At 72.2% G+C, this 43621-nt stretch carries 32 protein-coding genes and 1 rRNA gene; 18 read left to right on the top strand and 15 right to left on the bottom strand.

Annotation, left to right across the window (positions count from 1 at the left end):
- Positions 1–37 precede the first annotated feature (37 nt).
- From LE548_RS35890 to LE548_RS35875, 4 genes are all read right to left on the bottom strand, one after another.
- Positions 38–412 (bottom strand): RNA polymerase-binding protein RbpA, encoded by a 375-nt coding sequence (locus LE548_RS35890; protein WP_003977404.1) that lies wholly within the window; start codon positions 410–412, stop codon positions 38–40.
- Between the two features lie 280 nt (positions 413–692).
- On the bottom strand, positions 693–2039 hold the full coding sequence (locus LE548_RS35885; protein WP_225101214.1) for an MFS transporter: 1347 nt from the start codon (positions 2037–2039) through the stop codon (positions 693–695).
- Positions 2040–2093: 54 nt separating this feature from the next.
- Positions 2094–2870: a glycerophosphodiester phosphodiesterase gene (locus LE548_RS35880; protein WP_225101213.1), complete on the bottom strand. Its 777-nt coding sequence runs from the start codon at positions 2868–2870 to the stop codon at positions 2094–2096.
- Positions 2867–3535 carry a YitT family protein gene (locus LE548_RS35875; RefSeq protein WP_225101212.1) on the bottom strand — a complete coding sequence of 223 codons (669 nt, stop codon included), beginning with the start codon at positions 3533–3535 and terminating at the stop codon, positions 2867–2869. The genes LE548_RS35880 and LE548_RS35875 overlap by 4 nt, the downstream gene beginning before the upstream one ends.
- 102 nt (positions 3536–3637) lie before the next feature.
- Here LE548_RS35875 and LE548_RS35870 point away from each other — a divergent pair, with 102 nt between their 5' ends.
- A complete protein-coding gene (locus LE548_RS35870) occupies positions 3638–5146 on the top strand; it encodes a PLP-dependent aminotransferase family protein (protein WP_225101211.1) in 1509 nt (502 codons plus the stop codon).
- A 41-nt stretch (positions 5147–5187) separates the two neighbouring features.
- Here LE548_RS35870 and LE548_RS35865 read toward each other — a convergent pair whose 3' ends face one another.
- Together LE548_RS35865 and LE548_RS35860 are read right to left on the bottom strand one after the other, a co-directional pair.
- Positions 5188–6786 (bottom strand): hypothetical protein, encoded by a 1599-nt coding sequence (locus LE548_RS35865; protein ID WP_225101210.1) that lies wholly within the window; start codon positions 6784–6786, stop codon positions 5188–5190.
- A 40-nt stretch (positions 6787–6826) separates the two neighbouring features.
- Positions 6827–7021 carry a hypothetical protein gene (locus LE548_RS35860; protein WP_225101209.1) on the bottom strand — a complete coding sequence of 65 codons (195 nt, stop codon included), beginning with the start codon at positions 7019–7021 and terminating at the stop codon, positions 6827–6829.
- Positions 7022–7326: 305 nt separating this feature from the next.
- Here LE548_RS35860 and LE548_RS35855 point away from each other — a divergent pair, with 305 nt between their 5' ends.
- The 9 genes from LE548_RS35855 (at position 7327) to LE548_RS35815 (ending at position 21012) form a co-directional block, all read left to right on the top strand.
- Positions 7327–7719: an ankyrin repeat domain-containing protein gene (locus LE548_RS35855; RefSeq protein ID WP_225101208.1), complete on the top strand. Its 393-nt coding sequence runs from the start codon at positions 7327–7329 to the stop codon at positions 7717–7719.
- 300 nt (positions 7720–8019) lie between these two features.
- Complete coding sequence (locus LE548_RS35850) at positions 8020–9438, top strand: HEAT repeat domain-containing protein (RefSeq protein WP_225101207.1); 1419 nt, start codon at positions 8020–8022, stop codon at positions 9436–9438.
- 206 nt (positions 9439–9644) lie between these two features.
- A complete protein-coding gene (locus LE548_RS35845; RefSeq protein ID WP_225101206.1) occupies positions 9645–10772 on the top strand; it encodes a glycosyltransferase family 1 protein in 1128 nt (375 codons plus the stop codon).
- A complete protein-coding gene (locus tag LE548_RS35840) occupies positions 10769–11956 on the top strand; it encodes a glycosyltransferase (protein ID WP_225101205.1) in 1188 nt (395 codons plus the stop codon). The genes LE548_RS35845 and LE548_RS35840 overlap by 4 nt, the downstream gene beginning before the upstream one ends.
- On the top strand, positions 11953–12897 hold the full coding sequence (locus LE548_RS35835; protein WP_225101204.1) for an SGNH/GDSL hydrolase family protein: 945 nt from the start codon (positions 11953–11955) through the stop codon (positions 12895–12897). Before LE548_RS35840 ends, LE548_RS35835 begins: the two co-directional genes overlap by 4 nt.
- An 88-nt stretch (positions 12898–12985) precedes the next feature.
- Complete coding sequence (locus LE548_RS35830) at positions 12986–13693, top strand: GntR family transcriptional regulator (RefSeq protein WP_225101203.1); 708 nt, start codon at positions 12986–12988, stop codon at positions 13691–13693.
- Between the two features lie 69 nt (positions 13694–13762).
- A complete protein-coding gene (locus LE548_RS35825; protein WP_225101202.1) occupies positions 13763–15292 on the top strand; it encodes a hypothetical protein in 1530 nt (509 codons plus the stop codon).
- Positions 15293–15323: 31 nt separating this feature from the next.
- Positions 15324–16202 (top strand): hypothetical protein, encoded by an 879-nt coding sequence (locus LE548_RS35820; protein ID WP_225101201.1) that lies wholly within the window; start codon positions 15324–15326, stop codon positions 16200–16202.
- A gap of 58 nt (positions 16203–16260) precedes the next feature.
- The gene (locus LE548_RS35815; RefSeq protein ID WP_225101200.1) at positions 16261–21012 is read left to right on the top strand and encodes a hypothetical protein; all 4752 of its coding nucleotides are present in this window, start codon (positions 16261–16263) and stop codon (positions 21010–21012) included.
- Positions 21013–21047: 35 nt separating this feature from the next.
- On the opposite strand, the gene LE548_RS35810 is transcribed toward LE548_RS35815, so the two are convergent.
- Positions 21048–21605, bottom strand: coding sequence for a hypothetical protein (locus LE548_RS35810; protein WP_374116219.1), 558 nt, complete (start codon positions 21603–21605; stop codon positions 21048–21050).
- Between the two features lie 424 nt (positions 21606–22029).
- Here LE548_RS35810 and LE548_RS35805 point away from each other — a divergent pair, with 424 nt between their 5' ends.
- The 4 genes from LE548_RS35805 to LE548_RS35790 are packed head-to-tail and all read left to right on the top strand — an operon-like array spanning position 22030 to position 26601.
- Positions 22030–25122, top strand: a complete 3093-nt coding sequence (locus tag LE548_RS35805) for a nitrate- and nitrite sensing domain-containing protein (protein ID WP_225101199.1) — start codon at positions 22030–22032, stop codon at positions 25120–25122.
- Complete coding sequence (locus LE548_RS35800; RefSeq protein ID WP_225101198.1) at positions 25119–25553, top strand: roadblock/LC7 domain-containing protein; 435 nt, start codon at positions 25119–25121, stop codon at positions 25551–25553. Before LE548_RS35805 ends, LE548_RS35800 begins: the two co-directional genes overlap by 4 nt.
- A 9-nt stretch (positions 25554–25562) precedes the next feature.
- Complete coding sequence (locus LE548_RS35795) at positions 25563–25958, top strand: DUF742 domain-containing protein (RefSeq protein ID WP_225101197.1); 396 nt, start codon at positions 25563–25565, stop codon at positions 25956–25958.
- Between the two features lie 37 nt (positions 25959–25995).
- On the top strand, positions 25996–26601 hold the full coding sequence (locus LE548_RS35790) for an ATP/GTP-binding protein (RefSeq protein WP_225101196.1): 606 nt from the start codon (positions 25996–25998) through the stop codon (positions 26599–26601).
- 103 nt (positions 26602–26704) lie between these two features.
- Here LE548_RS35790 and glpK read toward each other — a convergent pair whose 3' ends face one another.
- The 5 genes from glpK to LE548_RS35765 all read right to left on the bottom strand — a co-directional run bounded on the left by glpK (position 26705) and on the right by LE548_RS35765 (position 32810).
- Positions 26705–28225, bottom strand: a complete 1521-nt coding sequence (gene glpK / locus LE548_RS35785; protein WP_225101195.1) for a glycerol kinase GlpK — start codon at positions 28223–28225, stop codon at positions 26705–26707.
- Positions 28226–28305: 80 nt separating this feature from the next.
- The gene (locus LE548_RS35780) at positions 28306–29043 is read right to left on the bottom strand and encodes an MIP/aquaporin family protein (protein WP_225101194.1); all 738 of its coding nucleotides are present in this window, start codon (positions 29041–29043) and stop codon (positions 28306–28308) included.
- 335 nt (positions 29044–29378) lie between these two features.
- Entirely contained in the window at positions 29379–31031 is a 1653-nt protein-coding gene (locus LE548_RS35775) for a GGDEF domain-containing protein (protein WP_225101193.1), read from the bottom strand.
- A gap of 145 nt (positions 31032–31176) precedes the next feature.
- Entirely contained in the window at positions 31177–32367 is a 1191-nt protein-coding gene (locus LE548_RS35770) for a lipid-transfer protein (protein ID WP_225101192.1), read from the bottom strand.
- Positions 32364–32810, bottom strand: coding sequence for a Zn-ribbon domain-containing OB-fold protein (locus LE548_RS35765; protein WP_225101191.1), 447 nt, complete (start codon positions 32808–32810; stop codon positions 32364–32366). The genes LE548_RS35770 and LE548_RS35765 overlap by 4 nt, the downstream gene beginning before the upstream one ends.
- A gap of 156 nt (positions 32811–32966) precedes the next feature.
- Between LE548_RS35765 and LE548_RS35760 the strand changes: the two genes are divergently transcribed.
- A complete protein-coding gene (locus LE548_RS35760; protein WP_225101190.1) occupies positions 32967–33503 on the top strand; it encodes an NUDIX domain-containing protein in 537 nt (178 codons plus the stop codon).
- A 10-nt stretch (positions 33504–33513) separates the two neighbouring features.
- On the opposite strand, the gene LE548_RS35755 is transcribed toward LE548_RS35760, so the two are convergent.
- On the bottom strand, positions 33514–35874 hold the full coding sequence (locus LE548_RS35755; RefSeq protein WP_225101189.1) for a TIM-barrel domain-containing protein: 2361 nt from the start codon (positions 35872–35874) through the stop codon (positions 33514–33516).
- Positions 35875–36088: 214 nt separating this feature from the next.
- Between LE548_RS35755 and LE548_RS35750 the strand changes: the two genes are divergently transcribed.
- Positions 36089–38056: an acetoacetate--CoA ligase gene (locus tag LE548_RS35750; protein WP_225101188.1), complete on the top strand. Its 1968-nt coding sequence runs from the start codon at positions 36089–36091 to the stop codon at positions 38054–38056.
- Positions 38057–38182: 126 nt separating this feature from the next.
- Positions 38183–39076, top strand: a complete 894-nt coding sequence (locus LE548_RS35745; RefSeq protein ID WP_225101187.1) for a hypothetical protein — start codon at positions 38183–38185, stop codon at positions 39074–39076.
- 95 nt (positions 39077–39171) lie between these two features.
- On the opposite strand, the gene ptsP is transcribed toward LE548_RS35745, so the two are convergent.
- A complete protein-coding gene (gene ptsP / locus LE548_RS35740; RefSeq protein ID WP_225101186.1) occupies positions 39172–40842 on the bottom strand; it encodes a phosphoenolpyruvate--protein phosphotransferase in 1671 nt (556 codons plus the stop codon).
- Positions 40843–40920: 78 nt separating this feature from the next.
- Complete coding sequence (locus tag LE548_RS35735) at positions 40921–41370, bottom strand: PTS glucose transporter subunit IIA (protein ID WP_225101185.1); 450 nt, start codon at positions 41368–41370, stop codon at positions 40921–40923.
- A 628-nt stretch (positions 41371–41998) separates the two neighbouring features.
- On the opposite strand from LE548_RS35735, the gene LE548_RS35730 reads away from it, so the two are divergent.
- Positions 41999–43524, top strand: a 16S ribosomal RNA gene (locus tag LE548_RS35730).
- The last annotated feature ends 97 nt before the right edge of the window (positions 43525–43621 follow it).

Genomic DNA, 43621 nt, shown 5'->3' with positions numbered 1-43621 from the left:
CTCACGTACGGCGCCCGCGGTGTGCTCGTCTGCAGCGCTATGCGGACTTACGGCTGTCCCGGGGGTGAACGGCGATGTTCATCGCCCCCGAACGCAGAACCGCCAGACGCTCCTCAAGGACCTCTTCGAGCTCCTCACGGGTGCGCCGCTCCATCAGCATGTCCCAGTGGGTACGCGCGGGCTTGGCCTTCTTCTCTTCAGGGCCGTCGCCATCGACGAGGAGTGCCTGGGCCCCGCAGACCTTGCACTCCCACTCCGGCGGGATCTCCGCCTCGACCGAGAAGGGCATCTCAAAACGGTGCCCCTTCTCGCATGCGTACTCCACGGCCTGGCGCGGGGCCAGGTCGATACCGCGGTCCGTCTCGTAGCTGGTCACCACGAGGCGCGTACCGCGAAGAGCTCGCTCACTCATGAATCGTGCCTCCCGGGCTTGTCGCCCACAGGACAGGTGTCGCTGTCGTCGTCATCCGGTCAACGTCCGGTCGGCGGTAAAGATTCCCGTTCCGGGTCATGCGTCGCCGTCGTAGCCGCCCCTTGTTGTACCCACCGGCGCCCGGTTTGTCACATCTGCTAGCAGATGTCACCCAGCGTTTCGGCTTCTTTGACGCGCAGTAACGGTACGCCTGGCAGGCCAAACGCGTACACTACCGCCCTTTCCCTTTGAACGCTAAATCGATACCGAATCTCCCGGACTAGATCTTCTCCGGGACGGGGTTGCCGGCCTCCGCGATCGCCCGCCGCACCGGAACCCGGGCGAGCAGGGCGAAACCGATCACGAAGAAGGCCACCAGCGAGATGATCGCCGAGCGGTAGCTTCCGGTCAGCTGATAGGTCACGCCGAACAGCAGCGGCCCGAGCCAGCTCATCCCGCGGTCGCTCAGCTCGTACGCCGAGAAGTACTCGGCCTCCTTGCCGGGCGGCACGAGATGGGAGAACAGCGACCGGGACAGTGCCTGGCTGCCGCCGAGGACCAGACCGATCCCGGAGGCCAGCACGAAGAACCACACCGGTGCCTTCGCGGGCAGGAAGTAGCCGGCGGCCAGCGTGAGCGTCCAGGCCACCAGCGAGCCCAGGATCGTGCGCTGCGCGCCGTACGTCCGCGCCAGCCAGCCCATCGCCAGCGCCCCGGCCACGGCCAGCACCTGCACCAGCAGCACCGCCGCGATCAGCGTCGACTGCCCGAGCCCCAGCTCCTGGGAGCCGTAGATCGACGCCTGGGAGATCACCGTCTGGATGCCGTCGTTGTAGATCAGGTACGCCAGCAGGAACGCCAGCGTCAGCGGATGCCGGCGCATGTCCCGGACCGTCGTCGCGAGCTGCCGCAGCCCGGGTGCCGTGGTGCGCTCCACGCGCGCGTGCCGGTCGCGCAGCCTGCGCAGCGGTACGAGCGTGAACGCGCCCCACCACAGGCCCGCCGCGGCCAGACAGATGCGCACGGCGGCCGTCTCGGTCAGGCCGAAGGAGTCGTGCGCCGAATACAGCACCAGATTGGCGACGAGGACCGAGGAGCCCGCCGCGTAGCCGAAGGCCCAGCCCCGCGAGGAGATCGCGTCACGCTCCTCGGGCGGGGCGATCTGCGGCAGGTAGGAGTTGTAGAGCATCATCCCGACGGACTGCGCCGCGTTGGCCACGACGAGGAGCACCCCGCCGAGCAGATACCGGTCGCCGTCGAGGAAGAACATGCCCGTGGTCGCGGCAGCCCCGGTGTACGCCGCGGCCGCGAGCAGGGGTTTCTTACGGCCCGTACGGTCGGCCGCGCTGCCCACGAGCGGCATCAGCACGACGGCGAGGATCACCGAGAGGGAGACCGAGTAGGCGAAGAAGGAGCCCGCCCGGACGGGGACGCCCAGCGGATGCACATAGCCGTCCGAGTCCGCGGACCGCTCGGCGACCGCCGTGAGGTAGGGCCCCAGAAAGACGGTGAGCACGCTGGTCGAATAGACCGAGCAGGCCCAGTCGTAGACGTACCAGCCGCGCTGCTCGCGCCTGAGGGCGGCGGTCTCGTCCGCCGTCCCCGTGCGCACGGTGTCGATTCCCACCCGTGCCCTCGCTTCCCCGTGCTCCTGCGAAGGCTCGGGCCGCCGCCGGGCCGGTCAGACCCAGACGCCGCGGTCCTCCATGACCTTGCGCAACGTGTCGATGTGATCGGTCATGATGCCATCGACACCCAGGTCCAGGAGCCGGTGCATGCGCGCCGGTTCGTTGATCGTCCACACATGCACGTGCAGCCCGCGCGCGTGGGCGGCGCGGACGAAGCGCTGGTCGACCACCGGCACGCCCGACTGGGCCTCGGGCACCTGCGCGGCGACGGCGGAGCGGCGCACGGCGGCCGGCAGGCCCCATGAGCGCAGCCGCAGGCTGAGCACTCCGCGGGTGCCGAACGAGGTGGCCAGGCGCGGTCCGGCCAGCCGCTGGGCGCGCAGCACGCGCGCCTCGGAGAAGGAGCCGACGCAGACCCGGTCATAGGCGTTCGTGCGCTCGATCAGGTCGAGCAGGGGCCGCAGGGCGGGCTCGGCCTTGACGTCGACGTTCCAGCGGACCTCGGGGAAGGTCTCCAGCAACTCCTCGAACAGCGGTACCGGTTCACGGCCGTCCACACGCGCGTGCCGCACGTCCTCCCACGGCAGCTCCGCGATCCGGCCCGCGCCGTCGGTGACCCGGTCCAGGGTCGAGTCGTGGAAGGCGACGAGCCGGCCGTCCGCCGTGGCGTGCACATCGGTTTCGATGTACCGGTAGCCCATCTCGACCGCGCGCCGGAACTGCGCCACGGTGTTCTCGATGCCGTCGGCGGCCCCGCCCCGGTGGGCGAAGGGTATGGGGCCCGGGTGGTCGAGGTACGGGTGGCGCCGCGAGGGTGTCGTGAGGGTCACGGTCGCAGTATCACCCCTTCCGGTGTCGCTTCGGCAACGACCGTGCTGCGGGTCGATGCCGCCGGGACGGCGAACACCCGCAGGAAGAGCTGGGCGAGGGGGCCGATGGACACGGCGTACAGCACGGTTCCGACACCGATGGTGCCGCCCAGGAGGAACCCGCCGGCCACCACCGCCACCTCGACGACGGTCCGCATCAGCCGGATCGAGCGGCCGGTGCGCCGGTGCAGCCCGGTCATCAGACCGTCGCGGGGGCCGGGGCCGAAGCGCGCGGAGATGTACAGGCCGGTCGCCGCGCCGTTCAGCAGGATGCCCGCGAGCAGCAGCGGGACGCCTACGGCGAGCGAGTGCGCGTCCGGGACCAGCGCGAGCGTGCCGTCCATGGCGAGGCCGACGGCGAACACGTTGGAGACCGTGCCGAGCCCCGGGCGCTGGCGCAGTGGGATCCACAGCAGCAGCACCACCGCGCCCACGACGATCGACACCACCCCGATGGTCAGCCCGGTCAGCTTGGCGAGCCCCTGGTGCAGCACGCCCCATGGCTCCAGACCGAGGCCTGCCCGCACGAGCAGCGCGGCGCTCGCGCCGTAGAGCGCGAGACCCACGTACAGCTGGAGCAGCCGTCGTCCGAGACGTTCCGGAGCGGAAAGGGCCGCAGTGGACATGAAATACCCCCCTGGGTGGTGGCGGTGGCCTGACGCATGTCACTCTGTGGCGTGGGATGAAGAGCCATCCATGGCCAATTCGGGGAAGGTGGACTGATCGTCATGGCGCAGTGGACCTCTGCGATGGGTGCCGCGCAACTCGCCCGGCTGCTGAACTCCCAGCAGGACCGCCCGGCCGGGCCCGGCACCCGCCGCCCGCCGGCCTATCGCGCCCTGGCCGACGGCATCCGGCTGCTGGTGCTCGAAGGCCGCGTGCCGGTGGCCGCACGTCTCCCCGCCGAACGCGAACTCGCCCTCGCCCTGTCCGTGAGCCGCACCACCGTCGCGGCAGCCTACGAGGCCCTGCGCGGCGAGGGCTTCCTGGAGTCCCGGCGCGGCGCCGGCAGCTGGACCGCCGTACCCGCCGGAAACCCGATTCCGGCCCGTGGCCTCGAACCCCTCCCCCCGGAGGCGCTCGGCTCGGTCATCGACCTCGGCTGCGCCTCGCTCCCGGCCCCCGAGCCCTGGCTGACCCGGGCCGTGCAGGGTGCCCTGGAGGAACTGCCGCCGTACGCCCACACGCATGGCGACTACCCGGCCGGACTGCCCGCCCTGCGTGCCATGATCGCCGAGCGCTACACCGCGCGCGGGATCCCCACCATGCCCGAACAGATCATGGTGACGACCGGCGCGATGGGTGCCATAGACGCCATCTGCCACCTCTTCGCCGGCCGCGGCGAGCGCATCGCGGTGGAATCCCCGTCCTACGCCAACATCCTCCAGTTGATGCGCGAGGCGGGCGCCCGGCTGGTCCCGGTCGCGATGGCCGAAGGCCTCACGGGCTGGGACCTGGACCGCTGGCGCCAGGTGCTGCGCGAGGCCGCGCCGCGCATGGCCTACGTCGTCGCCGACTTCCACAACCCCACCGGCGCGCTCGCCGACGAGGACCAGCGGCGCCGGCTGGTGGACGCGGCGCGCTCGGCCGGTACGGTGCTCGTCGCCGACGAGACGATGACGGAGCTGTGGCTGGACGACGAGATCGGCCGGCCGGGCATGCCGCGCCCGGTGTGCGGGTTCGACCCGGCCGGCTCCACGGTGATCACGGTGGGTTCGGCCAGCAAGGCGTTCTGGGCGGGCATGCGCATCGGGTGGGTGCGCGCGGCGCCGGACGTGATCCGCAGCCTGGTCGCCGCGCGGGCGTATGCCGACCTGGGGACGCCGGTGCTGGAGCAGCTCGCCGTCAACTGGCTGTTCAGCACGGGTGGTTGGGAGCAGGCGGTGGAACTGCGCCGCGCCCAGGCCCGGGAGAACCGGGACGCGCTGGTGGCCGCGCTCCGCCGCGAACTGCCCACCTGGGACTTCGAGGTGCCGCAGGGCGGTCTGACCCTGTGGGTCCGCGCGGGCGGCCTCTCCGGCTCCCGGCTCGCCGAGGCGGGCGAGCGGACCGGCGTCCGCGTCCCGTCCGGGCCCCGCTTCGGCGTGGACGGCGCGTTCGAGGGCTATGTGCGGCTGCCGTTCACCGTCGGGGGAGCGGTGGCGGAGGAGGCGGCGGTACGGCTCGCCGCGGCGGCTCGGCTGGTGGAGTCGGGGGCGACGGGGGGAGCGGAGGCGCCGCGCACGTTTGTGGCGTAGGGCGTGCGCCGCGCCCCCGGCCGGCCCTGGCGGACGGTGCCCTACGAGGTCTCCGCCCCCACAGCCTCCGCAGTCACCGTCGGCTTGGTCAGATCCGTCGGCTGCGCCTCCACCGCCGTGGACCTGGGCGGCAGCAGGTCCAGCACAGCGGCCCGGTCGGCGTCGCTCGTGGCGTCGTCGTACGGGTCCGGTGTGCGGGGCACCTGGAGCCGGTGCACGGGGCCGGAGCCCAGGCGGGCGTAGCCGCGCCCCGGTGGCACGTGGCTCAGCGGTGTCGTGTGCGGCGGGGCGCCCAGGACCGCTTCCACATGGCGGGGCGCGGCGGTGCCGAGGACGACACGCGCGCGTGTGTGCTGGCGTACCGCTTCGCACAGTGACTCCGCGCCGTCGAAGTGCTCGGCCACGACGACGGTCACGTTCGCCGCGCGGCCGTGCCGGAGCGGCACCTGGAGCAGGGTCTGCGGGTCCTGGCGGCCCTCCGAGGCCGCGAGGTGCGCGAAGACGGACGGGCGGTCGAGGAGGATCCAGAGCGGCCGTCTGGAGTCCGCCGGCGGCGGGTCTCCCGCCTGCCGGGAGACGTTGATCGCGATGAGCCGGCGCTCGGTCTCCTGGGTGGCCCACTCCAGGCTCGCCAGCGCGCCGGGGAGCGCGCACTCCACGGCCAGGACGCCGTCGCGGCCGGTCAGGCACGCGTACTCGCCGGTGCCGCCGCCGTCGACGATCAGGACGTCGCCGTACCGCAGGGCCTGCAGGGCGAGGGAGCGCAGCAGGGTCGACGTACCGCTGCCGGGCTGGCCCAGGGCCAGCAGATGCGGTTCGGTGGAGCGCATGCCGGTGCGCCAGACGACCGGCGGCACGTCGATCTGCTCCTCTCCGTAGGCGAGGGGCAGCGTCCGCTGGACCTCACTGGGATCGGTGAAACCGAGCACGGTCTCGCCCGGCGCGGTCACGAAGTGCTGGGCGGCGATGTCGGTGGGCAGCGGGGCGAGGACGGTGACGGTGAGCCGGTTGCCCTCCTCGTCCCACGCGAAGTGATACTCGCGGCCCCGCCCGGCCTTCGCGGTGAGCAGCTGCTCGATCCGAGCGCGGGCCTCGGGCTCGCCGTCCGGGAAGTAGGCGGGGTAGCGGATCGCGAGATGGGCGACGCGTCCGTCGTCGTCGAACTCGCTCGCCGTGAAGGCCTTCTCCCACTCCCCGCCGTGCGCGTACAGCGGCGCCGGGTCCTCGGGGCTGGAGAAGTACGGCACCAGCGCCTCGTAGAGGGACCGGAGCCGTTCGATCTGGGACTCGTCCGGCCCCTCGGGGACCGGCTCGGCGCGGTCGCGGCCGTGCCAGGCCGCCGTCGCCATCACGGTGATGACGGCGAGCAGCGGGCCGTACGGCATCAGCGCCACGACCAGGACCACGGAGGCCACCAGGAACAGCAGCGGCCCACGCTTGTCCTTGGGGGTGTCCGCCCACCTGCGCCGCCCGGCCGAGGCCAGCCGGCGCATGCCGCGCGTGACGGTGATCAGCGGGTGGAGGACATCGGTGGCACTGTCGGCCGCCGTCCGGGCCAGCTCCCGGCTCCGGGCGATCTGCGTCCGGGCGATCTGGGCGCTGTCTTTGCTCAGAATGCGGGGGAGAGGGCGCCGGGCCACTGCTGTCTCCTGACGGTGCGTGCGGGCGGGACGGGCTGGGTCAGAACTTGATGCCGCCGAGGAGGCTCGCCAGGCTCTCGCCGCCGGCCTTGATGCTCGGGGCGATGCCTGTGCTGGCGAGGTAGAAGCCGAACAGGGCTGTGACCGTGGCATGCGAGCCCTTGAGTCCGTCCTTGCGGAAGAACAGGAAGACGATGACGCCGAGAATCATGACGCCGGACATGGAGAGGATCATTTGAGACCTCCTGGTGTCGAGAGGGGACAGTCACCATGAGTTCTTCCAGGATCACAGGATGTATCCATACGATAAAAGGTGCAATTGGGTGAAATCTGGGTGATTTCCCCCGAACGGCGGCGGGTTCGGCCGGGTTGACCAGGGTCGATGTCCCGGGCGGGACTGCACGCGATCTTTACCTCGGGCACATCGGGTCATGTGCCGCGCGAGCCAGTACGCTGACGATTCACTCGTACGGCTGTGTTCCGCTTGCTGCCGTACGCTCCCTGCAGTCCCCGAAATTTCCAGGAGAGGCGGTCCGGCCGATGAGTGAAGCCCCCGACCCCGAGGTCGTGGAGCTGGCGACCAAGATCTTCGATCTGGCCCGGCAGGGGCAGACCGAGGCGCTCGTGGCGTACGTCGACGCGGGTGTTCCGGCCAATCTCACCAACGACCGCGGCGACTCCCTGGTGATGCTCGCCGCTTACCACGGCCACGCCGGCACGGTGCGCGCACTGCTCACCCGCGGCGCCGCCGCGGACCACGTCAACGACCGAGGCCAGACTCCGCTCGCGGGGGCGGTCTTCAAGGGCGAGACCGACGTCATCAAGGCGCTCCTGGAAGGCGGCGCCGACCCCGCCGCAGGCACGCCCTCGGCCGTCGACACCGCCCGGATGTTCGGCAAGAACGACCTCCTGGAACTGTTCGGCGCACACTGATGCACATGTCCTGACCAGGCACGACAAGGAAAACGGGGGAGGCGGTAAAGGGCCGCCGGAAATACGGTCGCGGCAGCTCACACCGCGGGTCATCATGACGACGTGATTCACGGACGCGATGGCTGGGCAGCTGTTGCCGCACCGCGCGGGCCGTGATGCGGTCCGCATGGGCCACCGACGAGAGGCAGAGAGAAATGGTCTACAACAAGCAAGAGACGGCGGGCGCTCCGACGTTGTGTCACGCGGCCAGGTAATGCGTGTTCCCCGGTTGCGTCGACGCTTGATGTGAGGCTGTTTCCCATGTTCGATCCGTTCATAGCGCCGAGCGGTACGCTGCTCGGCCTGCTGCAGCGGGGCCGCGGCGACGGCACGCTGCACGCGCTCACCGCGCCCCGCGCGGAAGCGCTCGCGGCACTGAACCAATGTGTGCTCCGTGACCCCCGCCAGGACTGGCAGGTGGAGAACCGCTCGCTCTACTACGCCCGCCTCTACCTCGACCTGAACGGCGAACTGGACGCCATCGAGGCCCACCTCTTCGGCCCCGAGGACGTTCTCGACGCCGACGAGTCCCGCACCGGCCTCACCCTCGCCGTGCTCGGGCACCTCGCCTCCTACGGCAGGCTGGACGCGCTCGCCCTGCTGCGCCGGTACGCCGCCCACGGCAGCAACTGGGCCTGGGCCCTGGACGAACTGGCCCTCAGGGACGACGACGCGGGCCTGCGCGCCCTCGCCGCGCCCGTGCTGGCCCGCTTCGGCACCGATGCCGAGGGCGAGGCCGAGCTGGCCGCCGCCGTCCGGGACGCCTTCGAGCCGCGCCCGTGGCGGCTGTGGGCGGAGGATCCGCGCGAATCGATCGCCACGCGTGTGCGTGCCGCGCAGGAGACCGGCTGCTTCGACCGCTGGCAGCGGCAGATGCGGCCCACCGGTCCCCGGCCCGGCTGGAGCGTGCGTGCCGTCTTCGAGTGGGCACAAGCGGGCATGGACCGCGGCGCCGCCCTCCATGTGCCGGCCGCCCGCTGTCTGGTCGCCGTGGCCGGCCCCGAGGACCGGCCGGAGATCGTCCAGGCCGCCCGCACCGGCACCGACGCGGCCCGCTGCACCGCACTGCGCTACCTCGCCGACAGCAACGACCCCGAGGCCCTCGGCCTGATCGAGGCCGCGGTCGCCGACGGCACGACGGTCGTCGTGGAGGCCGCCGTGGACGCCTTCGAACGGATGCGCAGCGTCGCCGCCGTCGACCGCGCCCGTCGCTGGGCCCAGCGCCCCGACCCCCTCGGCGCCGCCGCCGGGCGCATGCTCGCCTGCCGGGGCGGCGCGCGCGACAAGGATCTGGTCCTCGGCGCCCTGCGCGAGGTCGTACGCGGCGAAGGCCCCGACGCACCCACCCTGTGGACCCTCGTCGACGGCGCCGGCCGCCTCGGCATCGCCTGCGCGGCCCCCGTGCTGCGGCACATCTACCGCGAGACGGCCTCCTCCCACCTCCGGGGCCGCGCCGCCCACGCCCTGGCCGCCACCGACCCCTCCTTCGCCACCGGCTTCGCCGTCGAGTGCCTGTGGGACTGCGAGGAGACCACCCGCGAGATCGCCGCCCGGCACGCAGAGACCGGTGACGCCCGCGTCGTGGAGCGCCTGCGCCGCCTGGCCGCCGATCCGGCCGAGGAGGCGGAGGTGCAGACGGCGGTACGCAGCCGCTTCGGCCCCGACGCCGCCGGTGATTGATCCCCACGCGCGCGTAACCCACCCCACGCGCGCGTACGGAACGGGCGGACCACCGCCCGCCGGGTGAACAACGGATGACCAGCGGGTCAGGCGGCCATGACGGCCGTCTGACCCGCTCGGGTGTGCAGCCCAACGCTCATGGGACGTTCCCCGGGCGGAAAGATCGACGTTGACGCGGCCACGTCCAGCGCGGCGACAACACCCATATGCGTGTCGTCATCGTGACCGAATCCTTTCCCCCCGATGTGAACGGCGTGGCCCACTGCGCGCTCCAGACCGCCCGGCACCTCGTAGATCGCGGTCACTCCCCGCTCGTCGTCGCGCCGGCCCCAGCTCCCGGCAGCGCGCCGGACACGGACGCCCCGTGCCCGGTCGTCCGTGTCCCCTCCCTCCCCCTCCCCGGCTACCCCCAGGTCCGCGTCGCCCTCCCCAGCCGACGCCTCGCCGCGGCACTGCTCGACCACCGCGCTGACCTGGTCCATCTCGCCAGCCCCTTCATCCTCGGCGTCCGTGGCATGGCCGCCGCCGCCCGGCTCGGCATCCCCGCCCTGGCCGTCTACCAGACCGATCTCGCCGGGTACGCGCGTACGTACATGGGCGCCGGAGAGGCGGCCGCCTGGCGGCGGATCCGCTCCGTGCACGCCGCCGCCGACCGCACCCTGGCCCCCTCCAGCGCCGCCCTCACCGACCTGGAGGCACACGGCGTGCCCCGGGTCCGGCTCTGGCCACGCGGCGTGGACACCGTACGTTTCAAGCCAGAGCATCGCGACGAGGCACTGCGCCGCGAACTCGCCCCGAACGGCGAGCTGATCGTCGGCTACGTCGGCCGGCTCGCCCCCGAGAAGCACGTCGAACTGCTCGCCGGCGTCTGCGGACTTCAGGGCGTCAAGGTCGTGGTCGTCGGCGACGGGCCGAGCCACGCCCACCTCACCGAGGCCCTGCCCGGCGCCGTCTTCCTCGGCCGCCGCACCGGCCACGACCTCGCCCGGATCTTCGCCTCGCTGGACCTCTTCGCGCACACCGGCCCCTTCGAGACGTTCTGCCAGACCGTCCAGGAGGCCATGGCCAGCGGAGTCCCGGTCGTCGCGCCCGCCGCCGGCGGACCGCTCGACCTGGTCGCCCACGAGCGCACCGGACTGCTCGTCCCGCCGTGCGACGCCGCCGCCGTGACCGAGGCCGTGCGCACCCTGGCCGCCGACCCCGACCGGCGGGCCGCGTACGGCCTCGCCGCCCGCACGATGGTCGAGGGCCGCACCTGGGCCGCCGTCGGTGACCAGCTCATCGGTCACTACGACGACGTCCTCGCGGCCCGCAGGACGGTGGTGGCGGCATGACCGGCCCGTCCCTGCGCATCGTCCGCCTCGCCAACTTCGTCGCCCCCGCCTCCGGCGGCCTGCGCACCGCCCTGCGTGAACTGGGCAAGGGCTTCCAGGCGGCCGGGCACGACCCGGTGCTGATCGTGCCCGGCGAACGGCACACCGACGAGGACACCGAGCAGGGCCGGGTCATCACCCTGCCCGGCCCGCTGCTGCCCGGCACCGGCGGCTACCGCCTCCTCACCGACAAGCGGCGCGTGGCCGCCCTCCTGGAGGAGCTGGCCCCGGACCGGGTGGAGGTCTCCGACCGCACGACCCTGCGCTGGACCGGCCGCTGGGCCCGCCGCGCGCGCGTGCCCGCCGTGATGGTCTCCCACGAGACCGCCGACGGCGTGCTGCGCACCTGGGGCCTGTCCGAGAACCTCTCCCGCAAGGCCGCCGACGCCCTCAACACCCGTACCGCGCACGTCTACTCGCGGGTGGTGTGCACCACGGAGTTCGCTGAGCGCGAGTTCGTGCGCATCGGCGCGCGCAACGTCGTACGCGCCCCCCTGGGTGTTGACCTGATGGAACGCCACCCCGCACTGCGCGACCCGGGCCTGCGCACCCTGCACGCGCGCGGGGACGAGGCACTGCTCGTGATGTGTTCCCGGCTGTCCGTCGAGAAGCGCCCCGGCACCGCTCTGGACGCCCTCGACGCGCTGATACGACGCGGGCGGCGGGCGGTGCTCGTGGTCGCCGGGGACGGACCGCTCAGGGCCCGGCTGGAGCAGCGCGCGCGGGAGCGGGGGCTGCCGGTGACCTTCCTGGGGCATGTCTCCGACCGGGCCGTGCTCGGGGCGCTCCAGGCGTCCGCCGACGTCGCCCTCGCCCCCGGGCCCGCCGAGACCTTCGGGCTGGCCGCTCTGGAGGCCATGGCGTGCGGCACGCCCGTCGTGGCGAGCGCGTCCTCCGCGCTGCCCGAGGTGATCGGGTCCGCGGGCGCCACCGCCGCCGACCGGGGCGAGGCCTTCGCCGACGCCGTCGACATGCTCCTGGAGCGGGGCGAGTGCGAGCGCCGCGAGGCGGCACGCGCGCGTGCGGAGTGCTTCGGCTGGGGTACGGCGGTGGAGGCGTTCCTGGCGGCCCACGACGCCGAGGTGCTCAATCCCGTCAAGCCCCTGCGTGTCACCGGCCGCACCGTGCCGGAGGGCGTGGCATGAGACCCGTCCGTTTCGTCGCCCTCGGTGACTCGCTGACCGAGGGCGTGGGCGACCGCGTCGGCGACGGGTGGCGGGGCTGGGCCGCGCTGCTGGCGCCGTCGCTGGCCGGGGAGGTGGAGTTCACCAACCTCGCCGTCAGCGGGGCACAGACCCGGGACGTGCGGGAGCGGCAGACCCCGGCCGCCCTCGAACTCCGCCCGGACGTGGCCTCCGTGGTCATCGGCGTCAACGACACCCTGCGGCACACCTTCGACATCCGCGCGGTCGCTGCCCACCTCGACGAGGTCTACGCCGCCCTCACCCGGCAGGGCGCCACCCTGCTCACCGCCTGCCTGCCCGACCCCGGCGCGATGCTGGGTCTCCCGGGCGCCCTGGCCCGCCCGCTGGCCCGCCGGCAACAGGCGGTCAACACCGTCGTCCACGCGCTGTCCGAGCGGTACGGCGCCGTCCACCTGCACACGGCGGGCGGGACCTGGATCACCGACCGGGCCCTGTGGAGCGCGGACCGGCTGCATCCGGGCGAGCGCGGGCACCGGCAGCTCGCCGTCCGCTTCCACGCGCTGCTCGCCGAGGCGGGCCGGGCGACCGGCGAACCCCCCTCGCCCGAGCCGGAGTTCCCCGCCCCGACCCGCACGGCGAGCCTGCTGTGGCTCGCCACCGCGGGCACCGGCTGGGTGGTCCGGCGGTGCCAGGACCTGCTGCCCCAGCTGCTGCGTCTCGCCGCCGACGAGATGCGCCACCAGGCCCGCGGGACCAGCGCCCGGCTGGACCTCAGCGCGTCGGCGGCGGTGTCCGCGGCCCTCTCCGCGCTGCCGGAGAGCCACGGCACGGCCGACGGGGCACAGCGGCGCCGTATCGTCACCGGCGCGCACCGCACCACGGTGCCCGGCAGCGCGCCCCACCGTGAGGACGCGGGGGTGATGGCGAACGGCGTCGGGTGACGGGTGAGAGGCTCGGACAGTGGATCGTTCCACGATCCGACGATACTCATGTTGTCTCGTTCAGGCTGTCTGCGATTGAATTCCCGGTATGGCAGAGCAGCTGACGGGACTGGCCGGCGACCGGGCGCTCCTCGGGCGTACGAGCACGGCGGAGCGGGTGTCGGACATCCTCCGCAGCCGTATCGCCGACGGATACTTCCCGCCCGGCACCCGGCTGTCGGAGGACGGCATCGGCGGGGCGCTCGGGGTCTCCCGCAACACCCTGCGCGAGGCCTTCCGGCTGCTCACGCACGAACGCCTGCTGGTCCACGAGCTCAACCGGGGCGTGTTCGTCCGGGTCCTGACCGTCGAGGACGTCGAGGACATCTACCGCGCGCGCACGCTGGTCGAGTGCGCCGTCGTCCGCGGGCTCGGCGACCCGCCGTACCCGCTGGACGCGCTCGCCGCGGCGGTCGCCGAGGGCGAGACGGCGGCGGCCGCGAGCGACTGGAAGGCGCTGGGCACCGCCAACATCCACTTCCACCGCGAGCTCGTCGCCCTCGCCGGCAGCGAACGCACCGACGAGCTGATGCGCAGCGTCTTCGCCGAACTCCGGCTCGCCTTCCACGTCGTGGACGACCCGCGCCGGCTGCACGAGCCGTACCTCACCCGCAATCGCCAGATCCTCGACGTGCTCCGGGCCGGGGACCGGCACGCGGCGGAAGAGCTGCTGGCGACCTACCTCGCCGACTCGCTGGAGCGGGTGGTGGAGGTCTACCGGCGACGGGTCGGCGAGGAGAGCCCCGGGCTCTCTTGAGCGTCTGTGACGCCCGTCGCTTCTGTGGCGTTTGGGTCGATGTCAGACCGAGGACCTAGTCTGTGCACCGTGACTTCGCCTGCATCGACGGACAGCGTTCCGCCCCAGCTCAGCGCGGGGCCGCGCCCGGCTCCGGGCCCGGCCGCCGACGAGGGGCTGGCGCGTCGGCTGCGCGCGCTCGCCTGCACCGCGCCGTTGCACGACCTCGACGCGCGCAAGGCCAACCTGGCCGGTGAGTACTCGGTGTACGGGATGGCCGAGGTGGCCCTGGCCGCCATCGACCTCGTCACGCTCAACATGGACTTCGACACCGGCGCCGACCACGAGCAGATCGTGGCCCGGTTGATCCCGCGCATCGCCGCCCAGGCCCCGCACCGCCCGGCCGGCGAGCACGAGCGCGTGGCCCGCTGGGTCCTGGAGAACCTGATCAACGTCGGCAGCGTCGACCGCGGCTTCCGCGCGGTGTACGGCACCTTCGGGCCCGACGGCACGTATGTCCGCCGAGACTACGACTTCAAGCTGATCGAAGAGGTCCCCGGCCCCGGCGGCACGGTCTACCTGCGCACCACGGACGAGGCGGTCAACGTCCTGGTCGGCGCCCTCGACACCGACGTCACCAGCGCCCAGATCGCCGCCGAGGTCAAGCTGGAGGTGCTGATCAGCCGCGGCCGCCTCGCCGACGCCCAGCTCGCCGCCGAACAGGCCCGCTATCGCACGGTGCAGTACTCCGAGACGCTGCGCCGCGCCCTGGAGGCCACCCGGCGCAACGTCCGCGCGGTCGACTGGCTGAACACCGTGCCCGACATGATCGCCGAGGCCCTCGACCACGTCGCCGACCGCTACCGCCACGAGAACGCGATCCTCACCAACATCCGCAAGGCCCGCGACGAGACGGAGGAGCCCGAGCACAAGCGCCGGGCCGCCGAACTCGTCGACATCGTCAAGGACTGCATCCGCCGGCACACCCAGCTGCAGTCGCGCCTGCTGGAGGCGGGCCCGCTGTTCCGCGCCGAGCAGGACCGGCAGGCCTTCGCGACGTCGGCGGCGACGTCCGGAATGGACCTGTACGGCCATCTCGTCGCCCCCGTCCTGCCCCTGCCCCTGGAGCAGGCGATCCGGGTCACGGACGCGTTCTTCGCCCAGGGCACGGGGCTGCGTGCGCTGGCCTCCGTGCGCGTGGCGGACCTCGTCGACATACTGCTGACGCCGCCCGTCGAGCGGGAGCACCTCGGCGCGGAGATGCCCGAGCCCGACCTGATCGCCACGCCGGACGACAGCCGGTTCAGCGAGGAGCAACTGGCCGTCGCCATGGAGCTGCTGGACCTGCCGGCCGACGCGCCGCGCAGACTGTCCGGACTGCTGGCCGAGGCCCGGCGGACCGGGGACCCCGATCTGGCCTACCTGGTGGCCCTGCTGGCGGTCCACGCGGCCAGCCCGGCCGTCGGCACCGCCTACCGGCAGGGCGAGGAGAAGCTGCTGTTCGCCGTGGACGACGGCACCGAGCTGGACGATCCCGAGTTCGGCGGGGCCGACCTGATCGTGGGGACCGCGCTGCTGGACGCGGCGGGGATGGCCGCGGACCGGACGGAAGCAGCGTGAGCAAGCGAGAACGCGACAAGGAGCCGAAGCCGTGACCGAGCACGTCGACTGGAGTGAGCCCGAGCCCGCCGCCGCGCCGGCCGGCTCCGCCGTCACCCCCGCCGACGCCGCCGACGCGGCGCGGCTCGTCGCCTTCGGGCTGCAGCCCAGGCTGCAGCCCGCACGCGACCAGGAGTACACCGAGCTGCTGCGCCGGTACCGCGACGACCCGGCGTTCGCGCGGCTCGCCGACGCCGTCGCCGCCGGGCTCGGCCTCGTCGTGCTGGAGGTCTCCCCGCGCGCGGGGATGGCCGTGACCGCCGCCGAGGGCTCGGTGTTCGCCGTCCGCATGGGCGACTACGCGCGTCGCACCGCCGCCGACTCCGGCGACCGCTTCCTGCACGGGCTCGCCCATCTCGCCGCCGCCGCGCTGGCGTTCCCGCGCCCGGAGGACCTGGCCGACGACTCCTACATCGGCCGCGTCACGGTCAACGGCGTCGACGCCTTCGTACGGCAGGCCTGCCGGCGCCTGGAGGAGCGGGCCGAGGAGCAGGGCGAGAACACCGACCCGGCGACCGACGCGCCCGGCCTGGAGGCCGCCTGGCGGATCTGGGCCAGACGCAGCGCCACCGGCGCCACCAAGGACGCCCGCCGCCCGGCCGCCTCCACGACCGGCATCGTCGCGAAGGCCCTGGCCTTCCTCACCGACTCCGGCTTCCTGCAGCGCACCGGAGACGACAGCGGCGGCACCTACCGCACCACGGCCCGCTACCAGCTCCAGGTCCGCGACATGGCCGGCGCCGCCGCCATGGCCGAACTGCTCGAACTGGGCGTCGTCCCGGTGACCGACGGCACCCCCAGCCTGCTGCCCGCCGAGAACACCGAGGACCTGGAACTGGTGGCCGACGCCGGGCTGCCGTTCCACTCCTGAAGCCCCCGACGACCTTATTTTTCCGAAGACTTACAAAGACTTACGACGAGAGTCCGCCATGTACGAGCTGTCCCGGGTCCGCCTCTACTCCATCGGGCCCGCCGGTGCGCGCTACGCCGACACCGTGCTTGACCTGCGGGGTGTGGGCGAGCCCGTGCCCGACCCGGCGCCCACGCAGGCGGAGTTCTTCGAGGAGGAGCCGGCCGGCCCGCCGCGCCGGCCCGCACCCGCGGGCGTGCTGTTCCTGGAGAACGGCGGCGGCAAGTCCGTGCTGCTCAAGCTCATTTTCTCGGTGATGCTGCCCGGCCACCGCAACACGCTCGGCGGCGCCAGCTCCGGCGTGCTGCGCAAGTTCCTGCTCGCCGACGACTGCGGGCACGTCGCGCTGGAGTGGCAGCACGTGCTGACCGGCGAGTGCGTCGTCGTCGGCAAGGTCAGCGAGTGGCGCGGACGCCAGGTCTCCAACGATCCGCGCAAGTTCGCCGAGGCCTGGTATTCGTTCCGGCCCGGCCCCGGACTCAGCCTGGACAACCTTCCGGTCGCCGAGTCCACTGCCGTACGGCCGCCCGTGGAGGGCGCCTCGGGCGCCCAGGGCCGGCGTCGCACCATGAAGGGCTTCCGCGACGCCCTCACGGAGGCCGGCAAGGCCTACCCGCACCTGGAGGTGCACTGGGAGGAGATCCACGACCGCTGGATCGAGCACCTCGGCGACCTCGGCCTCGACCCCGAACTCTTCCGCTACCAGCGCGAGATGAACGCCGACGAGGGCGAGGCGGCCGGCCTCTTCGCCGTCAAGAAGGACTCCGACTTCACCGACCTGCTGCTGCGCGCGGTCACCGACACCCGCGACACCGACGGACTCGCCGACCTCGTCAGCGGCTTCGGCAACAAGCTCGGCCGGCGCGCCGAGCTGATCGCCGAACGCGAGTTCACCGCCGGGTCGGTGGATCTGCTCGGGCGGATCGTCGAGGCCGCCGACGCCCGCTCACGCGCGCGTGACGTCCACGCCGGCGCCGAGCGCCGTACCCGCACCCTCGCCCGGCGGCTGTCCGCGCGGGCCGTGCAGGAGCGGGTGCGCGCCGCCGACCTCGCCCAGCGGGTCACGGCCGCCGCGTACGCCGTCACGCACTCCGAGGGCGCCCGCGAGCGCAGCGCCCTGATCGCCGCAGAACTCGCCTACCGGCACGCCTCGTTGGCGCTCGCCGCCGCCGAGAAGTCCGCCGCCGCGCAGAAGCGCGAGCTGGCCGACGCCCGCACCCTGCACTCTGCCTGGCAGGCTGCCGAGGCCGTGCTGCGCCACCGCGCCGCCGCCGACCGCGTCGCGCGCGTGTCCGCCGCCATCCAGGAGGCCGAGCGGGACGCCGCCCCGGCGCTCGCCGCCCGCGCCAAGGCCGCCGTGGACCTCGTACGGGCCCTGCACGCGGCCGCCGAGAGCGCCGAGACCCTCGCCAACGAGGAGGAGGAGCGTTCCGCCGCCCTCCAGGAGGCCGGCGACAGCGCCTACCGCGACTCCACCGCCGCCGCCACCGAGGCCCAGCGCGCCCGCAGCGAGGCCGGGCATCTGCGCCAGCGGCTCGCCGAGGTCGAGCAGGAGACCGCCGAGGCGGTCCGCGCGGGCTGGCTCGACGACAGCGCCCCGGACGCCGACCCGGCCCGCGCCGCGCTCGCCGCCAGCGACGCTGAGAAGACCGCGGTGACCGCCTGGGACGCGGCCCGCGAAGCCGCCCGCAAGGTCACCGAGCACGCGCGCGAGGCGGCCTCCGCCGAGTCCCGCGCGGAACTGACCGCGGCCCGCGCGGCGGACGCGGCGACCGCGGCCGAGCGGGCCCACGAGGCCGAACAGCGCCTCGCCGAGTCCCTCGCCGCCGAGGAGCGGCTCGCGGAACTACTGAGCCTGCCGGGCGCCCCCGCCGGGCGGCCCGGCGTGCCGGGCCCCCGTACCGGAGCCGACGGCACGGCCGGCATCCGGGCCGGCGCGGGCCATGGCACGGCGGCCGACACCGGCGCCGACACAGGGCCGTACGGCCCCCCGAGCGGCGGCGACGGCGGCCCACGCGACCGAGCGGCCGGCACCGGCTCCGACGGCACCCCGCGCACCGTCGACGGCCCGCTGGCCCCGGAAGAGCTGGACCGCTTCGCCGACGAACTGCGCGGACTCCTCGACGACGCCGTCACCTCCGCCGAACGGCACCTCTTCGAGCTGCGCACCGCGGCCGCCGACGACGCCCGGATCCTCGGCGCGCTCGGCGACGGCGGACTGCTGCCGCCCGGCCCGGACGTGCTGGCCACCGTGGAGTTCCTCGGCGAGCACGGCATCCCCGCGCTGCCCGGCTGGCGCTATCTCGCGCAGTCCGTCGACCCCGCCGACCACGCACGCGTGCTCGCCGCCCGGCCGGAACTGGTCGACGGCGTGATCATCACCGACCCGGACACGCACGCACGTGCCCGCGAGGCCCTCTGCGACGCCGCCCTGCTGCCCCGCTCCACCGTCGCCGTCGGCACGGCCGCCGCCCTGCTCGCCCCGCCCCCCGCCGACTCCGCCTCCGCCGGCGACGTCTTCCTCGTGCCGCCGAACCCGGCCATGCACGACGAGCATGCCGCCGACGAGGAGCGGCAGGCGCTGCGCGCGCGGGCCACCGAACGCGACGAGGAGATCCGCACCCTGGCCGCCCGGCTCGGCAAGGACCGCGAGCTGGCCGCACGGCTCGCCTCCTGGCGCACGGGCTGCCCCGCCGGACGCCTCACCGAACTCGCCCGGGCCGCCCAGGAGGCCCGCGCGTTCGCCGAGGAGGCCGAGGCGGAACTGGCCGAGGCGCGCACCGCGCGCGCGGAGGCCGAGGAAGCCGCCGCCGAGGCCGTACACGTGCGCGACGAGCGGCAGGAGGCCGCGCAGAAGGCCCGCCGCGCCGCCGACGCCCTCGCCGGCCTCGCCTTCCGGCTCCGTGAGCGCGCCGGCTGGCAGGTGAAACTGCGTGAACTGGCCGACGAGGCCGCCGAGTCCGAGGCCCGCGCCCAGACCTGCCTGGACCGCGCCCGCGCCGCCGACGAGGACCGGCGCGCCGCCCAGCGCGCCGCCGACGACGCCCGCCGCACCGCGCGTGCCCTGCGCGCCGAGCGCTCCGAGATCGCGGGCGCCCCCGACGACGTACCGGTCGAGGACGCGGACGCCCCCAAGGCGTCCCTGCCCGCCCTGCGTGAGGCCTACCGGGCCGCCTCTCAGGTGTACGAGAAGGTCGGCGTCGGCGCCGACCTGCGCGCCGAGCAGGCCCGCGCGGAGAGCGACGAGAGCGCCGCCCGCGCCGAACTGGACCGGCTCAGCAACAAGGTCCGCACCCGCGCGGAGCAGCTGCTCCAGTCGCCCGACGGCTCCGACGGGCCCTCCCGGCAGGCGGCCGCCGCGCGCGCGGAAGAGCTGGTGCAGCTCCTGGAGACCCGGATGTCCACCGCGAGCGAGCAGCTCGGCCGGCTGCGCGGCGAGGCCGAGCGGCACGCCCCCGAGGACGGCGAGGCGCACACCGAGCTGCCCGAGGAACTCGCCCCGAGCGACGCCGAGCACGCCCAGGTGCTGCTGCGCACCGCCACGGCCGAACTCGCGGCCCGCACCGAGGCACTGGCCGAGGCCCGCGAGGCCCACGCCGAACTGCTGGACACGCACCGGGCCGCCGAGGACGCGGCCGGCGGCTTCGACGAGATCGCCGCCATGCTCCGCGACCTGCTGCGCGAACACGCCCCGGAGGAGACGCAGGAGGAGCCCGAGCCGTACCCCGGCAGTCTGGAGGAGGCCCGGCACTCCGCGGCCGAGGCCCGCCGCTCGCTGCGCGGCTGCGCCGCCGACCTGTCCGCCGCCGAGACCGCGGTGCGCGAGGCCGGCGACGTCCTCGTCCGGCACGCCAACTCCACGCGCTACGAGCAGGTCCGCACCCCGGCCCGGCAGCAGATCCGCGAGCTGCCCGCCTCCGCCCTGCCCGAGCACGCCCAGAAGTGGGCCGACGCCTTCGCGCCCCGACTGCGGGTCCTGACCGACGAGTTGGCGCAGCTGGAGCGCAACCGGGACTCGATCGTGGACCGGCTGCGCGGCCTCGTCGAGTCGTCCCTCGCCACGCTGCGCTCCGCCCAGCGGCTCTCCCGCCTGCCCGAGGGGCTCGGCGAGTGGTCCGGACAGGAGTTCCTGCGCATCCGCTTCGAAGAGCCCGACCAGGCCACGCTCACCGAACGCCTCGGCGAGGTCATCGACGAGGCCACGCGCGCCGCCGTGAAGAAGAACTCCGACCTGCGCCGCGACGGCATGTCCCTGCTGCTGCGCGGAGTCGCGGCGGCGCTCCAGCCGAAGGGCGTGGCCGTCGAGATCCTCAAGCCCGATGCCGTGCTGCGCGCCGAGCGCGTCCCCGTCGGCCAGATGGGCGACGTGTTCTCGGGCGGTCAGCTGCTCACCGCCGCCATCGCCCTGTACTGCACGATGGCCGCCCTGCGCTCCAACGACCGAGGCCGCGACAAGCACCGGCACGCCGGCACGCTGTTCCTGGACAACCCCATCGGCCGCGCCAACGCGACGTATCTGCTGGAGCTGCAGCGGGCCGTGTCCAACGCCCTCGGCGTCCAGCTGCTCTACACCACCGGCCTGTTCGACACGACCGCCCTCGCCGAGTTCCCGCTGGTCATCCGGCTGCGGAACGACGCCGACCTCAGGGCGGGCCTGAAGTACATCAGCGTGGAGGAACACCTCCGGCCCGGACTGCCCCAGCAGCCCCAGGCCGGAGAGGCGGTGCACAGCGAGATCACGGCGACCCGGATGTTCAAGAAGCCGGCGTGACCGTCAGGCGGCGAGCGGGGCTGTGCCGACCGGGGTCACGGGTGGGACAGCTGACCGGCGCCGCCGGGTATCCGCTCCTGCTCCCGCAGCCCGGCCCGCTCCCGGCGCCGGCGGGCCCGGCGCTCGCGGCGCAGCGCGCGGGCCGTGCTGCTGGGCTCGGAGACCACACCGTACCGCTGGTGCCACACCTGGCGGGTGACCCACACGTCGACCACCGCCCAGGTGGCCACCACCGTGCTCACCACGCTGCTGATCACCATGGGGAAGGCCAGCCAGGACCCGGCCATCGTGCACAGGAAGGCCACCATCGCCTGGATCAGCGTCACCGCGATGATCAGGACCGCCCGCACCGCCGCCGTACGCACCGGATCGGGCATCGGGTGCCGGCGGGCGGGCTCCTCGATCCACAACGGCCGGTGGTCCGCACGTCGTTCACCACCGGCGGACTCCCTGCCACGCCCGCGCACCGGAATGTCGCGATCCGGCTGCCCGTACCCCCCGCGCCCCGGCTCTCCGTGCCTTTGCCGTCCCGTCGAGCGCGCTGCCACGCGCTCCTCGGGCGCTTCGCGCCGCTCCGCCGTCCCCATCACCATGTCACTCCCCACCGCCGGCCGACCGCTCGCCCCGGAGTCCCATGACTCCGACTCCCCAGTGGCTGCCCGGCTTGCGCAGATTTACGCCGCCGGAATGCGGGATGCGGCACCTGTGGCCCATTCCGCACCCATTTCCCGAAGGCTTCCCATAGGAGAGGACGAACGGGATCGCCCGAAGATTCCCCACCGGCGAAAAAATCCAGCCAACCGCCTGGCCGTGTCCCCGCGGTCGGGCAGGACGCGGCCATCTGATTGCGGTGGCAATCTCCCGCAATGCCCGGACAACTCGCCATCTCTCGCCGCCGGAGCGGAAGTTCGCCCTCCGGACGTGTCTTCGAGTTAACTGTGAGGCGGTAGTAGGCTCGCGCCGTTTGTTGACGCACATGTGCACCCCCGGCCGGCGGGGGTCGAGCTGGGGGAGGCCATGCGCTTTCGCGGGAAGTCGATCCGCCGGAAGATCGTGGCGCTGCTTCTCGTGCCGCTGGTGTCCCTGGCCGCCATCTGGGGCTTCGCCACGGTGCTCACCGGACGCGAGGTCGCCCGGCTGTTCCACGCCACCGACGTCGTGAAGGAGATCGGCTACCCCACCGAGGACACGGTCCGCGCACTGCAGCAGGAACGCCGCCAGGCCCTCGTCTACCTCGCCGACCCGCGCGCCGCCGACGCGCTCTCCGCCCTGCAGCGCACCCGCGCCGTCACCGACCGGGCGATCGTGAAGATCCGCAAGAACGCCGGGAACCACGACGTCGTGAACGGCATGGACGCATCCGACGACGATCGCCTGACCACGGTCCTGGACGCCTTCGCGGGCCTCGACTCCCTGCGCCGCAGCGTCGAACAGCGAACGGTCGACCGCGCCCAGGCCCTCGACCTCTACAACCGGCTCGTCGACCCCTGCTACACCCTGCTCGACGCCCTCGACGGCGTGGACGACGTCGAACTGGACAAGCAGGCCCGCGCGATGGTCAACGTCACGCGCGCGCGTGAGCTTCTCTCCCGTGAGGACGCGCTGCTCGGCTCCTCCCTCGTCGTCGGCCGGCTCACCCGTGACGAGACCCGGGACATCTCCGGCCTCGTCGCCCAGCGCACCCTCCTGTACGACATCAGCCTGCCGCTGCTGCCCGCCGCCGAACGTGAACGGTACGAACGCTTCTGGAAGAACCCCACCAGCGCGCAGCTGCGCACGGCCGAACAGTCCGTCATCGGCGCGGACTCCGGCACGCCCCGCGAAGTCACCGCACAGAGCTGGGACTCCACCGCGGCGAGCGTCCTGGACGACCTCGGCACCATGGACGACCAGGCCGGCGACCGCTTCCAGAACCGCACCCGCCCCGTGGCCATGACCGTCATCCTGCAGGCGGCCGTCGCGGGCCTGCTCGGTCTGATCGCCCTCCTGGTCTCCCTCGTCCTGTCCGTCCGGGTCGGCCGCAGCCTCATCCGCGACCTGCGCCAGCTGCGTCTGGAGGCGCACGAGGCCTCCGGCGTCCGACTGCCCAGCGTGATGCGCCGGCTGTCCGCCGGTGAACAGGTCGACGTCGAGACCGAGGTGCCGCGCCTGGAGTACGACAAGAACGAGGTCGGCGAGGTCGGCCAGGCCCTCAACACCCTCCAGCGCGCCGCCGTCGAGGCCGCAGTCAAGCAGGCCGAACTGCGCGCCGGTGTCTCCGAGGTGTTCGTCAACCTCGCCCGCCGCAGCCAGGTGCTGCTGCACAAACAGCTCACCCTGCTCGACACGATGGAACGCCGGACCGAGGACACCGACGAACTCGCCGACCTCTTCCGCCTGGACCACCTCACCACCCGTATGCGCCGGCACGCCGAGGGCCTGGTGATTCTCTCCGGCGCCGCACCGTCCCGGCAGTGGCGCCGGCCGGTCCAGCTGATGGACGTCGTCCGGGCCGCCGTCGCCGAGGTCGAGGACTACGAGCGCATCGAGGTACGGCGGCTGCCGCGGGTCGCCGTCACCGGCCCGGCCGTCGCCGACCTCACGCACCTCGTGGCCGAACTCCTGGAGAACGCCACGGTGTTCTCACCCCCGCACACCGCCGTCCAGGTCCTCGGCGAGCGCGTCGCCAACGGCTTCACCCTGGAGATCCACGACCGGGGCCTCGGCATGACGGCCGAGGCACTCCTGGACGCCAATCTGCGGCTCGCCGAGACCCCTGAGTTCGAACTGTCCGACACCGACCGGCTGGGCCTCTTCGTGGTCAGCCGCCTCGCTCAGCGCCAGAACGCCCGCGTCTCCCTCCAGCCGTCGCCCTACGGCGGCACCACCGCCGTCGTGTTCATCCCCGATGCGCTGCTGAGTGACGACGTGCCGGACACCAACGGCCTCGGCTTCCGCCTGGACCGGGACCGCCCGGCGAAGGAGACGGGGCAGGTCGCGGGCCACTCCGCGGGGCCTGTGCAGCTGCCTGGCCTGCAGACCTCCCTGCTGGACGGCCCCGTCGAGCTGGAGGCGCCCGTCGACCTCGATGCCCTCGACGACTTCCCCGGCGCCCTGGGGGACGAGGACAGCGAGCGTGGCGAACTGTTCCGGCCCCGCCGCTCCCGCTCCCGCGACGATGCCGGTCCGGTCTCCGCGTCCGCCGCCGACCGTGGCCCCATACCGTTGCCGCGCCGCCAGACGCCCAAACTCGTCAGCTCGCACGGCAAGCCCGTCACCGATCAGCGCTCCCGCCGTGACGAACCCGACCAGCGGCCCACCGCAGGTCCTCGCCGCCCCGACCCGGGCGGCCTCGCCCCCCTGCCCGCCCGCCGCCGCGGCACGTCCGCCCGGCGTCCCGGGGAACTCACCGACCACGTCGCGGGCGGCGTCCCGCCCCGCGCCGACGGTACCGCCGAGCCCCCCGAGATCCCGGCACTGCCTCGCCGTACCCGGACAAAGGGGGCCATCACGGCCACCCCGGGCGCCACGACCCGGACACCCGAAGCGCCCCGGCCCGACAGCGGCGAGGCACTGCCCACGGACGACGGGGGCCGGTCCGGCGACGCGTTCCCGCCCGCCGCCGACACGTCCCGGCCCGCCGACGCGCCCGGGTCCGGCGACGCGCGGCCCCCCACAGCCGGCACAGCCGCGCGTAGCGGCACCGGCGGCGACGCCCCGAGCGGCACTCGCGGCGAGACACCCCCGCCTGGCGGCACCAGAGCCATGACCGGCGGCGACGTACCCCCGCCCAGCGGCTCACCGGACCTCACTCGCGCCGACGCCTCCCCGCCGCCCGGCACCCCGGACCTCACCACCGGCGACGCGGCCGCCCGGTCGGCCGTGGTGCCGGGCGGGACCGGGCCGTTGCCCCGGCGGGTGCGCCAGGCCAGCCTGGCTCCCCAGCTCAAGCAGGACACCGTACGACGCGCCCGACGGACGGGGCAGCCCGCAGACCGTGACGCCGATGAGGTCCGCAGCCGGATGGCCTCGTTGCAGCGCGGCTGGCAGCGCGGCCGGGAGGAGAACGCCGCCGGCGACGGGACCCGGAACGGCACAGCACCAGGAACGACAAAGGGGGACGGTCGATGACCGCACCGAAGGCGACCGGCCAGACGGCAACGAACAAGGGGGAGCTGAACTGGCTCTTGGACGACCTGGTCGACCGGGTCGCCAGCATCCGCAAGGCCGTCATCCTGTCCGGCGACGGCCTGCCCATGGGCGTGTCGCAGGACCTGACCAGGGAGGACGGCGAGCACCTGGCCGCCGTGGCGTCCGGCTTCCACAGCCTCGCCAAGGGTGTCGGCCGCCACTTCGACGCGGGCGCCGTCCGGCAGACCGTGGTCGAACTGGACGACGCCTTCCTGTTCGTCACCGCCGCCGGCGACGGCAGCTGCCTCGCCGTCCTCTCCGAAGCCGACTCCGACGTCGGGCAGGTCGCCTACGAGATGACGCTTCTGGTCAAGCGGGTCGGCGTGCATCTGGGTACCTCCCCGCGCTCCGACCTGCCCGCGGGCGGGTAGTGGGATGACATGAGCGGAGACGGTCAGGGAAGAAGCCACTGGTTCGACGACGAGGCCGGACCGGTCGTCCGTCCGTACGCCATGACGCGCGGCCGTACCACCAGTCCGGCCCAGCACCGCCTCGACCTGATCGCGGTGGTCGTCGCGGAGCCGGACGCGGGCGACCCGGAAGCGGATCCGACGCTGTCGCCCGAACACGTGGAGATCGTCGGACTGTGCCGGGACGAGCCGCAGTCGGTCGCCGAACTCGCCGCGGAGGTCGATCTTCCGATCGGCGTGGTCCGGGTCCTCATCGGCGATCTTGTACACGCCGAACTCGTCCACGTCACCCGCCCGGTTCCCCCGGCCGAGCTGCCGGACGAGAGCATTCTGCGGGATGTGATCAACGGCCTCCGGGCGCTGTGACCCTCCCCCGACCCATCGAGCAGGAGACTTAGGACCGATGATCATCGGGCGTTCTGAGCACGGAAAGCCCCCGATCGAGCCCGTCACGCTGAAGATCCTGGTGGCCGGCGGCTTCGGCGTGGGCAAGACGACCCTCGTCGGCGCCGTCAGCGAGATCAGGCCGCTGCGCACCGAGGAACTGCTCACGGAGGCTGGGCGCCCGGTCGACGACATCAGCGGGGTGGAGGGCAAGCACACCACCACCGTGGCCATGGACTTCGGCCGCATCACGCTGCGCGAGGACCTGGTGCTGTACCTGTTCGGCACGCCAGGGCAGGAGCGGTTCTGGTTCATGTGGGACGAGCTGTCCGAGGGCGCGCTCGGTGCCGTCGTGCTCGCCGACACCCGCCGTCTGGAGGACTGCTTCGCCGCCGTCGACTACTTCGAGCGGCGCTCCATCCCGTTCCTCGTCGGGGTCAACTGCTTCGAAGGGGCGGCCCGTTACCCGGCCGAGGCGGTCCGGCAGGCCCTCGACCTGGACGACGACGTTCCCCTCGTCGTGTGCGACGCGCGCGACCGGGAGTCGGTCAAGGAGGTGCTTGTCGGGCTCGTCCAGCACGCGCTGCACCAGGCGGCCGACCGCCGTGCGGCCGCCATCGGCTGACCACGGCCGCAGGACACGGCCCGTACCCCCGCCGACTGGGGTACGGGCCGTGGTCCGATGAGAAGCACGCGCGCGTGCGGAGTTTTCCGCGCCCTGTCGTTCTCTACGCCCCGTCCTCCTCCAGCCAGTCGAAGCTCTTCTCCACCGCCCTGCGCCAGTTGCGGTACTCGCGGTCGCGTACCGCAGCCTCCATCGCGGGTGTCCACTCGGCGTCCTTCTGCCAGTGCGACTTCAACTCGTCCAGGCCGTTCCAGACGCCCGTGGCGAGGCCGGCGGCGTATGCGGCGCCCAGACAGGTCGTCTCCGACACCCGCGGACGGATCACCGGCACATCGAGGACGTCCGCCTGGTGCTGCATCAGCAGACGGTTCTTCGTCATGCCGCCGTCGACCTTCAATGTGGTGATCCGCACCCCGGAGTCCTGATACATGGCGTCCACGACCTCCCGCGTCTGCCAGCTCGTCGCCTCCAGCACCGCGCGCGCGAGATGTGCCTTCGTGACGTACCGGGTGAGGCCGGTGACGACCCCGCGCGCGTCGGAGCGCCAGTAGGGCGCGAACAGACCGGAGAACGCGGGCACGATGTACGCGCCGCCGTTGTCCTCGACGCTCGCCGCCAGGGTCTCGATCTCGTCGGCGGTGCGGATGATTCCGAGCTGGTCGCGGAACCACTGCACGAGCGCGCCCGTTATCGCTATGGACCCCTCCAGGCAGTACACGGGCGCTTCCTCGCCGATCTTGTAGCCCATCGTCGTCAGCAGTCCGCTCTTGGACGGCACCGGCCGGTTGCCGGTGTTCAGCAGCAGGAAACTGCCGGTGCCGTAGGTATTCTTCGCGGTGCCCACGTCGTAGCAGGCCTGCCCGAACACGGCGGCCTGTTGGTCACCCAGCGCGGAGGCCACGGGCACTCCGGCGAGCTGCCCGACCGCCGTGCCGTACACCTCGGCGGAGGACCGGATCTCGGGCAGCATCGCCTCGGGGATGTTCATGGCGGCGAGGATGCCGGGATCCCATTGGAGGGTGTCGAGGTTCATCAGCATGGTCCGGCCGGCGTTCGTGACGTCGGTGACGTGCCGGCCGCCGTCGGTGCCGCCGGTGAGGTTCCAGATCAGCCAGGAGTCGATGGTCCCGAAGGCGATCTCGCCGCGTTCGGCCCGTGCCCTGAGGCCGGGCACGTGGTCCAGCAGCCAGGCCGCCTTGGGCCCGGAGAAGTAGCTGGCCAGCGGCAGCCCGGTCTGCTCGCGGAAGCGGTCCTGGCCGTCCGCGCCGCCCAGTTCGGCGCACAGGGCCGCGGTGCGGGTGTCCTGCCAGACGATCGCATTGTGCACGGGCTTGCCCGTGGCGCGGTCCCACAGGACCGTCGTCTCGCGCTGGTTGGTGATGCCCAGCGCGCTCAGCCCGTCGGCGCGCAGCCCGGCCTTGGCCAGCGCCCCGGCCACCACGGCCTGCACCTTGGCCCAGATCTCGGTCGCGTCGTGCTCCACCCAGCCCGGCTTGGGGAAGATCTGGCGGTGCTCGCGCTGGTCGACCGCGACGATCGCGCCGCCGTGGTCGAAGACGATGCAGCGGCTGGACGTGGTGCCCTGGTCGATGGCGGCGACGTAAGTGCCGGCGGTGTCCGTCATGGCTGTCCCTGGGTCGCTGGGTCGGGAGGACGCGCACGGGGCGCGGAGCTGGGTACGGGAAGGCGTACGGGAAACGGGGGTCAGAAGGCCGCGCGGTAGAGGAGCCCGGCGAGCGTGCCGCCGATCAGCGGGCCGACGACCGGGATCCAGGCGTAACCCCAGTCGGACGTGCCCTTGTTGGGGATCGGCAGGAAGGTGTGCACGATGCGTGGGCCGAGGTCGCGGGCGGGGTTGATGGCATAGCCGGTGGGGCCGCCGAGGGAGAGCCCGATGCCGACGACGAGCAGGGAGACGATCAGCACGGTGGTGCCGGACTCGCCGAGCCCCTTCGTCAGCCCGAAGGCGAGGACGGGCAGGACGAGTGCCATGGTCGCGATGATCTCGGTGATCAGGTTGGCGACCGGGTGCCGGATCTCCGGGACGGTCGAGAAGATGCCGAGGGTGGGCACCGGCTCGTCGGCGGTGCTTTCCTCGCGGACGTTGGCCTGGAACTGGGCGAGGTACACCAGATAGGCGAGTACGGCGCCGATCATCGCGCCCACGATCTGGCCCAGCAGATACACCCAGACCTTGCCCCACTTGCCGGTGTCGACGGCGATGCCGAGGGTCACCGCGGGATTGAGCTGGCCGCCGGAGAGCGGAGCCGCGGTGTAGGCGCCGGCGAGGACCCCGAAGCCCCAGCCGAAGGCGATGACGACCCAGCCCGCGGACCGCGCCTTGGAGTGCCGGAGGGTGACGGCGGCGCAGACACCGGCGCCGAACAGGATCAGTATCGCGGTGCCGATGACCTCGCCGACGAAAATGTGCCCGTTGCTCATGGCGGCTCCCTTGGCGCAGGGGGGCGAGTAGCCCCGGCCCTGTCGTGCAGGAACGGTTCCCTTGGCGACTACGGCCGAAGGCAGGGAAGGCCCCGCGCCCCGCCCGGCGTCCGTGACGAGCGTGCCGTCGCAGCCGCGATCGCCGGGAGGGACCGGCCGTGGAGCAGGACAGACCCCTGGCACAGTGCCTGATAACGCCGAGAATGTACGGCGATGTCGGCCGACACCGGGAAGTGTTCTCCGGTGCTCCGGGGGCGTCAAGGCTGCCGACGGCGTCGGTGACACCGGCGCACCACCCGGGCGGACGTCTCAACGGCCGTATACCGAGGTGTCGTTCACCACCCCGGCTCGCCGGCCGCACACCCGGCCTGCGCCGCAGCCGCCCCCGTGCCGCCGCGCCGGACCTCGTGACCGGCGGCCCCGGCGCGCCCGAGCACCCAGCTCGCGCCGCGCAGTGCCTTGGCCGCCTTCTTCAGCGGGGCGAGGTGGGCGGCGGCCTGGCGATGGTCGCCCACGCTGCCCGGCGTGCACACGACGGTCGCGAGGGAGAGCGTGACCTGCCGGTCGGCCGCCGACCAGGGTGCGTCGAGCACGGTGGCCACCAGCGGATCGAGCGCCTCCTCGTCGGCCAATACCAGAAAGTCGTCCCCGCCGATGTGCCCCACGCGCGCGTGCCCCACGACCGCCTGCTGCAGCGCGCGGCCCACCGACCGGATCAGCTCGTCGCCCGCGGCGAACCCGGCACCGTCGTTGACCTGTTTGAAGTGATCGATGTCCAGCCAGCTGAGCGCGAACGTCCGGCCGTCGGCGATCCACCGGTCGACCTCGGTCGTGATCGTGTCCGAACCGGGCAGCCGGGTCAGCGGATTGAGCCCGGCCGCCTCCTCGACCCGGCTCTCGGCCAGCGCCCGCACCAGGTCCGCGAGCCGTACGACGCCCACGCACCGGTCGTGCGCGTCGACCACCGCCACATCGTCGGAGGTCCGGTCCGGGCCGCCGATCGCGACCACGTCCAGCACCTCCCAGGCGGTGGCGTCGACACCGACGGTGCGGGGCGCGTCGCCCAGCTTGAAGGCGGGCCGGTCGGCGTACAGGGCGTGCCCGTACCGAGCGGACATCGACAGCAGGAAGCGCGAGCGGTGCACCGACCGCACAGGACGGCCGGCCTGGTCCACCAGCAGCACACCGGAGACGTCCGGCGACCCGGTCAGCAGCCCCCGCACCTGCCCCGCCGAGGCGGTCACCGGCAGTACGGCGGCCGGGCGCACGAACTCCCGCACCGACAGCCCGGAGCGGGGCACACCCACGGCACCGGGGGAGCGGGGCGGAACGTATACGTCCGCCGCGGGGATCCGGGCCGGCGGCGCGAACAGCTCGCCCTGGGCCAGCTGTGCACCGGCCGACAGCGCCGCCGCACACTGCAGTTCGGTCTCGACCCCCTCCACCGCGACCAGGGCGCCCAGCTCCTCGCACAGCGTCCGCATGGCTCGCACCGCGGCCGGCCGGGTCAGTAGCGAGGCGTCGAGCTTGACCAGGTCGGGGGAGAGGTCGGTGAGCAGCCGAAGCGGTACGTCACCGTCCCCGATGCCGTCCGCGCTGATCCGGAAGCCCTGTTCGCGCAAGGAGGCCACCGCCTCCAGCAGCGCACGCTGCGGCACGTGCGTGTAGGGCGGGACCACGTCGAGCGTCACCTCCCAGGGCAGCCGTCCTGCCGCGCGTACGGCGTCGTACAGCGGGGTGAGGCCGCCGAGGTCGGCGAGCGTGGCCGCGAACACGTTCAGGTGCAGCGGCAGCAGCGTCTCCTTGTGCGTCGCCGCGCGCAGTGCCAACACCGTGAGCCTGCCGTCGAGTTCGGGATCGCGACGGGCCTCGGCGAGGATGTCCCCGGTCTCCGGGCGGGCGAGTGTCTCCAGTGCGGTGACCGCGCCCGTCATCAGATTGACCACCGGCTGGAAGGCGAAGCGGAGAGTGTCCGTCCAGGAGTGCACGGGAGCATGATGGCGCTGCCCGCGTACGCCCAGGCGCAGTTCATGAGAGATTCACGCAGCATTCCGGGACGATCACCCAGCGTGGACAACCTCATTGATCACTTGCGCACCACCAGCCCCGTATACATTCCCTCCGGCAGACCGGTCATCTCACGGCGACCACCGCCGATCCGTGCCCGAACAGCCCCTGGTTGGCGGTGATCCCCACCCGCGCCCCGGCGATCTGACGGTCGCCCGCGGTGCCCCGCAACTGCCAGGTCAGCTCGCAGACCTGGGCGATGGCCTGGGCCGGCACAGCCTCCCCGAAGGAGGCGAGTCCGCCGCTGGCGTTGACGGGTATACGCCCGCCCGGGGCCGTCACACCCTCCCGCAGCAGCTTCGCGCCCTCGCCCTCGCCGCACAGCCCCAGATCCTCGTACCACTGCAACTCCAGCGCGGTGGACAGGTCGTAGACCTCGGCAAGAGAAAGATCCTCGGGACCGATGCCCGCCTCCTCGTAGGCGGCGCGCGCGATGGACGCGCGGAACGTCTCACCGGGGGGCTCCACCGTGACCGCGGAGTCCGTCGCGATGTCCGGCAGGTCCAGCACCGTGTTCGGGAAGCGCGGGGTCACCGTCGACACCGCGCGGATCCGCACCGGCCGCTCCAACCCGTGCCGGTGCGCGAACCCGACGCTGGAGAGCACCAGGGCCGCGGCGCCGTCGGAGGTGGCGCAGATGTCGAGCAGCCGCAGCGGATCGGCGACCACCGCGGATGCGGCGACCTCCTCGGCGGTGACCCGCTTGCGGTAGCGGGCGTACGGATTGAGCGCTCCCATGGCGGCGTTCTTCACCTTGACCTGCGCGAAGTCCTCCGCCGTATCCCCGTGCACCGCCATCCGCCGGCGCGCGTACAAGCCGAAGTACGCCGGGTTCGTCGCGCCCAGCAGCCGGAACCGGAGCCAGTCCGGTTCGTCGGGCCGGTCCCCGCCCGCGGGCCGGAAGAACCCCTTGGGCGCGGCGTCGGCCCCCACCACGAGCACGACCTCCGCGAGCCCCGCGAGGATCTGCGCCCGCGCGGCGGCGATCGCCTGCGCCCCGGACGCGCACGCCGCGTACACGCTCGCGACCCGCGCCCCCTGCCAGCCCAGGGCCTTGGCGAAGGTCGCTCCCGCCACATACCCGGGATATCCGCCACGCACCGTGTCCGCGCCCACGATCGAGCCGATGTCCCGCCAGTCGACACCGGCGTCCACCAGCGCCGCGCGGGCCGCCGCCGTCCCGTACTCCACGAAGGAGCGCCCCCACTTGCCCCACGGGTGCATGCCCGCGCCGAGCACCGCCACGTCCACCGTCACACCCTCACCCCCGTCGGCCGCCAGTGCCAGATCGTCCAGGTCGTCTCCGCGTCCTCGTGCAGCACGCCGGGGACGACCTCCACCTCCATGCCCACCGCCAGATCGGCGACGGTGATCCCGGCAGCCGCCTGCCCGAGCACCACGATCCGCTCGGCCGCCAGCTCCACCGCGATCAACGCGCGAGGCTCCCACGGAAGTTCCGGATTGCTCACATAGGGTGACGGTGGCCGATATCGGCTGTCCGTGTACGACCAGATGCGCCCCTTTCGAGACAGGGGTACCTCCTCCAGCGGGCCGCCCGCGCAGTGCGGGTTGCGGCAGTGGGCGTCCTCGCGCGGGAAGAACACCGACGCGCACGACGAGCACCGCGTGCCCAGCAGCCGGAAAGCCTCCCCCTCTCCGCCGAACCACCCGTCGACCGCGGGTGTGCGTGTGCGCGGCAAGGCCCCTCCCCGGCTGTAGATCTGACAGAGCGTCAGAAGTGTGCCACGGGCAACGGGAAATGGGCAGGGCGGCGCATGACACGGTGAAGTCGCTCATCGGCGGCGACTGAGCAACCTTTGGAAGATGTCCCTCCGCTGATCGGATACAGTCCGCGCGTGTCCGAAACTCAGCACTCAACTTCCAACTCTGCACCGGGCTCGCACTGTTCGAGCTGCGGAGCGCCCTATGGAGAGGGCGTGACCGGCTGGCCGCGCACCTGCCCGACCTGCGGGACCGTCGCCTACCGCAACCCGCTGCCGGTCGCGATCGCACTCCAGCCCGTGTACGACACCCAAGGCACGGCCCTGGTCGTCATCACCCGTACCGTCGCCCCCGCACGCGGGGGCACGGCCCTGCCCGGCGGCTACGTCGACGACCGCGAGGACTGGAAGCAGGCCGTCGTCCGCGAGCTCAAGGAGGAGACCGGCATCGACGCGGCCGCTCGCGACGTGCGGCTCGTGGACGCCATGAGCTCGCCCGACGGTCACCTGCTGCTGTTCGGACTCCTCCCCGAACGGCCGGCCGACGGGCTGCCGCCCTCCGGCCCCACGGACGAGACCGAGGGCTGGCAGATGCTGCGCCGGCCCGAAGAACTCGCCTTCCCGCTGCACACCGTGGCCGTGCGGGCCTGGTTCGAGGGCCGGTACGGCTGAATCGTCCCGCTCAGCCGAGCCCCCGTACCCGCACCGGGTAGGGCGGCTCACCGGAACCGTCCTCCCGCTCCCGGGTGACCACCACCTCCCGGCCTTGCCGGCGGGCGACATAGCGTTCCGTCTCCGGTTCGTCCCACCCGTCGCCCGCGTCCGGTACGACCAGACCGCCCCCGGTCCGGCCCCGCGCGGGCGCCCACACCTCCAGCTCCGGACTGCCGTCGGCGCCCCGCACCGGAAGGACCGCACCCGCGCGCGCGAACACCGGTATCCGCGACAGCGGTGCGTCCACGAGCACCTGCGCCGGCCCCTCGAACGCCTCCTCCGTCACCGTGTCGTACCAGCGGCCCCGCGGCAGCTGCACCGCACGCCGGTCCGCACCCGGGTCCAGCACCGGGGCGACCAGCAGACCGTCCCCGAGCAGAAACGCGTCCTCGCAGTCGCGCAGCGCCCGGTCCTCCGGAGCCCCCCACCACAGCGGCCGCACATAGGGAGCGCCGGTCCGCCGGGCCAGATGCGCCAGCGTCATCCAGTACGGCCGAAGCCGCTGCCGCTCACGCAACGCCACGCGCGCGTGCTCCAGCACCTCGGCACCGAACTCCCAGGGCTCCCTGCGCCCCGCCCGCAGACTCGCGTGCGTGCGGAACAGCGGCAGATACGCGCCGAGCTGGAACCACCGCAGATACAGCTCCGGCGACGGACTGCCGTCGAACCCCCCCACGTCCGGACCCGAGTACGGCACCCCGCACAGCCCGAGCCCCAGCACCAGCGACAACGACGCCCGAAGCCCCGGCCAGCCCGTCGCCACGTCCCCCGACCAGGTCCCCCCGTAGCGCTGCATCCCCGCCCAGCCCGAGCGCGAGAACAAGAACGGCCGCTCCTCGGGCGACAGCTCACGCAGGCCCTCGTAGCCCGCCCGGGCCATGCACAAGGCGTACACGTTGTGCGCCTCCCGATGGTCACCGCCGCGCCCCTCCAGGTCGTGCCGGGCCGACCGGGGCAGGGTCGGCTCGCCGAAGGCGTTGAACGATGTCGGCTCGTTCATGTCGTGCCAGAACCCCGCGAAACCCTGATCCAGCCGCTCCGCATAGAGCCCACCCCACCACTCACGCACGCGCGCGTGCGTGAAGTCCGGGAACACCGACTCACCGGCCCACACCACACCCCGCACCTCACGCCCGGACGCGTCCCGCACGAACGCGTCCCGCGCCGAACCGCTGCCGTACACCGCGTTGCCCGGCGCCGCCTTCACCGCCGGATCGACGATCGACACCAGCCGGACGCCGTCCCGGCGCAGCTCCTCCGCCAGCACCGGCAGCTTGGGGAACCGCTCCTGGTCGACGGTGAACACCTGGTGCTCGTCGTAGTGGTCGATGTCCAGGTGCACCGCGTCCAACGGAAGATCGCGCTCCTGGTAACCCGCCACGATCCGGCGCACCTCCTGCTCGCTGCCGAAACCCCAGCGCGCGTGATGGTGCCCGAGCGCCCACGCCGGTGGCAGCGCGGGCGCCCCGGTCAGCGAGGCCCACGTGTGCAGCACGCGCGCGGGAGTGCCCACCATCACCCAGCAGCGCAGCGGACCGCCGTCCATCCGCACCTCGCAACGCCCCGCCCGGTCATGCCCGGACCCGGCACCCTCCTCGCCCTCCCGCAGCACCACCGTGCCGTCCCACGTGGTGTCGTGGAACACCAGATGCGTGCCGGCGTCCGCCACCACGAGCTGCACCGGCATGGTCAGATACAGCGGATCGGTGCCGGGCCCGAACGCCCGGCCCGGATCTGTGTTCCACAGCCGGTACGCGCCCTCCCGCAGCCGCGGCCCCGACGCCCGCCCGCCCAGACCGAAGAACCGGGCGTCCGCCGCCACCTCCGACCGCTGCATCCACCGCGCCGTACCCCCGCCGACCGGCTCCCACCAGCGCGGCGGCAGATCCCGCCGCAGCATCACCCCGCCCGGCGTGCACACCTCGACCGCACCGTGCCGCGAGACGACGACCGTCACACGCTCGGCGACCACCCGCCAGCCACCGTCCTTGTCCGGCTCCAGCACCGCCCGCGGATCCGGCTCCGGACAGCGCCCCGCCAGCGCGTACGACGGCTCCGGGCCCGCCCCGTCCCAGCCCCAGAACACCGCCCCGTTCACCGCGACCGTGATCCGCAGCTCCGACCGGCCGAACCGGATGACACCACCCCCGGGCCCCGGCTCCACGCCCTCCACCTGTCCCGGGACCCGCGCCCGCTCGGTCCCCCGCCGCGGCAGCCCGGCGGCGTCGATCCGCCTCCTGCGCCACGCGGCCCGTACGGTACGCAACCCCCGAACCGCTCTCCCCGCACCGACCACACTCACCGAACGCACCAGGTCACGACCGTCCATGCTGCTCACCCTGCCACTGAGCGCCCCACGCGCGCGTGTCGTTCAACTGCCGTTCACCCGTGCCGGGACCACATCTTCACGAGCGGGACTATGTGGGGCGCGCCCTGGTGCTGAAGTCGATCACATGGCATCGTCCCTGTCAGCCGCGTCACGCGCACACCCCAGCACGTGCGCGGACCGACGCCCACGACGCGCACAGCCCGGGAGCCGCCCCATGTCGACCGCGAACCCCCAGCCACTCTGGCAGCCCGATCCCGACCGGATCGCCCAGGCCCGCATCACCCAGTTCCAGGCATGGGCCGCCGCACACCACGGCGCCCCCGCCGACGGCGGCTACCCCGCCCTCCACCAGTGGTCCGTCGACCAGCTCGACACCTTCTGGAAAGCCGTCACCGAGTGGTTCGACGTACGCTTCTCGACCCCCTACGCGCGCGTGCTCGGCGACCGCGCGATGCCCGGCGCCCAGTGGTTCCCCGGAGCCACCCTCAACTACGCCGAGCACGCCCTGCGCGCCGCCACCGACCGCGGCGACGAACCCGCCCTGCTGCACGTGGACGAGACCCACGAACCGCGCCCCGTGACCTGGACCGAACTGCGCCGCCAGGTCGGCTCCCTCGCCGCCGGACTCCGCGCCCTCGGCGTCCGCCCCGGCGACCGCGTCAGCGGCTACCTGCCCAACATCCCCGAGGCCGTCGTCGCCCTGCTCGCCACAGCCGCCGTCGGCGCCGTCTGGACCTCCTGCGCCCCCGACTTCGGCGCCCGCAGCGTCCTGGACCGCTTCCAGCAGGTCGAACCCGTCGTCCTGTTCACCGTCGACGGCTACCGCTACGGCGGCAAGGATCACGACCGCCGCGAGACCGTCGCCGAACTGCGCCGCGAACTGCCCACCCTGCGCGCCGTCGTCCACATCCCGCTCCTCGGCACCGAGGCACCCGAAGGCGCCATGGACTGGGCGGCCCTGACCTCGGCCGACACCGAGCCCGTCTTCGAACAGGTCCCGTTCGACCACCCCCTGTGGGTGCTCTACTCCTCCGGCACGACCGGCCTGCCCAAGGCCATCGTCCAGTCCCAGGGCGGCATCCTCGTCGAACACCTCAAACAGCTCGGCCTGCACTGCGACCTCGGCCCCGAGGACCGTTTCTTCTGGTACACCTCGACCGGCTGGATGATGTGGAACTTCCTCGTCTCCGGCCTCCTCACGGGCACCACGATCGTCCTGTACGACGGCAGCCCCGGCCACCCCGACACCGGCGCCCAGTGGCGCATCGCCGAACGCACCCGCACCACCCTCTTCGGCACCTCGGCCGCCTACGTCATGGCCTGCCGCAAGGCCGGCGTCCACCCCGCACGCGACTACGACCTGGCCACCGTGAAGTGCGTCGCCACCACCGGCTCGCCCCTGCCGCCCGACGGTTTCCGCTGGCTGCACGACGAGGTCCGCGACGACCTCTGGATCGCCTCCGTCAGCGGCGGCACGGACGTCTGCTCCTGCTTCGCCGGAGCCGTACCGACCCTGCCCGTGTACACCGGCGAACTCCAGGCCCCCGGCCTCGGCACCGACCTGCAGGCCTGGGACCCGAGCGGCAAGCCCGTCATCGACGAGGTCGGCGAGCTGGTCGTCACCAACCCCATGCCCTCCATGCCGATCCGCTTCTGGAACGACCCCGACGGCAGCCGCTACCACGACAGCTACTTCGACACCTACCCCGGCGTCTGGCGGCACGGCGACTGGATCACCGTCACCGCACGAGGCACCGTGATCATCCACGGCCGCTCCGACTCGACCCTCAACCGGCAGGGCGTCCGCATGGGCTCGGCCGACATCTACGAGGTCGTCGAGCGCCTGCCCGAGATCAAGGAATCCCTCGTCATCGGCGTCGAGCAGCCCGACGGCGGCTACTGGATGCCGCTGTTCGTGCAGCTCGCACCCGGCGCAGCCCTCGACGAGGCGCTCCTGAACCGGATCAAACAAGCCATCCGTGAACAGCTCTCCCCGCGCCACGTGCCCGACGAGGTCATCGAGGTGCCCGGCATCCCGCACACCCTCACCGGCAAGCGCATCGAAGTCCCCGTCAAGCGCCTCCTGCAGGGCACCCCCCTGGACAAGGCGGTCAACCCCGGATCCGTCGACAACCTCTCCCTGCTCGGCTTCTACGAGGACCTCGCCCGCAAACGCGCCTGACCGGACCCCTCCCCACCTGCGCGAAACGACCGCACCACGCGCCCTCCGTCCACCGGCGGCACCCCGTTGTCAGTGCCGCCGGTTACGGTGAGTGAGCATTGATCGACCGCGCACTTTGGGGGAAACATGGCGCACACCGACCACCAGACCATGCGACGCGTCCTGCGCCGCGAGATCGCCGGCACCATCGGCCTGCTCACCGACGAACACGACTTCCGCGCCATGCGGCGCTACCGCAGCTTCACCTTCGACGACCACACCGCCTACCTCCAGCAGGTCGAAGCCGTCCTCAAGGCGCGCGCCGCCCAGGGCAGCCACACCACCCTCGCCCTGTTCGACCCCGAGGACTATGCCGCCTACTGCGCGGACACCGGCCTCGACCCGGAAGCCGCGACCAGCCGCACCAGGTTCACGGCCGAACTCGCGGCCACCGGCCCCACCATCGCCTACGACGGCCGCCCCCTCGCCACGCTCGTACCGGCCCTCGTGGACGAGGCCGTACGCCAGGCCACCTGGGAGTACGCCACCACCCTCCTGTCCCGCCTCGGCCCCTGCCCCACCTGCGGCGAGGACATCGGCAGGGCCGCCTTCACCCGCGCCTCCGACCTCCTGGTCCGCATCCTCGACACCGCACGGCCCGGCGACCGGCACCTCGTGATCAGCGTCTCCGGCCCACCGGACACCCTCGTATCCGTCCTGCACGCCGACCAGGACGGCCCTGGCGCCACCCGCCTCGACGAGGCCGAAGCCCTGGAATTCACCAGCGTCCTCGCGCTCGGCCTCGCCACCCGCAGCCCCGGCGGACTCGTCATCCGCACCAGCCACCCCGGGACACCCGACCGCGTCCACGGCTGGCGACTGCGCACCGGCAACCTCGAACCCCTCACCGCCGCCGAGGTGTTCGACGCCTACTGCACCGACGCCGAATCCGGCGACCTCATCTCCCCGGAGTCCGGCGTCGACTACTGCGAACCCCCCGACCTCGGAGAGGCGACCACCACCCCGGGCCACCGGCACTGACCGCACCCGCATCGCACCGCGAACGCGTCAAGGGCGCCCCACCCAAGGCGGGACGCCCCTGAAACCCGGCACACCGGACCCGGCTGCCGCTACGGCTACTCGCCGGACAGCACCGCCTGAGCAGCGCTGCGCGCCTCCTCGGCGCTGTCCGCCGCCCGCGCGGCCGCCGCGGCCCGCTCGCACTGCGCCAGCGTGTACTTCGCCAGCGTCGCCCGGACATACGGAATCGACGCCGACCCCATGGACAGAGAGGTGACACCCAGACCGGTCAGCACACAGGCCAGCAGCGGATCCGACGCGGCCTCACCGCACACACCACAGCTCTTGCCCTCGGCCTTCGCCGCCTCGGCGGACAGCGCCACCAGATCGAGCAGCGCCGGCTGCCACGGGTCCTGCAGCCGCGACACCGCGCCCACCTGACGGTCGGCCGCGAACGTGTACTGCGCGAGGTCATTGGTCCCCAGCGACAGGAACTCGACCTCCTGCAGGATCGAACGCGCCCGCAGCGCCGCCGACGGGATCTCCACCATCGCGCCGAACTTGGCCCGCAGCCCCGCCTCACGGCAGGCGTCCGCGAACGCCTTCGCGTCCGCGCGGTCCGCCACCATCGGCGCCATGACCTCAAGGTAGACGGGCAGTCCCTCGGCGGCCTTGGCCAGCGCCCGCAGCTGCGTACGCAGGATCTCCGGGTGGTCCAGCAGCGTCCGCAGACCCCGCACACCCAGCGCGGGGTTCGGCTCGTCGGAGGGAGTCAGGAAGTCCAGTGGCTTGTCCGCACCCGCGTCCAGCACCCGCACGACCACACGGCCCTCGGGGAACGCCTCCAGCACCTGCCGGTAGGCCTCCACCTGCTTCTCCTCGGAAGGAGCGTTCTTGCTGTCGTCCAGGAACAGGAACTCGGTACGGAACAGACCGACACCTTCGGCCCCGGCTTCCACCGCGGCCGGCACGTCAGCCGGCCCGCCCACGTTGGCCAGCAGCGGCACCTTGTGACCGTCCGCCGTCGCGCCCGGCCCGGTCGAGGCGGCCAGTGCAGCCTTGCGCTCCGCGGCCGCGGCCGCCAGCTCGGCCTTCTTCGCCTCGCTCGGGTTCACGAAGATGTCGCCGGTGCTGCCGTCCACCGCGATCACCGTGCCCTCGGCCAGCTCACCGGCACCCGGCAGCGCCACCACGGCCGGCACACCCAGCGCCCGCGCCAGGATCGCGCTGTGACTGGTCGGCCCGCCCTCCTCGGTCACGAAACCGAGCACGAGAGTCGGGTCCAGCAGGGCGGTGTCGGCAGGAGCCAGGTCCCGCGCCACGAGCACATACGGCTGGTCGCTGTCCGGAACGCCCGGCATCGGAACGCCCAGCAGCCGGGCGACGATACGATTCCGCACGTCATCCAGGTCGGCCACCCGGCCGGCGAGGTACTCACCGGCACCGGCCAGCAGCTCGCGGTACGCCGCGAACGCGTCGTACACGGCACGCTCGGCGGTGCTGCCGACGGCGATCCGCCGGTCCACGTCGGCCATCAGCTCGGGGTCCTGCGCCATCATGGCCTGTGCCTCAAGCACGGCCTGGGCCTCGCCTCCCGCCAGATTGCCGCGCGCCATCAGGTCGGCGGCGACGGCGTCCACGGCCTGGCGGGCCCGCCCCTGCTCCCGCTCGGCCTCTTCCATGGGAATCTGCTTGGTCGGCGGCTCCAGCACCGCCGTACCCATGTGCCGAACCTCGCCGATGGCCACGCCATGGCTCACGCCCACGCCTCGCAGCGTTGCTTCCATCTCACCCGTCTCCGATAGTGCGGCAGGTCCCGCCGCCGCAGTGGTTGTCCTGAACGCCACCCTGGGGCGGCACTGCCGTCAGTTCCAGGCGAAGAGGCTGTCGCCGGCCTTCACGTCACCGTTCTCTCGGACGTCACCGAGGGACTCGGCCGTGGCTTCGAGCGCGACGACGGGGCAGACGGGGGATTTTCCGGCGTCCTCGACGGCCGCGGGGTTCCAGCGCACGACGGCCTGCCCGCGCGCCACGGTGTCGCCCTTGCTGACGAGCAGCTCGAAGCCCTCGCCATTGAGCTGCACGGTGTCGATGCCGAGGTGGGTGAGCACGCCGTGCCCCTCTGCGTCGACGACGACGAACGCGTGCGGGTGCAGCGAAACGATGACGCCGTCCACCGGGGCCACGGCCTCGGAGGGCTCGCGAACGGGGTCGATGGCGGTACCCGGGCCGACCATGGCCCCGGAGAAGACCGGATCCGGCACAGCGGCCAGTCCGATGGCGCGTCCGGCAAGAGGGGACGACACGGTGGTCATGGGAAGCCTCCCAGGAGTGGAGCTGCTTACGGGCCGTCACTGCATGTCCCTGACGGCACTGAGCAGCAGCGTATGTCATAGGAAGTTGGGGTTCCGTATGGAAGCTACCAGCTAGTGGTCTAGACCACCACCCCGGCGGATTTGCACCGCCTTCAAGGCTCCGTGTACAGTCGTACTCCTGCTTGGGGCGGAGCGACGTGAAAGCGTCAACGCCCGGCAGCACCCAAACTCGTCGGATCCTATCTCTGGATCTCCTTCTGCATGTCCGCAGGAGGGTGGTCAGAGAGACGGAAAAACCCTGATAGAGTTTGAAACACCGAAGGGAAGCCCGGAGGAAAGCCCGAGAGGGTGAGTACGAAGGAAGCGACCGTTCCTTGAGAACTCAACANGAAACACCGAAGGGAAGCCCGGAGGAAAGCCCGAGAGGGTGAGTACGAAGGAAGCGACCGTTCCTTGAGAACTCAACAGCGTGCCAAAAATCAACGCCAGATATGTTGATACCCCGTCCGTCGGAACATTCCGATGGTCGAGGTTCCTTTGAAATAACACAGCGAGGACGCTGTGTGCGAGAGGATCATTCCTCCTCTCGCACCGCTCTCGTGGTGTTCATCCCGATCACGGGAAAACATTCACGGAGAGTTTGATCCTGGCTCAGGACGAACGCTGGCGGCGTGCTTAACACATGCAAGTCGAACGATGAAGCCCTTCGGGGTGGATTAGTGGCGAACGGGTGAGTAACACGTGGGCAATCTGCCCTTCACTCTGGGACAAGCCCTGGAAACGGGGTCTAATACCGGATACGAGGTTCGCAGGCATCTGTGAACCTGGAAAGCTCCGGCGGTGAAGGATGAGCCCGCGGCCTATCAGCTTGTTGGTGAGGTAATGGCTCACCAAGGCGACGACGGGTAGCCGGCCTGAGAGGGCGACCGGCCACACTGGGACTGAGACACGGCCCAGACTCCTACGGGAGGCAGCAGTGGGGAATATTGCACAATGGGCGAAAGCCTGATGCAGCGACGCCGCGTGAGGGATGACGGCCTTCGGGTTGTAAACCTCTTTCAGCAGGGAAGAAGCGCAAGTGACGGTACCTGCAGAAGAAGCGCCGGCTAACTACGTGCCAGCAGCCGCGGTAATACGTAGGGCGCAAGCGTTGTCCGGAATTATTGGGCGTAAAGAGCTCGTAGGCGGCTTGTCACGTCGATTGTGAAAGCCCGAGGCTTAACCTCGGGTCTGCAGTCGATACGGGCTAGCTAGAGTGTGGTAGGGGAGATCGGAATTCCTGGTGTAGCGGTGAAATGCGCAGATATCAGGAGGAACACCGGTGGCGAAGGCGGATCTCTGGGCCATTACTGACGCTGAGGAGCGAAAGCGTGGGGAGCGAACAGGATTAGATACCCTGGTAGTCCACGCCGTAAACGGTGGGAACTAGGTGTTGGCGACATTCCACGTCGTCGGTGCCGCAGCTAACGCATTAAGTTCCCCGCCTGGGGAGTACGGCCGCAAGGCTAAAACTCAAAGGAATTGACGGGGGCCCGCACAAGCGGCGGAGCATGTGGCTTAATTCGACGCAACGCGAAGAACCTTACCAAGGCTTGACATACACCGGAAAGCATTAGAGATAGTGCCCCCCTTGTGGTCGGTGTACAGGTGGTGCATGGCTGTCGTCAGCTCGTGTCGTGAGATGTTGGGTTAAGTCCCGCAACGAGCGCAACCCTTGTTCTGTGTTGCCAGCATGCCCTTCGGGGTGATGGGGACTCACAGGAGACCGCCGGGGTCAACTCGGAGGAAGGTGGGGACGACGTCAAGTCATCATGCCCCTTATGTCTTGGGCTGCACACGTGCTACAATGGCCGGTACAAAGAGCTGCGATACCGTGAGGTGGAGCGAATCTCAAAAAGCCGGTCTCAGTTCGGATTGGGGTCTGCAACTCGACCCCATGAAGTCGGAGTCGCTAGTAATCGCAGATCAGCATTGCTGCGGTGAATACGTTCCCGGGCCTTGTACACACCGCCCGTCACGTCACGAAAGTTGGTAACACCCGAAGCCGGTGGCCCAACCCCTTGTGGGAGGGAGCTGTCGAAGGTGGGACTAGCGATTGGGACGAAGTCGTAACAAGGTAGCCGTACCGGAAGGTGCGGCTGGATCACCTCCTTTCTAAGGAGCACTTCTTACCGAGTTCGCTCGGTCAGACGCCAGTACATCGGCGAACGTCCGGTGCTGGTTGCTCATGGGTGGAACGTTGATTATTCGG

This window comes from Streptomyces sp. CoH27, from assembly GCF_020181035.1.
Taxonomy (GTDB): Bacteria; Actinomycetota; Actinomycetes; order Streptomycetales; family Streptomycetaceae; genus Streptomyces; species Streptomyces camelliae.
This window is presented reverse-complemented; position numbering and strand designations above follow the sequence as displayed.

What these genes read in the sequence shown, in the direction of transcription:
- LE548_RS35890 (WP_003977404.1), bottom strand. Translation starts at nt 412, where the DNA reads ATGAGTGAGCGAGCTCTTCGCGGTACGCGCCTCGTGGTGACCAGCTAC.
- LE548_RS35875 (WP_225101212.1), bottom strand. Translation starts at nt 3,535, where the DNA reads ATGTCCACTGCGGCCCTTTCCGCTCCGGAACGTCTCGGACGACGGCTG.
- LE548_RS35870 (WP_225101211.1), top strand. Translation starts at nt 3,638, where the DNA reads ATGGCGCAGTGGACCTCTGCGATGGGTGCCGCGCAACTCGCCCGGCTG.
- LE548_RS35860 (WP_225101209.1), bottom strand. Translation starts at nt 7,021, where the DNA reads ATGATCCTCTCCATGTCCGGCGTCATGATTCTCGGCGTCATCGTCTTC.
- LE548_RS35855 (WP_225101208.1), top strand. Translation starts at nt 7,327, where the DNA reads ATGAGTGAAGCCCCCGACCCCGAGGTCGTGGAGCTGGCGACCAAGATC.
- LE548_RS35850 (WP_225101207.1), top strand. Translation starts at nt 8,020, where the DNA reads ATGTTCGATCCGTTCATAGCGCCGAGCGGTACGCTGCTCGGCCTGCTG.
- LE548_RS35845 (WP_225101206.1), top strand. Translation starts at nt 9,645, where the DNA reads ATGCGTGTCGTCATCGTGACCGAATCCTTTCCCCCCGATGTGAACGGC.
- LE548_RS35840 (WP_225101205.1), top strand. Translation starts at nt 10,769, where the DNA reads ATGACCGGCCCGTCCCTGCGCATCGTCCGCCTCGCCAACTTCGTCGCC.
- LE548_RS35835 (WP_225101204.1), top strand. Translation starts at nt 11,953, where the DNA reads ATGAGACCCGTCCGTTTCGTCGCCCTCGGTGACTCGCTGACCGAGGGC.
- LE548_RS35830 (WP_225101203.1), top strand. Translation starts at nt 12,986, where the DNA reads ATGGCAGAGCAGCTGACGGGACTGGCCGGCGACCGGGCGCTCCTCGGG.
- LE548_RS35815 (WP_225101200.1), top strand. Translation starts at nt 16,261, where the DNA reads ATGTACGAGCTGTCCCGGGTCCGCCTCTACTCCATCGGGCCCGCCGGT.
- LE548_RS35810 (WP_374116219.1), bottom strand. Translation starts at nt 21,605, where the DNA reads ATGGTGATGGGGACGGCGGAGCGGCGCGAAGCGCCCGAGGAGCGCGTG.
- LE548_RS35805 (WP_225101199.1), top strand. Translation starts at nt 22,030, where the DNA reads ATGCGCTTTCGCGGGAAGTCGATCCGCCGGAAGATCGTGGCGCTGCTT.
- LE548_RS35800 (WP_225101198.1), top strand. Translation starts at nt 25,119, where the DNA reads ATGACCGCACCGAAGGCGACCGGCCAGACGGCAACGAACAAGGGGGAG.
- LE548_RS35795 (WP_225101197.1), top strand. Translation starts at nt 25,563, where the DNA reads ATGAGCGGAGACGGTCAGGGAAGAAGCCACTGGTTCGACGACGAGGCC.
- LE548_RS35790 (WP_225101196.1), top strand. Translation starts at nt 25,996, where the DNA reads ATGATCATCGGGCGTTCTGAGCACGGAAAGCCCCCGATCGAGCCCGTC.
- glpK (WP_225101195.1), bottom strand. Translation starts at nt 28,225, where the DNA reads ATGACGGACACCGCCGGCACTTACGTCGCCGCCATCGACCAGGGCACC.
- LE548_RS35780 (WP_225101194.1), bottom strand. Translation starts at nt 29,043, where the DNA reads ATGAGCAACGGGCACATTTTCGTCGGCGAGGTCATCGGCACCGCGATA.
- LE548_RS35755 (WP_225101189.1), bottom strand. Translation starts at nt 35,874, where the DNA reads ATGGACGGTCGTGACCTGGTGCGTTCGGTGAGTGTGGTCGGTGCGGGG.
- LE548_RS35750 (WP_225101188.1), top strand. Translation starts at nt 36,089, where the DNA reads ATGTCGACCGCGAACCCCCAGCCACTCTGGCAGCCCGATCCCGACCGG.
- LE548_RS35745 (WP_225101187.1), top strand. Translation starts at nt 38,183, where the DNA reads ATGGCGCACACCGACCACCAGACCATGCGACGCGTCCTGCGCCGCGAG.
- ptsP (WP_225101186.1), bottom strand. Translation starts at nt 40,842, where the DNA reads ATGGAAGCAACGCTGCGAGGCGTGGGCGTGAGCCATGGCGTGGCCATC.
- LE548_RS35735 (WP_225101185.1), bottom strand. Translation starts at nt 41,370, where the DNA reads ATGACCACCGTGTCGTCCCCTCTTGCCGGACGCGCCATCGGACTGGCC.